We start from the raw sequence: 53,735 nt of genomic DNA, 5'->3' as shown, positions 1-53,735 counted from the left end.
AGTGAAACACCTTCGGATTGACTGGCGCGCGGGTCGCGACTGGTTTTGGGACACGTTGGTGGATGCCGATCTGGCGTCGAACACGGCCAGCTGGCAGTGGGTTGCCGGCTGTGGGGCCGATGCCGCACCCTATTTCCGTGTGTTCAATCCTATGACGCAGGCGAGAAAATTCGACCCAGGTGGCACCTATATCCGGCAATATGTGCCAGAACTGTCTCGTCTCCCGAACCGTTACGTCGCGGCCCCGTGGGAGGCACCTGACACAGCTCTTGAAGCCGCGGGCGTGGTGCTTGGCGCAAGCTATCCTGAACCGATGGTTGAACACGCAGCCGCCCGTCGTGCTGCGCTTGAAGCATTCGAAGGATTGTCGACCGCCGATTAAAACCGGTGCTAGGGTACTATCGCTCGACAATCCTCCAAAGCTTTACTTGACCGTTACTATTTCCATGCCATCATTGCTGGGCTTGGAGGTGGACATGTTGGAATTTTTACCCAAAGAGGTGCGCGAGGGCCTGGAAGCTGCGCGTAAGAAAGACCTTAAAAAGAAGAGCCGCCTGCGCATTCGTGTGAATGAAGAGGTGTTCCCAGTGCTGAAATTCTGGGACACGGGATTCGCACTCGATGGCGAACGTGCGCCGCATTTGCGCGGGTTGGTCGACCTCTATGATGGATCGCGCCACCTTTATCAGTGCCTGATCATCGCCTCGGAAGAGGAGGACGGTCAGATGAAATACGAATTCAAGCGCAAGGCAGAGGCGCATGACCAAGTGCCACGGGATTACGCGCGAGAAGAGAGTGCGCCTGTTGCGCTGATCGAAGGGCAAAGTTGATTAGGTTCTAACTGACGATTGGAACGGTTAGGGTCTGATTTCGACCTCGGTTCCAATCGGTGTAACGACCCAAAGCTCTTGTATTTCGTCATTGGACAAGGCGATACAACCGGCAGTCCAGTCATGATTGATTTTCTCTGCGCGCCGACGGCCATTTGGTTGGCCGTGGATGAAAATATCACCTCCGGGGCTTATGCCATCACGCCGAGCACGGGAAATGTCCTCTGGCCGGGGGTAATTTATCCCGAGGGACAGGTGGAACGCGCTTCGGTCGTTGCGACGGTCGATTTGGAAGATGCCTTCGGGCGTTTTGCCATCGCCTTCGATCATCTTGTCGCCTTCTGGTGCGAACCCCAATGCGATCTCATAGCTGCGAACGGGCGCCCCGTTCTGATAGGCGGTGAGCGTGCGTGCGGATTTTTCGATCACGATACGGTCGATCTGACCTGCGATTGGCTCAAGCGTTTGTGGCGGCGCTGGCGGCGCGTATCTGTCCCAAAGCAGCATGCCAACGGCGCCGATCAAAATCAGTAAGCCAATCCGCGACAAAAAACGAAAAAATCTATTCATGTCGCGGGTTTGTGACATGCCGCACCAAGGTGCAAGCTGGTCTTACTCAGTTCTTATGCGTCGGCAAATCTCTGCCCGTTGGGTCTATTGCAGATCGCGAAAGGCGTCTTGCATCCGGGCTACTGCCTCTTCAACGCGTGCGCCTTGTGTGGCGAGGTTGAAGCGCTGGAAACCCTCGCCGCCGGTGCCAAAACCCGGACCTGGGCTGACGGCAATGCGGGCACTGTCCCGGATGCGTGCGATCACCTCGTCATGTGACATGCCGGTTGCCGAAAAATCGACCCAAGCCAGATAGGTGGATTGCAATGGCAGGGATTTCACACCGGGGATGGTGTTGATGCCCTCGTCAAAGATCGTTCTGTTGCGTTGCAGGTGCGCCACCTGTGCGTCGACCCATTCAGCCCCTTTGGGCGAATACGCTGCCGTGATCATCGACAAAGCAATCATTCCGGGGCCGTAGTCCAGCTGGCTGAGCCGCTTCTTCATCGCGGCCCGCAAGGTGGGGTCCGAGATGATCATGTTGCCCGTGCGCTGACCGGCAATGTTGAAGGTTTTTGAGGCCGCAGTCAGTGTTACCAAATGGGATGCCGCTTCGGGAGCTGCAATGGCCGTCGGTGTGAAGGTATTCCCAGGATAGATCAAATCGTGATGGATTTCGTCAGACACCAACAACAGGCCGTTGCGCCGTGCAAAGTCGGCCACCGCGCGCAGTTCCTCGTCCGTCCAGATCCGTCCCGAGGGGTTCTGTGGCGAACACCAAAGAATCATCTTTTCATTCCCGGTCAGACGGGATTGTGCGTCGTCCAGATCAAGCTCGTACCGATCGCCATTCAACGCCAGCGGGCATTCGACGACCTTGCGGTTGTTCTTGCCGACCTTCATTGCAAACTCGTGGTAGACAGGGGTGAAGATCACAACACCATCACCGGGCTCGCTCCAGACATCCAAGCAAAGGGCAATGGCATTACCCAAACCTTGCGAGGTTAGTATCCAGTCGGGATCGACCTCCCAGTTATGGCGCGTTTTCATCCACCAAGCGACCGCGTTCAGATAGTCGGGATGCTCCCACGAGTATCCAAACACGCCATGCTCGGCTGCGTGTTTGATTGCGTCGATCACGCAGGGCGCGGTGGGGTAGTCGCTGTCGGCGGTCCACATCGCCAAGCCATCTGACGCGGACACGCCGAACAGCGCCTCCATCTTATCCCATTTGGTGGAGTTCGTGCCGCGGCGGTCTACGATCTGGTCAAAATTCATCTTGTTTCCTTCTTTCCGGCACGGTAGCGGTTTGAGACCGCGAGGCAAGGGTGCGTGGCTGGCTGTTCGTCGGGCGAAAGTTCTGATATTTAAACACATTGATCAACAAAGTTCTGCACTTGTCGGCTATTATGGGAAAATATTCAGGTTTGTTGAGCCAATCGGGGCATATTTCCCGTATGAGTTGGCAATCGCTACCCCTCGCAAAACAACCGCCCCATTGCGCCAGCCAATTCCATAGCCTAAATCCACCGCATGAGCATTAGACCCATCCTTATCCACCCCGATCCTCGGCTAAAAAAAGTGGCCGATACTGTGCCTGATCTGTCTGACGATCTGCGTCAGCTGGCAGATGACATGTTGGAGACCATGTATGACGCGCCCGGTATTGGCCTGGCTGCGCCTCAGGTCGGGGTGCTCACGCGCCTGATCGTTCTGGATTGCGTGCGCGATGAAAGTGAACCCGCGCAACCGGTGATCATGTTCAATCCCGAGGTCATCCAATCCTCGGATGATCTGAATGTCTATGAAGAGGGCTGCCTGTCGATCCCGGAACAGTATGCTGAAGTGACCCGCCCGAAAGAAGTTAGCGTGCGTTGGTTGGATCGGGATGGAAATGTGCAGCAACAGGATTTTGACGGGTTGTGGGCGACATGCGTACAGCACGAAATTGATCACCTAAACGGCAAACTTTTCATCGATTACCTGAAGCCGCTGAAACGCCAGATGATCACGCGCAAGATGCAAAAGCTGAAACGAGAGCTGGCGCGGACGTGACCCATCGCCCGTTTCTGAAATACCCCCACAAATGCCTGCGTACCGCCGCAGACCCGGTTGAGATCATCACTGATGAAACGCGTGCCATTTGGGATGAGATGATCGAGGCTATGGACGCCATGCCTGGCGTTGGTCTTGCTGCGCCTCAGATTGGGGTGATGCAACGGCTGGCGGTCGTCGATGCCTCGGATGAGCGCGGCAAGGCTGTGCGCATGGCGAATCCGGAAATCCTGCACCAGTCCACTCAGCTTCGCGACCACGAAGAAGCCAGTCCGAACTTGCCGGGTGTGTCGGCTGCGATCAGACGCCCGCGTGCTGTCACTGTACGATTCCTGAACGAACAGGGCGAGGTGGAAGAGAAAGACTTTGTCGGTATATGGGCCACGTCGGTCCAGCATCAGATTGATCACCTCAATGGTCGCATGTATTTCGACAATCTATCGAAGATGAAACGCGACATGCTGGTCAAGAAGGCAAGGAAGCTGGCAAGATGAGACTGGTGTTCATGGGATCGCCCGATTTCTCGGTGCCCGTACTTGAGGCGTTGGTCGCCGCTGGGCACGAGATTGCGGCGGTCTATTGCCAGCCACCCCGTCCTGCAGGGCGCGGAAAGAAGGATCGGCCCGGTCCGGTTCATGTTCGCGCCTTGGAGTTGGGGCTCGAGGTCCGGCATCCTGCTTCCCTAAAGGATGCTGAGGAACAAGAAACATTTGCAGCTTTAGGTGCGGATGCGGCAGTTGTCGTTGCCTATGGCCTTATCCTTCCGCAAGCCATCCTTGATGCCCCGGTACTTGGCTGCTTGAACATTCATGCTTCACTTCTTCCGCGCTGGCGGGGTGCTGCACCGATCCACCGCGCCATCATGGCGGGGGATGCAGAGACGGGCGTTTGCATCATGCAGATGGAGGCAGGGCTGGATACCGGCCCGGTTCTGCTGCGTGAAGCGACCCCGATTGGTGCACAGGAAACCACGGCCGGGCTTCATGACCGATTATCGGCGATAGGTGCCCGTCTTGTCGTCGATGCGCTTGGGCGGATTGCTGCCCTGACGCCAGAGCCACAGCCAGAGGAAGGCGTGACATACGCTCAGAAAATCGACAAGTCTGAGGCGCAAGTAGATTGGTCGCGATCTGCGTCCGAGGTTGACCGCCATATTCGCGGGTTGTCTCCCTTCCCCGGTGCCAAGTGTCTAATCGCGGGCGAGCAAGTCAAACTGTTGGCGTCGCGGCTGGCCGATGGAACGGGTGAACCAGGCGAGGTGCTTCATGGTTTGACGATTGCCTGCCAATCCGGTGCAGTGGACATCCTGAAAGCACAGCGTCCCGGTAAACGCGCGATGGATGCCGAGGACTTTCTGCGCGGGTTTGACATGCCAAAAGCCATTGGCTGAAGCACAGTAGATACTGCCCAATTTAAGCTTTGCTTAACCAATCGCTGCCAAGCTCTCGGTATGATTGTCCGCAGCCTTGCTTTCGTTGTCATGCTCACATTCGGGTTCAGCGCGCCCGTTTATGCAGGTGCTTGGCCGCGTGAAGACGGGACCGCCTTTCTGGCTGGCCATGTGCGACAAGACACTGACAACACTGATGATAAACCGGTGATCTCGCTTTACGGCGAATACGGCTTAACACCGCAGTGGGTCGTTGCCGCAAAGCTTGAATATGATCTTCAGGAAGAGGAGGTCGCATACGCGAAACTAGCCGGTCGTTGGCATTTTCCTGATGCGGCTGGCGCTCTGCGCAAAGCATTGAGCTTTGGGATGGAAGGCAGCAAGGACGAGCAGTTTTTGACGCCCGCTATCTATTTCGGTCGTGGCTTTGAAACCCGACTTGGCGCGGGTTGGTTCGATGTTGAGTTGAATGCGAAACTATCAACCGAAACTTGGGATGCAGAATACGGAGCGTTTGCCTTGGTCGGCTTGAAGCCGCACCGCAAGATCATGACGATGATGGGTTTAGACGTGAAGTCTGGGCGTGATCAAAGGCAAGTCAACGTCATCCCATCTCTGGCGTGGCAATACACACCGGGGCGGCATGTTCATCTGGAATGGACGCATGCCTTGGCCGGGGACAACATCGATGAAGTTGCCGCGGGGTTGTGGTTGGAATTCTAAAGACGGTCAGTCCTTAAACGGGGCCATTCCAGCGCGCGCGAGCTCGTCTGCGCGTTCGTTTTCCGGGTGACCAGCGTGTCCCTTGACCCATTCCCATGTCACATGATGGCGGGCTTGGGCTGCGTCCAGTCGTTGCCAAAGTTCAGCGTTTTTCACGGGCTTCTTCGCTGATGTCTTCCATCCGTTGCGTTTCCAGCCATGTATCCAGCCCGTCACACCGTTCTTCACATAGGTGCTGTCGGTCACGACCGTGATGGCACAGGGTTTGCCGAGTGTTTCTAAGGCCATGATGGCTGCCATAAGCTCCATCTGGTTATTCGTGGTCAGTGCCTCGCCACCTTTTAGTTCACGTTCTTTGATGACCTTTTCATCCTCAAGGGCTTGCAGCAATGTTCCCCAGCCACCGGGGCCGGGATTGCCGGAACATGCGCCGTCTGTATATGCAAAGAACTTAGCCATGTGATAACACCACCATGTATTCAGAAATTGAACCTTCCAACCCGCGACCGGCGCCTAGCGTGCTCCTTAACGCAGTGAATCCACATCGCTTCAATGCGGCGTTCAACTGTTCTGGTTGGTAATAACTGTAAAACCGCCCCAGTCGATCACGGCTTTCACCAGATCCGATCTTCATGCCGATATGAAAGACGCCATTTGGCTTTAACGCATTATGAAGTCGCGCCAATGTAGGTTCGAATTCATAGTGAGGCAGGTGAAGTAAACTGAAGTTGGCCCAGATACCGTCGTACAGATCTGTACCGCTGATGTCGGAGAATAGCGCTTGCCGCGCACTCACGCCATTCGCGATCGCACGCTCGACCATCGAAGCCGACCCGTCGACAGCGTCAACCTTATGGCCCACGTCCTGAAATCGAACCGCTGTCAAACCCGGGCCGCAGCCAAGGTCCAGAACATGCGCGTTGTTAGGCAGCTTACCCAGAAACTCGCTAAGGCCAACCGGTGATTTTTCTGCGACACGGGCTTCGTATTCAGCAGCCTCTTTATCATAGACCGCGAGCGTCTCGTGATCTTCGTTCATGCCGGTTCGCGTAGAACACGTGGGACTTTGAATTCGATGTTTTCCTTGGCGGTTTCAACCAATTCCACAGTAACGTCGAAACGAGCCCGAAAGGCGTCGATGACCTCGTCGACCAAGACCTGCGGGGCTGATGCGCCTGCGGTAAGGCCAACCGATCCGATCTCTCCAAGGGCGCGCCAATCAATCTCGGTCGCGCGCTGAACAAGCATGGCGTAGCTACATCCGTTTGCGCGGGCGACTTCAACCAGCCGGCGGGAGTTCGAGCTGTTGGGCGCGCCAATCACCAAAAGCGCATCGACTTTGGGGGCGACAGCCTTGACCGCCTCTTGCCGATTTGTCGTGGCATAGCAGATATCTTCTTTATGTGGCCCTACAATATTCGGGAAGCGCACGCGAAGGGCGTCGACAACCCCTGCGGTATCATCAACCGATAGCGTGGTTTGGGTGATATAGGCCAGTTGATCTGGATCGCGTGGTGACAGAGCTGCGACATCGTCTGCGGTTTCAACCAACAACACTTCACCTTCTGGAAGTTGGCCCATTGTCCCGATGGTCTCGGGGTGTCCGGCATGGCCAATCATAACCATTTGAAGTCCGTTTTGGTGATGGCGTTCGGCCTCAATGTGGACCTTTGAAACCAAGGGGCAGGTCGCGTCGACGAACACCATTTCGCGCCGGTTGGCCTCGGCGGGAACCGCCTTGGCAACACCATGGGCCGAGAAGATGACCGGGCGATCATCGGGGCATTCGTCCAATTCTTCGACAAAGACAGCACCTTTTTCACGAAGGCCGTCCACCACGAACTTATTATGCACGATCTCGTGGCGCACATAGATCGGCGGCCCCCACTTTTCGATCGCCATTTCGACAATCTTGATTGCGCGGTCAACGCCAGCGCAAAACCCATTTGGGGCGGCGAGATATAAAGTAAGGGTTGGCTTTGTCATGGCGTCCTCCATTGAAAAGATGGGTACGCATTTTGTGATGCAAGGTCTAGGGGCGAACGTTGGGAAAGCTCCACACAAAAAAGGCCGGGAGGTGCCCCCGGCCTTTCATTGTTAGCTGATTGAAGGGACTACTCCTCGGTGCGTTCGGGTCGATCAAACTCACGAGGTGGGCGCCCAACAACATCTTTTAGCTCTTCGAGCTCGATAAAGTTGTCGGCCTGACGGCGTAGTTCGTCGGCGATCATCGGGGGCTGGCTACGGATTGTCGACACAACCGAGACACGCACGCCTTGACGCTGCATTGCTTCGACCAACGGGCGGAAATCGCCGTCGCCAGAGAATAGAACGGCATGATCGATATGAGGCGCGAGCTCTAACGCATCGACGGTCAGTTCGATATCCATATTGCCTTTGACTTTACGGCGGCCCATCGAGTCAGTGTATTCCTTGGCCGGTTTGGTCACCATCGAGAAACCGTTATAGTTCAGCCAGTCCACCAGTGGGCGGATCGGTGAATACTCGTCGTTTTCAAGCAGGGCCGTGTAGTAGAACGCGCGAAGCAGCTTGCCTCGGCGCATGAATTCCTGTCGGAGAAGTTTGTAGTCGATGTCAAAGCCCAGCGATTTGGCGGCCGCATAGAGATTTGAACCATCGATGAACAGCGCAAGCCGTTCGTCTCGGTAGAACATAATAATTCCTTTCCAAATTCTCTTCGCCGAACAATCCCGTGAGTGGTATTTAAGAAATTAACCAACGAAGAAACAACAAATGCAATCTAGGGGACCAGCGCTGTGCCGCAAGTAAAATCTTCGCAAGAAACCTGTACAAAAGTTCTAGTTTCTCTTGGAAGTAACGCTACGTCAGCCTTAGCAGATTCGGCAAAACTGCTGAGTGACGCAATTGGACACATTGCAACGCAAGGTTTTAGAATCACTAAATCGAGTGGTTATTATAGCACGCCTTGTTTCCCCGCGGGTGCTGGCCCCGATTTTGTGAATGCGGCGATTGAGATTGAATCTGACAAACCCCCTCATGCCGTTCTTGAATTTCTTCACGAGGTCGAAGCACATTTCGGACGGGAGCGCCCGTCGCGCTGGGCGCCGCGCAGTTTGGATCTGGACCTGATCGCATATGGTGACACGGTTTTGCCAAGCAAGGCCAAGCTGAAAGAGTGGATGGCCCTGCCGCTTGAGGTACAAAAACGCGACGCACCAGACGAGCTTATCTTGCCGCACCCACGTATGCATGAGCGTTCCTTTGTCCTGATTCCCTTGATTGATATTGCCCCCGATTGGGAGCACCCGATTCTGGCCAAAACGGTGCGTGAATTGGCCGATCAGCTTTCAGGCGCCGATAAAATGGGTGTTCAACCCTTTCCACCCCCCTGATCCGACGGGTTTTCGCTTGTATATGCGTGGTAACGGCCCTAGATAGACGTTTCACATCCCCTTGCAAGGAATGGAGTTACATCATGGCCCGCGTGACGGTTGAAGATTGCGTCGACAAGGTTCCGAACCGCTTTGAACTTGTGATGCTTGCATCCCATCGTGCCCGTGAGATTTCGGCTGGGTCCGAGATCACAGTGGATCGCGACAACGACAAAAACCCCGTTGTGGCGCTGCGCGAGATTGCAGACGAAACACAGACGGCTGATGAGCTGCGCGAACGCACCATCGAAAGCAACCAGACTCAGATCGAGGTTGATGAGCCCGAAGAAGACAGCATGGCGCTTCTTATGGGTGCCGAAGCTGCGGACAAGCCTGCGGATGACGATTTGTCAGAAGAAAAGCTTCTGCGAGCGTTGATGGAAGCACAGGGTCAAGGCTAAGCCTCTCCTAACTTTCCCGCGGGGTGGCGGACCGGATGAACGACCTTCCAGATCTTAACCTTGATCTTGATGGGCTGATCGAACGGATCCGCCGCTACAACCCGAAATCGAATAGTGAGCTGATCCGCGCGGCGTATGAATACGGCGCGCGTATGCATGACGGCCAAACCCGCCATTCGGGTGAACCGTATTTCACGCATCCTTTTGCGGTGGCTGAAATCCTGACCGACATGCAGCTTGATGACGCGACGATCATCACAGCCCTGTTGCACGACACGATCGAAGACACCGGGTCGACCTATTCCGAAGTGACCGAGAAATTCGGTGAAGAGATTGCTGAGCTTGTTGACGGCGTTACCAAGCTTACGAACCTTCAGCTCAGCTCGTCCGAGACCAAGCAATCTGAGAACTTCCGCAAGCTCTTCATGGCGATGTCCAAAGACCTGCGGGTGATTTTGGTCAAGCTCGCCGACCGTCTGCACAATATGCGCACGATCAAGGCGATGCGGCCGGACAAGCAGGTGCAGAAATCACGCGAAACGATGGACATCTATGCCCCCTTGGCTGGACGCATGGGGATGCAGTGGATGCGCGAAGAGCTTGAAGATCTCGCGTTTCGGGTTCTGAACCCTGAAGGACGCAATTCGATCATGCGGCGGTTCCTGCGGCTTCAGCAGGAAAGCGGTGATGTGATCGAAAAGATCACCGGGGATATTCGTCATGAATTGATAGAGGCGAGCATCAAGGCCGAGGTGATCGGCCGGGCCAAGAAGCCGTACTCGATCTGGCGAAAAATGGAGGAGAAGGATCAAAGCTTCTCTCGGCTTTCAGACACCTACGGATTTCGCATCATCACCGACAGCGAGGCGGATTGTTATCGCGTTCTTGGCGTGATTCACCAGCGGTGGCGTGCCATTCCAGGGCGGTTTAAGGACTATATCAGTCAACCGAAGTCAAACGGCTACCGCTCGATTCACACCACTGTTTCAGGTCGCGATGGCAAGCGCGTCGAAGTGCAAATACGAACACGGGAAATGCACGACGTGGCGGAAGCTGGCGTTGCCGCGCACTGGTCCTATAAGGATGGTGTGCGCGCCGAGAACCCGTTTGCTGTTGACCCAGCCAAGTGGATTTCCTCGCTGACCGAACGATTTGAAGCGGCAGAGGATCACGACGAGTTTCTCGAGCACGTAAAACTCGAGATGTACCAAGACCAGGTCTTCTGCTTCACCCCGAAGGGCGAGGTTGTGAAACTGCCGCGCGGGGCGACCCCACTGGATTTTGCTTATGCCATTCACACGCGCATCGGCGACAGCTGCGTGGGGGCGAAAGTGGACGGTATCCGCGTGCCGCTTTGGACGCGGGTTAAGAACGGCCAGTCGGTTGAGATTATGACCGCCGAAGGCCAAAGCCCTCAGGCAACATGGATTGACATTGTTGTTACAGGCCGCGCCAAAGCCGCCATTCGCAAGAGTCTGCGTAGCGTTGATCGAGAGCGTTTCGTACGATTGGGGCGCGAACTGGCCCGCGTAGCTTTCGAACATGTTGGCCGTAAGTCTACGGATAAGGCCTTAGCGACAGCGGCGAAACAGCTTCGTCTGAAGGACGCCGAAGAGTTGCTGGCACGACTTGGCTCGGCCGAGCTTCAGGCACGCGATGTGGTGGCCGCGCTTTATCCCGAAAGTGTCGAGGTCGAAGATGAAGTGGAAGTCGATTCAGTTGTAGTTGGGCTGGAGACTGGGCAGGACTTCGCGCGCGCGCAATGTTGCCAGCCCGTGCCGGGTGAACGGATCGTCGGGATCACCTATCGTGGCAAGGGCGTTATGGTTCACACCATTGACTGCGACGCGTTGGCGGAAGTCGATGAGGACAGCGCACGCTGGGTGGATCTACACTGGCATTCGGGTCGCCATGCGCCTATCCATTCGGTCAGTATTGAGATGACGATTTCGAATGACGCTGGCGTATTGGGGCGGATTTGCACATTGATTGGCGAACAAAAGGCCAATATCTCGGACTTGAAATTTCTCGACCGGAAACCAGATTTCTACCGCCTTCTTGTTGATGTTGATTTGCGCGATATTGAACATTTACATGCCATTATGCTGACACTCGAAGCCGATAGTGATGTGGCCGAAGTTCACCGCGACAGGGACATCACCCGTAAACCGTAACTAGCTGATTGTTGGCTGAAAGGGATCACCAGTGTTCAAGAGAAATCCGCGCTCATACCTGCGTATCATTGCGGAATTTTTCTATCCCCGAGGTGGATGGTACCGGGCATCGCGCTATGTGATCCACCGGCTGCGCCGACTGCCGGACCCGGCACATAGAATCTCGCGCGGCATTGCGGCGGGTATCTTTGCGTCATTCACGCCTTTTTATGGTCTTCACTTTTTTACAGCAGCCCTTATAGCGTGGGTCATTCGCGGAAATGTTTTGGCGTCTTTGCTGGCTACGTTTGTTGGCAACCCCCTGACCTTTCCGTTGATTGCAGAGCTTTCGGTCAACCTTGGGAATGCGATGCTTGGCCATTCATCGAATGTTCATCTGCCCGAGATTTTCGCGCAATTCGCCGGTGCGACCAGCGATATTTGGGCAAATATCGGGGCGATGTTCACCGACAAGGTTGCGGATTGGTCGCGGTTCTCGCGCTTTTTCGACCGGGTTTTCCTGCCCTATCTTGTTGGCTGCATCTTTCCGGGTCTCATCGCGGCGATTGCCGGCTACGCGCTGTCGAACCCTCTGATCCATGCCTACCAACGCCGCAGGATTAAGAAGCTCAAGGCACGGTATGAGAAACGTTTGCGGGCCAGTCAGGATGAGGGTGGCGAACCAGACGAAAACGCGTAAGACTTGGTGTGGAAAACAGCATTGATCCACCAAGAGGAAGCGTCCCATGACAAACGACACCGGCAAATTGCGTCTGGGCATCAATATCGACCACGTCGCGACACTCCGAAATGCCCGCGGGTCGGCTTATCCTGATCCCGTCCGGGCTGCAATTTTGGCTGAAGAGGCTGGGGCGGATGGCATCACTGCTCACCTACGGGAAGATCGCCGGCACATTCTGGATGACGACATTGAGAGATTGGTGGCCGAGCTTTCGACACCATTGAACTTTGAATGTGCAGCAACCGATGAGATGCAAGAGATTGCCCTGCGTCATAAGCCACACGCAGTATGTCTGGTTCCGGAAAAACGTGAGGAGTTGACGACCGAGGGCGGTCTGGAGGTCGCGAGACAGGACAACAAACTGGCAACGTTCATTAGCCCTTTGCGGGACGCGGGGTCGCGCGTGTCGTTGTTCATTGCAGCTGATCCTGAACAGATCAAAGCCTCGGCCCGTATTGGCGCGGCGGTGGTCGAGCTTCACACCGGGGCCTATTGCGATTTGCACGCAGAAGGGCGCTTTGACGAACGCGATGCAGAGCTGGAACGCCTTCGTGAGGGGGCAGCGCTCGCACACTCTTTGGGGTTAGAGGTGCATGCTGGTCACGGGCTGACCTATGACACCGTAAGCCCGATTGCCGCCATGCCTGAGGTGGTCGAGCTTAATATTGGCCACTTCCTGATTGGAGAGGCAGTCTTTCGCGGCCTGCCGGACGTTGTTGCGGAAATGCGCCGCGTAATGGACGAGGCGCGCGGATGACCGGGATTGAATTAGCGGTTGTATGGTTTGGTTGGGTGCTGGCTGGCGCTTCGCCCGGCCCAGCGACCTTGGGCATCGCAAATACCGCAATGTCAGAAGGGCGCGGCCAAGCTCTCGCATTCTCTGTCGGCATTCTAACCGGCGGTGCCTTTTGGGGTATCGCCGCTGCGCTTGGAATGGGTGCCCTAATGCTGTCGCACGTATGGGTATTTACGATCGTCAAATATGCCGGGGCAACGTACCTTCTATATTTGGCGGCAAAGTCGCTCAGGTCGGCGTTCACTCAAGCGCCGATCAGCAAGGGTGCCATCGCCAAGGGGTCGCGGCTAGCGGCATTTAAGAAAGGCGCGTTGATCCATTTGACCAATCCAAAGGCGATTTTGTCTTGGGGTGCGGTCTATTCAATCGTTTTACCGCCATCCGCCCCAGCAACACAGATTTTTGGCTTGTTCTTTTTCCTTTATAGCGGCGGGATCTTTGTCTTTATCGGTTATGCCTTTCTGTTTTCAACATCCACGGCTTTGAACGTTTATCAAAGTGCGCGCCGTTGGTTCGAGCTTGTATTTGCAGCCCTATTTGGCGCAGCAAGCCTGAAAGTACTCACGGTGCGCGTTGAATGATCCTTGGTATTGGCACAGACCTCGCTAACATCGAGCGTATTGCAGGAACCCTTGATCGGTTTGGGGATCGCTTTCGCAACCGTGTATTTACCGAGACCGAGCTAGCCAAAGCTGCGCGTCGTAAAGACGAGGCCGGGACGCTGGCGAAGCGTTGGGCTGCGAAAGAGGCGTGCTCCAAAGCTCTGGGAACAGGGCTTGCGATGGGGATCAGTTGGCGAGATATGGCCGTCAGCAATATGCGAACCGGGCAGCCCATCATGGCAGTCACAGGTTGGGCCGCCGAGCGATTGGCAGAGATGACGCCAGATGGGTTTGAGGCCATCATTCATGTTACTTTGACAGATGATCACCCATGGGCACAGGCGTTTGTGGTGATCGAGGCGCGACCGCTTGAAAACTCTGCGACATAAGGCGGATACCGCCCCATAAACTTGACACTGACACCACATCCGCCCATATCGCCACACACCCCCAATGACCGGCACGTATTGGTCAGACCCTAAGAGGCAGAGTTGAAAATGGCTGAGAAGAAACAAGATGGCATCTGGGAAACGGTAAAAACGGTTTTCTGGGCGCTGATTATCGCGGGTGTGTTCCGCACATTGTTCTTTCAACCGTTTTGGATCCCCACTGGGTCGATGAAAGATACGCTTCTGATTGGCGATTTTCTGTTCGTGAACAAGATGGCTTATGGCTATTCGCGGTATTCCTGCCCGTTTGCAGTTTGCCCGATTTCAGGGCGCCTGTTTAGCTCGGAGCCAGAACGTGGGGATGTTGTCGTCTTCCGCCATCCAAGCTTGGGAACGGACTATGTGAAACGCCTTATCGGTCTGCCCGGTGATAAAGTGCAGGTCAAAGATGGTGTGGTCTATATCAACGGGGAAGAAGCTGTTCAAACTCCAGATGGTGTGTTTATCGAAACCAAGGAACCTCAGGGTCGCTTTGGAACCATTCCCAGATGCACCAACGATCCGGTTGGCGAAGGCGGCGAATGTATCAAGGACCGTTCCATCGAAACCTTGCCGGGCGGCGTTAAGCACCAGATCCTAAACGTGACGAATGCACCTTTGGACAATACCAACGTGTTTACGGTGCCCGAAGGCGAGTACTTCTTCATGGGGGACAACCGCGACAATTCGACCGATAGCCGCGTAAAGCGCAACGCGCGCGGCGTGGGTTTCGTGCCTGCTGAATACCTTCTGGGTCGGGCTGATCGCGTAATTTTCTCGGCGGCTGGGAAACGGTTGTTCTATTTCTGGACATGGCGTTCGGACCGGTTCTTCAAGGCGATCGAGTGAGGTTGTCCAGCGACCTCCAGGCCTTTCAAGGCCGCATCGGGCACACGTTTAGTGATACCGAACTGTTGGTTCGCGCTTTGACACACGGCTCGATCTCATCCGCCACGCGCCCTGACAATCAACGTCTTGAGTTTCTGGGCGACCGGGTGCTTGGACTGGTCATGTCCGAGAAGCTTCTGCGTGAAGATCCAAACGCACCAGAAGGTACGCTCGCGCCGCGTTATAACGCGCTCGTGCGTAAAGAGGCCTGTGCCGATGTGGCACGTCAGGTGGACCTTGGTGCCGTCCTTAAACTCGGCCGATCCGAGATGAAAACAGGCGGGCGGCGCAAGCTCGCGCTTCTAGGTGACGCGATGGAAGCCGTGATCGCAGCGGTTTATCTGGATGCGGGTCTGGATGCTGCGCGCGACATGATCCTGACCCTTTGGGGTGATCGGATCGACAAAGTTGAAGCGGACGCCCGTGACCCCAAAACCGCTTTGCAAGAATGGGCGCAGGCGCGCAAAATGTCGCCCCCGAAATATACCGAAATTGCGCGCGAAGGCCCAGACCATGCGCCGGAGTTCACCATCAAGGCAGAATTGTCAGATGGTCGGACAGCCGACGCCAAGGCAAATTCCAAACGCGTTGCTGAACAAACGGCAGCCCGCATACTGCTGAAGCAGTTAGAAAGCAAATCATGACAGATCAACAGCAACGTGCCGGCTTCGTCGCCCTTATCGGCGAACCCAATGCCGGGAAATCCACACTGACCAACCATATGGTCGGGGCCAAGGTCTCAATCGTGACGCACAAGGTTCAAACGACGCGCGCGCGCATTCGTGGTGTCGCCATCGAAGGTGATGCACAGATCGTCTTCGTGGACACGCCGGGTTTGTTTCAACCGCGCCGCCGCCTAGACCGCGCAATGGTCGCTGCGGCGTGGGGCGGGGCTGCGGATGCCGACATAACAGTTCTGTTGGTCGAGGCGCATCGCGGCGTGACCGAGGGCGTCAAACGCATCCTCGACGGGCTAGAGGAGATCGGCAAAGGTCGGACCGTAGCATTGGCCATCAACAAGATCGACAAGGTGAAGGCCGAGGCCTTGTTGTCCTTGGCGAAAGAGCTCAATGAAAAGTTTGATTTCGCCGAAACTTTCATGATCTCGGCCGAGAAAGGGCATGGCGTTCCTGCACTTCGTACTTGGCTTGCCGAGCATTTGCCGAAGGGGCCATGGCTTTATCCCGAGGATCAGATTGCCGACCTGCCTATGCGGATGATCGCGGCCGAGATGACCCGCGAAAAGCTGACGCTGCGGCTTCATCAGGAACTGCCCTATCAGTTGACGGTCGAAACCGAAAACTGGGAAGAGCGCAAAGACGGATCAGCCCGTGTGGACCAGATCATCTATGTCGCGCGCGATGGCCACAAAGGCATTATCCTGGGCAAGAAGGGCGAGACGATCAAAGCGGTCAGCCAGTCTGCGCGTGCTGAGTTGGAAGAATTCATGGGCCGCAAAATCCATCTGTTCCTGCAAGTGAAGGTCCGACCAAACTGGCTGGACGAGAAAGAGCGCTATTCTGAAATGGGGTTGGATTTCCGGGACGGAAACGCGTGACGCGACTGACCGCAGAACTATGGGTCGCGGCCTATCTAACGCGGCTTCGCCTTTCTGATATTCCAGCATTCGTAACCCAGAAAGGTGATGCGACGGCTGGCGCAGTTCTTATCAAGATGAATACTCTGGACGGGAATGCCACGGCATTTCAGCGCAGTTTCGACCTGATGAGCGGCGAACGCTGTTGGGTTGTGCTATCCGAGGGCGACGAGGCTTCGGTTGATGCTGCATTGTTGCGCCAGAAGGGATTTGATCCGGACCTTTGGGTGATCGAGGTCGAAGATCGCAGCGGTCGACATCTTTTGGACGAACCCGGCTTATCTGACTAATCGCATTGCCTTCGGCGCAATCAGGGCTACTCTGCCAGAAAGGAGGACCCCGGCATGGATTGGCGAGATCAAGGTGCGCTTTTGTCCGTGCGGAAACACGGCGAAACATCGGCCATCATCGAGGTCTTCACCGAAAACCACGGCCGTCATGCAGGCGTTGTACGTGGGGGGACCAGCCGCAAGATTGCGCCTATTCTTCAGCCGGGTGCACAGCTGGATGTCGCTTGGCGCGCGCGGCTTGAAGAACACATTGGCAGCTACACCGTTGAACCGTTGAGAAGCCGGGCGTTGATTCTGTCCGATCGTTCTGCATTGGCTGGATTGAACGCGATCACGGCGTTGTTGGGGTTTGCGTTGCCCGAACGTGAGCCACATCCACAGCTTTATCGGCAAACGCAAGCTATGTTGGACCTCTTGGGCACGAACGAGGCGTGGCCCACGGCTTATCTGAAATGGGAGATGGCGCTGTTGGAGGAGATGGGGTTTGGCTTGGACCTGTCCGGCTGCGCTGTCACCGGAGCGATCGACGATCTTGCTTATGTCTCACCTAAGTCAGGGCGCGCGGTATCTGCCGAGGGGGCCGGGGAATGGGCAGAAAAGCTTCTACCATTGCCACCTGATATGTTGGGGCCGGGCAGTGGGGACCTTGGTGACGTTATTGATGGGTTGAAGACGACGGGTCATTTCCTGATGCACCAACTCGCGCATTCCTTGGGTGATAAGCCGCTGCCAGAAGCACGCGCTCGCCTAATTGATCGGCTGAGGCGCGAGGCCTAAGCTGAGGCCCAGAAATTAGCGCTGGGCCAGGAACACCATCTGACGGCCGGCTTCGTTCGACATTATCAGCGTATCGCCTGTCGTCTCGACCTGTCGCATCTCTAACAACGCTGTGAAATACGCGTTCTCAGCGTCCAGTGCGTCACATGCAATCTCGGTCGAGGTGATCGGCCCCACTTCGAACCAAGGATAGGGCGCCTTCTGCTCGCCCGAGTATAAGTTGCAAGGCGCTTGCCCCTTGATCAAACCTGGTTCCGGGAACGAAATGGTTGCAGAGCCTTCGAACGGTTTGCGATCAAGCTCTTGCAATGTCCACACGATAGTGCGGTCGGCAAATCCGGAGATGGTTTCATCCTTGCAGCCCACAAGGGTCAGGGCGGCAAGGGACGCGGCGATGATTGTTGTTTTCGTCATAACGGTACACTTGCATGAATTTTACGGACCATGAAAGGGCTAAGCGTCGCGAAGCGCAAGAATGGCGGCCATCAGCGTAGACATGGCACTTTTGTTGCTGCGTTCATCTGTGGCGGACAGCGTTCCCATGCCAATATACCCACCATAGATAATCCGGGCGAAATCGGGGTTTGTTAGGTCAAGCTCGGAAAGGATTTGCTCTAGGTAAGCGATGCGCTTTGCGTCGACTCTTTGTACCGCTTCCGCCACCTGTGCATGACCATACGCCCACGAACGGATTGCTGGTTCTGCTGCGTCCCCCCCATATTGCGGGCTGGATTGGGAGGATACGTCGCCGAGTCGGTACAGGCGTTTTACAGGGTCAGATTCCTGTGAAAGTTCCTGCGTGATCGCGTCCACGGATTGTATTTCCCAAAGCGAGAGCATTTGGAGGTGAAAGTCCGATATATCTTTGAAGTGCCAGTAAAATGACCCCTTCGTTGTACCAAGTTCGCGAGCCAATGACTCGGCCTTCAGGGCGTCGGGGCCTTTTGCTGCCAAGGCACGGAAACCAGCGAACAACCAGTCTTCGGCGCTAAGTCGGGGTTTCGAGTTGGTCATTGTGCTCCCATAACATACGGTGCCGTATTGACAGATTAAGGATAACAAGTACCATACGCAACCGTATAGTATGGAGACAGAACATGAACCCACCGATTCTTGCGGCCTCGGCTTTGATGGCAATCACGACAGCCGTGCACGTGTTTTCAGGAGGACCCGAAATCCATGTGCCGATCCAAGCCAGCACTCTGTCGGCAGATTTAAGGGCGATTTCCGCTGTCATCTGGCACGCAATCACGGTCATTCTGGCGGGTTTTGCAGTCGCGCTTGTTTGGCTGTCGCTTAAGCGCAATGAACCCCTCGCGTGGTTGATCATCGGGGTGCAACTGGGGTTTGCAGCGCTGTTTATTTTCTACGGGCTCACCATGTTGGACAGCCTATGGCCAATGCCGCAGTGGATCGTGTTCTTGATCATTCCCACTATCATGCTGTGGGGCATGCGGTGGCAGAGGGCATTATGATAGGAGCTCTGCTAGCTGCGACACTGATCGCAATCGCAACCCTGCATCTGATTTGGGGGTTGGGAATTTCCTGGCCCATAACGGATGAAGCGCGCCTTGCGAAATCCGTTGTCGGTGCACTTGGTATCACAAGAATGCCGCCAAGATGGGCGTCGCTTCTGGTGGCGGCTGCCTTGATGGTAGCGGCTGTGCTGATTCTGTCGACTGGAGGTTATCTTGATCTGCGTTTGCCCGATTGGGTGGTCAGATATGCGATTTACACTATGATCGGTGTCTTTGGGCTGCGTGGATTGGTGAGCTACCTTCCCGCGTGGCGAAGGCGTGTTGAACCATTGTTCGATGGTCTCAACACGCGCCTTTATGGCCCATTGTGCCTGCTGATCGCCGCCGGTGCATGGACCCAACTATAAGGCGTTAGCCCAATAGACGACGCGCGATGACCTGTGCTTGAATTTCGGCCGCACCTTCAAAGATGTTCAAGATTCGCGCGTCGCACAGCACTCGGCTGATCTGATACTCTAGCGCGAAGCCGTTGCCGCCGTGGATTTGCAATGCGTTGTCGGCACAGGCCCATGCGACCCGAGCGCCAAGCAACTTGGCCATGCCGGCTTCCAGATCGCAGCGGTGATCATGATCCTTTTCCCAAGCTGAGAAATAGGTCAACTGCCGCGCCACCATGATTTCGACCGCCATCATGGCCAGTTTGTTGGCGACGCGGGGGAAGTTAATCAGGGACTTGCCGAACTGTTTGCGGTCTTCGGCGTATTGCATGCCGAGTTCCAAGGCGTTCTGGGCAACACCGATCGCGCGGGCGGCGGTTTGAATGCGGGCGGCTTCGAAGGTTTTCATCAGCTGTTTGAAGCCCTGACCCTCTTCGCCACCCAGCAGGTTCTCTCCTTTGACCTTGAAGCCATCAAAGCCAAGCTCGAACTCCTTCATGCCGCGATAGCCCAATACTTCGATCTCGCCGCCGGTCATGCCGTCGGTTGGGAATGGGTTTGTGTCATCGCCGGGTTGTTTTTCGGCCAGAAACATCGACAGACCACGGTGATCTTTGCTGTCCGGATCGGTGCGTGCCAGCAACGTCATGACATGGGTCCGCGCGGCGTGCGTGATCCAAGTTTTGTTGCCTGTCACCTCGTAATCGCCATCGGCGGTTTTGACAGCGCGCGTGCGTAGGCTGCCCAAATCAGAGCCGGTATTTGGTTCGGTGAAGACCGCCGTGGGTAAGATCTCGGCGGATGACAGCTTGGGAAGCCAGTGATCTTTCTGCGCGTCCGTACCGCCGGCCAAAATAAGCTCCGCGGCGATTTCCGAGCGTGTACCCAACGAGCCCACACCAATGTAGCCGCGCGACAATTCCTCAGATACGACAACCATCGAGGCTTTAGTCAGGCCAAGCCCACCGTATTCTTCAGGGATGGTCAGGCCAAAGACGCCCATCTCTGCCAGTTCGTCGATGATGTCCATCGGGATGTAGTCGTCTTTTAGATGCCATTCCTGCGCGTTTGGTGTTACACGCTCGTCTGCGTAACGGCGAAACTGCTCGCGGATCATCTCAAGCTCTTCGTCCAGCCCCGAGGCACCGAAGGTCGCGTGGCCCGCGTTGTCGCGCATCAGCGCGACCAGACGGTTGCGCGCCTGTTGTGAATTTCCACGGGCGACAAGCGTGTTCACTGCGTCCGTGTCCAACACCGCGCCATCCACACCCATGTCCGACAGGCGGGCAACCTCGTTCTGGCTCATCATCATCCCGCCCTTGATCTGGGCAAGGTATTCGCCGAATGCGATCTGAAGGATAAGCTGCTCCATCTCGCCGAATTTACCGTTGTCTTTCAAGCGATTGGCCCAGGCGTTCATCTGACGCAGGCTTTCGTTATAGGTCGCGAGCCAAGACAAGGCATGGGCGGAGGCTTGATGTTCCTCAAGCCTCGCGGCGGACACGCGGTCGCCCTCAATAACCTGATCGCGCACGGCGGATGTGGCAGCCTGAAACACGGTCTCTACAGGTGCCAACGCGGCCTCGGCAAGGGTCAGAAGGTTGTCGATTACGGCGCCTGTCATCATTGTCTCCTGTCGCGGGAACGGTCCGGATTCGGCACGTATTGTGCACGTGCAGAGAAATAGTCTTTTTGCAGTTGCAGCGCAATATAAATACGCCAGAAAGGCAACCCGCGAACAAAAGTGACACAGCGATTTCTTTGCTGCACCGTCAAACCGGCTTCGTTAGAAGGGGGCTGACAAGATCGGAGAGCGAATGGGACTGATCGCTGAGCTACCGGAGATAACGCTGTTGTTGGCGGCTGTCGTGGCCATTTGCGCTGGGTTCGTGAAAGGCGTGGTCGGCTTCGGTATGCCACTGTTGATGATCTCGGGGCTGGCGTCTTTGCTGCCCGCCGAAATCGCTCTGGCAGCGCTAATTGTCCCGACCGTTGTTACCAATGGCTATCAAGCATTGAGGCAGGGGTGGGTCGCCGCACGCCGCACAATCACCCGCTACCGTGTTTTTCTTCTGTCGATGACGTTGTTCATTGCTCTCAGCGCTCAGTTGGTTGCTGTGTTGCCGGAAACCACATTTTTCATTGTTTTGGGCGTCCCAATTGTCGCGTTCTGCATCTTTCAGCTGAGCGGTTGGGTTCCCAGGCTAAAACCCGAAAATCAGTCGCGGGACGAGGCGGTGGTAGGAGCAGTAGCGGGTATTTCAGGCGGATTATCGGGGGTTTGGGGCCCGCCGACGATATTGTACCTAACAGCGATCAACACGCCGAAACTGGAGCAGATGCGGGTCCAGGGGGTCATTTACGGAATGGGTGCCGTAGTTCTGGTGGTCGCGCATTTGAGATCTGGCATCTTCAACGCGGAAACTGCGCCGCTCTCTGCGTTGTTGCTGGTTCCGGCCTTGACTGGGATGTTCTTGGGCGGGCTGGTCAACGACAAGCTGCCGCAGTCGACATTCACGCGTGTGACATTGATCGTTCTGACCGTTGCAGGGTTGAACCTGATCCGCAAAGGTTTGTGGGGCTAGTCTACGATTAGCGACCAAACAGCGCTGTTCTTGCGGCGGAATATGTCCGTGTGACCGATGGGTCCAAGTTTGTGATCGGCGGGATCGATGGTCAAATGCTCGACTGGGGTGCCGGGGTAAAGTTCGCGTAATCGGTCAACCGCGACCGGTGGCACCGATGGGTCGTCCGAGACCGAGATGAAACGAAGCGGCGCAGTGATTGCGCCAAGTGGTGCCGCCGGAACCAACGGATCGGACTTGGTAAACCCCGGTGTCGTGCACCAGTGCTTCCATTGGCGAAAGACGGGGCCAGGTATGTCCGTGCCAAGCCCGGAAAGTTGTTTTGGTACATAGCCAAAAAGCGAAATCGACAGGGGGCCGGCGATGAACCAGAGCGTGCGGGCTAGGGCTTGGAAGGGCCAAGGATGATCCGTTGTGTGTACCGGTCCAGAACAGATCGTGACGACGCGGTCGATGCGTTCGGGTCGGTCCTGCCGTGCCAGCAAAAGCCCACCAAGAGAATGCCCCATTAGCCATAATGGGGCACCCTGTGCGCGGGCCTCGACCCACTCGCGGGCGGCCTGCGCATCGTGTAGCCCCCAGTCAAGCATTGTGGCGGTGACATCTTTGACAGGCCGGTCCGCTGACGCTCCGAACCCGCGATAATCGTAGACTAGGCAAGACACATTGCGATGCTCCGCCAACCACCTTGCGAAATGTCGATAGAAGCGATGGGGTACGCCAGTTGCCCCGTTCAAGACGGCAAAGGCGCGCGGGTTTTGGGCGCTGTAGTATGTTCCCGTCAAAGGCGCGGGGCCGTCAATGTGAACAGTTTCTTCCATGGAACCAGAAAACCCAAGCTTTACCTTCACGTAAAGGTTAACCGAACGTCACGCAAAAAAAACGCCCCGGCGGGGTGCCGAGGCGTTTCGCAGGCTTTTGGTGTGGATTATCCGATTGCGACGGCTTTCACGTCCGCGTCAATATCGCTTTCGTATTGCACAAAGTTCTTCGAGAACATCTCCACCAGTTTCTGCGCTTGGGCATCGTAGGCCTCGGCGTCTTGCCAAGTGCGGCGTGGGTTCAAAAGCAAGTCGGGAACGCCCTCTACCGTCACCGGCACTTCAAACCCGAAATTGTCATCCTTGCGGAAGGTCGAGTTCGCAAGCGATCCGTCCAGTGCCGCGGTCAGAAGGGCGCGGGTGGCACGGATTGGCATGCGTGAGCCAGTGCCATATGCCCCGCCGGTCCAGCCGGTGTTGACCAGCCAACAAGTTGCCCCGTGTTTGGCAATCTTGTCGCGCAGAAGCGCGCCGTATTCGGCCGGTCGACGCGGCATGAAGGGCGCGCCAAAACAGGTCGAGAATGTGGGTTCAGGCTCGGTCACCCCCTTTTCGGTTCCCGCTACCTTCGAGGTGAAGCCCGATAGGAAATGATACATCGCTTGTGCCGGTGTCAGACGCGCGATTGGAGGCAATACACCGAACGCATCACAGGTTAGCATGATGATATTCTTCGGATGCCCGCCAATGGCCGTCTTCGATGCGTTCGAGATATAGTGCAGCGGATAGGCGCAACGCATGTTGGCCGTCAGGCTGTCATCTTCGAAGTCCAGCTTCTTAGTCTCTTCGTCATAGACCATATTCTCGATCACGGTCGCGAATTTCTGGGTCGTGGCGTAGATCTCAGGCTCGGCCTCGGCGGACAGGTTAATCGTCTTGGCGTAGCATCCGCCTTCGAAGTTAAAGGTGCCGGTGCCTGACCAGCCGTGTTCGTCATCTCCGATCAGGGTGCGCTCGGGATCAGCCGAAAGCGTGGTTTTGCCGGTGCCGGACAAGCCAAAGAAAATCGCCGTGTCCACTGGGTTGCCGGTGGCATGGTTGGCCGAGCAATGCATCGGCATGATGCCTTTCTCGGGCAGCATGTAGTTCAGAAGGGTGAACACAGACTTTTTGTTCTCGCCCGCGTACTCAGTACCGGCGATCAGGATCAGCTTACGTTCGAAATTCAGCGTAATCACCGTTTCCGAGCGGCAGCCATGACGTTTTGGATCGGCAAGGAACGTCGGGCAGTTGATGATGGTGAACTCTGGTTCGAAGTCATCCAGTTCATCACGGTCGGGGCGGCGCAACAGGTGGCGAATGAACAGATTGTGCCATGCCAGTTCAGAAATAACACGCACATCCAGGCGATGCGCTGGATCGGCGCCGCCAAACAAGTCCTGTACGTAATAGTCCTTGCCCTTCATGTGCTCCAACATGTCCTCATAGAGGACATCGAACTTGGAAGGCTCCATCGGTGGATTGTTTTCCCACCAGATATGCGGCTCTACATCAGGGGTTTTGACGACAAACTTGTCCTTGGCCGAACGGCCTGTGTGTTTGCCGGTGGTGACCAGAAATGTACCGCCTTGGCCCAAGCAGCCCTCTCCGCGCTCTAACGCAGCTTCGATCAGAGCAGGTTCCATCAAGTTATAATAGACATTGCCCAGCCCTGCGATGCCTTGATCTTCCAAGCGGCGTTCTGGGTTCACCCGTCCAGTGGTCATATTATGCTCCTGTCGCCGGTCAGTCTGTCCCCCGGCGTGTTTTGGTTTCACATGAGACCGCGCGGCTCCGCCACGCGCGCCAACCCTCATGTGAACGAGGGCCGGTATCCGGGCTATAACACGCTGACTTTCCAATGGAACAGGTCGGTTTGGTGTAGTTAGCGCAACCAACGGCTTGTTTGCGCAATCATGTTGCGCAGAGCGGCAGGGAAGACTGCGCTATATTCGCCAACATTTTGGGCAATTCACCCGGCGATTGGCCGCTTGATACGCCGATTCGCAGTTACGTATTGATTCGAATGGCCGAAAACATGACAATGGCGCAAAACAAAACAACAATGAGCAGTGTAAGGAGACCCCTATGTCGAGGATCGCATTGGTGGACGATGACAGGAACATCCTGACATCCGTCGCGATAACGCTCGAAGCCGAGGGCTTCGAGGTCGAGACTTACAACGATGGTCAAAGTGCTCTGGATGCTTTCATGAAGCAATTACCAGATATGGCCGTTCTGGACGTGAAGATGCCCCGTATGGATGGCATGGACCTGTTGCAACGTTTGCGTCAGAAAACCAAGACAATGCCAGTGATCTTTTTGACGTCGAAAGATGACGAGATCGACGAGGTGCTTGGTCTGCGGATGGGCGCCGATGACTACGTAACCAAACCATTCAGCCAGCGTCTTCTTGTCGAACGCATTCGAGCGCTTTTGCGACGCCAAGAGGTAATCGCGAAAGACGACGCTGGCGAGGTTGAGGAAAGCAAATCTCTGATCCGTGGCGAGTTGACCATGGACCCATTGCGCCATGCCGTATCGTGGAAAGGAAAGGATGTGTCGCTGACCGTCACCGAATTCCTTTTGCTGCAAGCGTTGGCGCAGCGACCAGGATTTGTGAAAAGCCGGGATCAGCTGATGGACGTCGCCTATGACGATCAGGTCTATGTGGATGATCGTACCATCGACAGTCACATCAAACGCCTACGCAAAAAAATGCGCACTGCTGATGATAACTTTTCAGCAATCGAGACACTGTATGGCATCGGGTATCGCTATAACGAGGAATGACGTTTTTAGACGTCTGACAAGATGGTGAAAAAGGTGAAAGACACCAAAGCCACATCCCGATCCGATCTTGTTTTGGGTGAAGACTGGGTCTCGCCGAAGGGCGAGATGGATTTTGAGCTGCGCGACAAACGGGCGCAACGAGGGCTGATTTCGATCAACCGCTCGCCACTGGCGCGTAAGATCATCACGTTTAACCTGTTAGGTCTGGTGGTGTTGGTGGCGGGTGTTCTGTATCTTAATCCATTCCGCGACAGTCTGCTTATTCAGCGAGAATTAGGTTTGGTGGTTGAGGCTGAGCTGATTGCGGATGTGTTCGAGGCGCAGTTGGTTCAGGCAAGTGACATACAAGCGGCAGCGCCGCCCGACGCCTCCGAGCAGCCAGAGACCGCGCAGTCGGTGGCGACTGGGTTAGCGCCCGTCGATCCAGAGCCTACCGTCGTTCCTGAACCCGATTTTGCCGAGACGTTGTCGGATCTTCATTTGCCCGTCGGTCTAGAAGTCTTTGTTTTCAACGCGGACGAGGCGCTGGTCGCTCGGTCCGTTGGTGTGCCTAAAGCCGAACCCACACCTGTGGATGGCCTACAGCGCGAAGTCGGATCAACGGTGATCACCGACCTTCTGAATGCGGTGTGGGAGGCTGTGTCGGGCATCGTCGCGAAAAGCGGCAGCGACATGCCGCTCGACACCGAGGTCATGGCGCGCACGCTTTATCCCGGCGCGTTGAGCGGGGCCACACGCGTTTCAAATGGTGTGGATGAAAATGGCGGTACGGTATTCTCGGTCGCCACGCCCATTCTTAAGGATGGCGTGCCGGTGGGCGTTGTTGCGATTACCAGCGCAGCCGGTGAGCTTGACCAACTGGTGCGGGCAGAACGTGAGCAATTGCTTCAGATGTTCGTCATCGCGATTTTGGTCTCTATCGGGCTGAGCCTTGTACTGGCCTCAACCATCGCGAACCCGCTATCTGATCTTGCTGCCGCTGCCGAGCTAGGACGCGACAAGGACACAAATTCTGTGCGCACCGGACGTGTGCGAATCCCCGATCTGACGGCCCGGCCGGACGAGATTGGACGACTTTCTGGCGCGCTGAGGGGGATGGTCGCGGCGCTTTACGATCGCATTGATTCCAACGAACAGTTCGCTGCTGACGTTGCGCACGAGATTAAGAATCCATTAGCAAGCTTACGGTCTGCAATCGGGACATTGCGCCTTGCGAAGAAGGACGAACATCGCGGTAAATTGCTGGATGTGATCGACCACGATGTGCGTCGACTGGACCGCCTTGTGAGCGACATTTCGAACGCGTCTCGTCTGGACAGCGAATTGGTGAAAGAGGAAGAAGAGGCGTTCGATCTGCTGAATATGCTTCGGAATCTGACCGAATATCTTAGCAATGAAGGCAGCGACAAAGGCGTAGAGTTCATCACCGATCTGCCGCCTCATCCGATCCACATCCGCGGACTTGAGGCGCGTTTGGCGCAAGTCTTTGTCAACTTGATCACCAACGCTCTGAGCTTTTGTGACGAAGGTGATGCGATCCGCGTCTGGGCCCGCCGTCGCGAGAACCGTGTATTGGTCGTGATCGAAGATACCGGCCCTGGGATTCCGGAACAGGCGCTGAGCAAGATTTTCAAACGTTTCTATTCTGAGCGCCCCGAGAACCAGTTTGGTAACAATTCGGGGCTCGGTCTCGCGATTTCGAAACAGATCGTCGAAGCGCATGGTGGCGTCATCTGGGCCGAGAACATCCGGCCCACTGATGCAGATGTGACATCCGACCCGCTGGGCGCGCGATTTGTGGTGGGTCTGCCGGTTGATTGACGCCCAGAATACGGCGGCTTCTGAGAGTTTTCATGCGACGACCGTTGCTGTCGATGATGCGGCGGTTATGATTATGGGTCCATCTGGCTCCGGAAAATCTGCGTTGGCTCTTCAATTGATCGGTATGGGCGCACGACTGGTTGCTGATGATCATACACGTGTGAATGTGCGGGATGGCAAAGCCGAGGTGCTTGCCCCCAAACGGCTGCAAGGTGTGATCGAAGCACGTGGCATTGGCTTGATCAATGTCCCGTGGAAACCGTCCGCAACGCTTCAACTGGTCGTGGATATGGGGCAGGTCGAGACCGATCGACTTCCCCCTTCACAGCGGATCACAACCGTTGTCGGTCTTGACATCGCCCTTGTTTTGCGGGTCGATGCGCCTTACTTCGCAAGTGCAGTATTTCACTTGCTCCGCCACGGCAGGGCGGCAGTTACGGATTAGACACACACAATGACCGACGACGACAGAACGACAGGCCAGAAGGTGGTCTTGGTTACCGGACCCTCGGGGGCCGGGCGGACCACCGCCATCCGTGTGCTGGAAGACATCGGGTACGAGGTCATCGACAATTTGCCACTTTCGCTGATCAGCAGGGTTTTGGCTGGTCCGGCGCTGGACCACCCTTTGGCGCTGGGCGTCGATGTGCGCAACCGCGATTTTTCGACCGAGATGATGCTGCAGGTCATTGAAGATCTGCGTGAAGATCACACCCATGACGTCGAGGTGCTTTATCTGGATTGCTCGCGTGATGTGCTGGTTCGCCGCTATTCCGAGACGCGAAGACGACATCCGCTTGCGCCTGCCGAGACACCGGAGCATGGCATAACCCGCGAAATCGAGCTGCTTGTGCCGGTGCGCGGACGCGCCGACGTCTTGATCGACACATCTGATCTTTCCCCGCACGACCTGAAAGAAGAGCTGATGCAATGGCTGTCCCAATCGGGGGCAGAGAACCTTGCGGTATCGGTGCATTCGTTTTCGTACAAGCGGGGTGTGCCACGGGGGCTTGATATGGTGTTCGATGCGCGGTTTTTAAGAAACCCGCACTGGGAACCTGCCTTGCGAGCGTTGGACGGGCGAAGCGATGAGGTTGCGGCCTATGTGGCCGATGATCCCCGATTCGCAGAGTTCTTTTCGCGCGTGTCTGAACTGGTGGAATTTCTGATCCCGGCCTATGGCGACGAAGGAAAATCGCACCTGGCCATTGGATTTGGGTGTACAGGGGGGCAACACCGTTCGGTTGCCTTAACGGAAAGACTGGCAAAGACGCTTGCACAGAAGGGTTGGCAGGTGTCAATTAGACATCGGGAATTGGAACGCCGGGCCGAAACGGGGCAGGCGTCACAGCAATCGGGGTAGCAGCTTGATCGGCATCGTGATCGTTGCGCATGGTGGGCTTGCCAGAGAGTATCTGGCCGCTGTCGAGCATGTCGTCGGCAAACAATCAGGCATGCGTGCCATTTCGACAGCCGCAGAATGTGACCGCGCCGATAAGCGCGACGAAATTTCTAAAGCAGCCGAAGAGGTCGACCAAGGAGACGGCGTTGTCGTCGTGGTCGATATGTTTGGTGGATCGCCTGCAAATTTGTCACTTCCCGCGTGCTGTAAGTCTGATCGTAAGATCCTCTACGGTGCCAATTTGCCCATGCTCCTGAAGCTTGCCAAGACCCGTCATTTGCCCATTGAACAATCAACGGCAAAGGCGCTTGCAGCCGGACGCAAATACATCGACTGTATAGACGGTATACAAGAGGTCTAGAGTATGAGCACACGCCGAGAGTTGGAGATCATAAACGTCAAAGGTCTGCACGCGCGTGCATCTGCGAAATTTGTTGATACGGTAGAGAACCATAACGCCTCGGCGCTCGTATCAAAGGATGGGATCGACGCGGAAGGCGACTCGATCATGGGACTTTTGATGCTTGCGGCCTCGCAAGGTACAACGATCCAGGTCGAGACGACCGGTCCGCAGGCGACCGAGCTTATGGACGCGCTGGCGCATCTGGTGGCCGATAAATTCGGCGAAGGCATGTGAGATGCCGGGTGTGCGGGCGAAGATGGGACAAAACAAAGTGAAGAATGCCGACAGCGATGTACCGGATCCGGCTCTGGCAGAGCTATCGCACGATCAGTATGATCGTCGCAGCCTGACCTATGCGAACTCACTGAATAACCCGCTTCAGTCCTTGGTGATCCGTGTCGTTGAATGGTTTACAGGAAAGATCTCGATCCTTCGGATGGTGCGCAAGCTTGAGAAACGCGGCGCTCCAAAGGGGCAGGCTTTTTGGGGTGCATGCTTTGAGGTGATGGGGATCAAGATAGAGACCCCAAATGCGCAGCTTATGAACATACCGGCAGAGGGACCAGTCATCGCGGTTGCCAACCACCCACATGGTTTGGTTGACGGCATGGTGCTGGCCGAGTTGATTGGGCGCAGGCGGCAGGATTATCGCATATTGACCCGCTCGGTTCTTGATGGGCTGGACGAGGCCGCATCATCCTACATGATTACGGTGCCATTTCCGCATGACCCGGATGCACAGCAAAAGATGGTCGAAATGCGGGCGCAAACCATGGCGTATCTGAAGGACGGAGGGCTTGTGACCCTGTTTCCATCCGGCGTAGTTGCCTCGTCCGACACGCTTTTTGGCCCAGCGATCGAGCGCGAGTGGAATGTATTTACCGCACAGTTGATCCGCCGGTCTGGTGCGAAAGTGGTTCCGATCTTCTTTCCGGGGTCCAATTCCCGCTGGTACCAGATGGCAAACCGGTTATCTGCGACCTTGCGTCAGGCCTTGTTGCTTCATGAAATCGTAAAAAGCTGCAATCGCCCGCAAAGCCCGGTCATTGGCCCTGTTCTGGAAGATGCGCAAATGGACAAGCTGAAAAGCGATCCGCGCGGCTTCATGGGATGGCTTCGTGCACACACATTGGCACTGGGTGGATATGCGAACGAAGACGCAGGACACTAAGACTTAACGTGTTGGGACAGGCGTTTCGCCGCGGTAATCATAAAATCCGCGTTTTGTCTTACGACCCAACCATCCGGCCTCAACATATTTTGTCAGCAGCGGGCACGGCCGGTACTTGGTATCTGCCAGCCCCTCGTGCAGCACGTTCATGATGGCAAGGCAGGTGTCCAACCCGATAAAGTCAGCCAGTTCCAAAGGCCCCATCGGATGGTTTGCACCAAGCTTTAGGGACGTGTCGATACTCTGGACCGAACCGACACCCTCATAAAGGGTGTACACGGCCTCGTTGATCATCGGCATCAAGATACGGTTGACGATAAAGGCGGGAAAATCCTCAGCACTTGCCGCCGTTTTGCCAAGCTTCTCGACCACCTCAAAGCAGGCTTTGAATGTTGCCTCATCGGTCGCAATTCCGCGGATCAGTTCGACCAGCTGCATCACGGGCACCGGGTTCATGAAATGAAACCCCATAAAGCGCTCGGGGCGGTCCGTTCCGCTGGCCAGTCGCGTGATCGAAATGGACGACGTGTTCGACGTCAGGATCGTCTCTGGTTTCAGGTGGGGAAGCAGGCCGTCGAAAATCTGCTTTTTCAACGCTTCGTTCTCGGTCGCGGCTTCAATAATAAGGTCTGTTGCGCCAATGTCTGGTAGCTTCAAGGTGGTCGAGATCAACCCCATTGCGGCGTCACGCGCATCGGCAGTGATCACCTCGCGCGAAACCTGTCGATCCATGTTCTTGGCGATGCGAACCATGGCTGCATCCAGACTGTCCTGACTGATATCGTTCAGACGGACTTCGTACCCGGCCAGCGACATGACGTGGGCAATACCGTTGCCCATTTGTCCTGCGCCGACAACGCCAATTGTCTCGATGCTCATGCGAACCCCTTTGTTTGGTTGCCACAGACTATGCGGCGCTGCGGCGGGGGCGCAAGGGGTAAGCGTATCTTGTGAGGTTTAGTTAAATTGGAGGATTAGCCATTTCGAAACGGTTCCATGAGATTCGTCAAAATGGGTGAATTTAGTTGGAGTGGGTGGAATGGCTTACGAGATTTTGGGGAAGGGTGCGTTGAACTATCAGCCTTGCAGGTATGGAGCTTCGAAAATCTTGTTCCGCGGTCCGAAGAAAAAGCTGGCGGATCCGTTCATCGCGGTTCTCGGTGGGACCGAGACATATGGAAAGTTTCTTGAACATCCGTTTCCCGACCTTTTGCAGCATGAAAGCGGAATACAAGCGGTCAATTTTGGATGCCCGAATGCAGGTGTTGATGCGTTTTTGCATGATCACGGTCTGCTGACCATCAGCCATAAAGCTGCCGTCACGGTGCTTCAGGTCCCCGGGGCCCACAATATGTCCAACCGCTTTTACGCCGTGCATCCGCGTCGTAATGATCGGTTCCTTCGCGCTTCTAACGCGTTGAAAGAGCTGTATTGTGAGATTGATTTCACGGAATTCAACTTCACTCGGCATTTGCTTGGAGTGTTGCACGAAACGTCGCCCGACCGCTTTGCCAACATCGTAGAGGAGTTGCGCATCGCATGGGTTGCCAGAATGAAGCTGCTGATTGCCAACCTAGACAGCAGTATCATCCTGCTGTGGCTCGCGGATCATCCGATCTCGGAAGGCGGCAGGTTGGGCGTTGACGGCACAGATCCACTTTTTGTCGACCGCCATATGATTGAGGAAGTGTCGCCCTTTGTGCGGGATGTGGTGGAAGTCTCGATCAGTGAGGAAGAGCGCGAACAAGGACGAGATGCATTGGTATTCGCAGATATGGACGCCCCTGCGACGCGTGAGATGTTAGGTACCGTTGCCCACCGCAAAGCGAGCCGGGCCCTGAGAAACGTGGTTGAGCGGCTGATCTGAACGTTATTCTGACGTTGGATAAGAAAAAGCCCGCACATTGGCGGGCTTTTAGGGGTTCTTAGGTCGGAAAATCAGAGCGCGTCGGTCAAAGCCGGGACCGCATCAAAGAGGTCGGCAACCAGTCCGAAGTCGGCAACCTGGAAGATCGGTGCTTCCTCGTCTTTGTTGATCGCAACAATGATCTTCGAGTCTTTCATACCAGCAAGGTGTTGGATGGCGCCCGAGATGCCGATTGCGACATAAAGGTCCGGTGCAACAACTTTACCAGTTTGACCAACCTGCCAATCGTTCGGGGCGTAGCCCGAGTCCACCGCAGCGCGCGAGGCACCAACAGCAGCGCCCAGCTTGTCAGCCAGTGTTTCGATCAGCTTGAAGTCCTCTTCAGAGCCAACGCCACGGCCACCCGAGACCACAACGCCTGCCGATGTCAGCTCGGGGCGATCGCTTTCGGCGACCTTGTCTTCGACCCATTCCGACAGGCCGGGATTGGCTACAGCCGAGATCGTCTCGACGCTGGCTGAACCGCCTTCGCCAGCCGCATCAAATGTCGACGTGCGGAAGGTGACGACCTTCTTCGCATCCGACGATTTGACGGTCTGAATGGCGTTGCCAGCATAGATCGGGCGCTCGACAGTGTTGCCATCGACCACACCTGACGCGTCCGAGATCACCATCACGTCCAAAAGCGCAGCCACACGGGGCATCACGTTCTTGGCGTCGGTGGTGGCGGGGGCGACGATGTGCTCGTAATCGCCAGCCAGTGATACGATCAGCGCCGCAGTCGATTCCGCAAGGCGGTGGCCCAGCGAAGCGTCTTCGGCAACCAAAACCTTGGCGACACCGTCGATTTTCGCGGCAGCTTCACCAGCGGCGGCGGCAGTGCCACCAGCGGCCAGGACAGTCACGTCACCCAACGACTTTGCTGCGGTGACGGCTTTGGCGGTGGCGTCTAACGCCAGTTCGCCATTGTTGACTTCTGCGAGAAGAAGAACAGCCATTATACAGCCCCCGCTTCTTTGAGTTTCTCTACAAGCTCGTCAACCGAACCAACGATGATGCCAGCTGCGCGGGCTTCGGGTTCAGCGGTCGAAACGATTTCCAAGCGCGGTGTGACGTCGACGCCGTAGTCGGCAGCGGTCTTTTCGTCCAGCGGCTTTTTCTTCGCCTTCATGATGTTCGGCAAAGACGCATAACGCGGCTCGTTCAAACGCAGGTCGACGGTGACGATGGTTGGCATCGAGACTTTGATGGTCTGCAAACCGCCATCCACTTCGCGGGTCACAACGGCTTTGTCGCCGTCAATGTCCAGCTCGGATGCGAATGTGCCTTGCGACCAACCCAACACGGCCGACAGCATCTGACCGGTGGCGTTCATGTCGTTGTCGATGGCTTGCTTTCCGGCAAGTACCAGACCCGGGGCCTCTTCCTCGACAATCTTCGCCAAGATTTTGGCGACGGCCAGCGGCTCGATGTCCTGATGAACATCTTCGGCGGCATTTACCAAAATGGCGCGGTCAGCACCCATGGCGAGCGCGGTGCGCAGCGTTTCCTGAGACTGTTTCACGCCGATGGACACAACGACGATCTCGTCTGCCTTTCCGGCTTCTTTCAAGCGAATGGCCTCTTCGACGGCAATCTCGTCAAAGGGGTTCATCGACATTTTTACATTCGCAAGATCGACACCGCTTCCGTCCGCTTTCACACGAACTTTTACGTTATAGTCGATCACGCGCTTTACAGGCACAAGCACCTTCATTGGCGTGTCTCTCCCAGTTAAGCCCCGAAGGGCGGTCATGCTCTCGCGACAGGTTTAGCGGAGCGGCGCTGCCGAAAACAGCGCAAAATCGTCACGTTCTGTCCAAAGGACGCCGCGTTTTTTGGTTTTGTGTGGGATTCGTAGCGAGAATGTTTCTGCGATGCGGCCAAAACTCGTTGGTGATGCCAATTACCGGTTCGCTCCTGGCACCCAAAGCACATCCGCTTTGCCGTCCTCATTTGCCACACGCGCGGCAACAAAGCACCAATCTGACAGGCGGTTGAGGTATTTCACCGCTACCGGGTTCACGTCTTCTTGCGTCGCCAGTTCTGTGGCCAGACGTTCCGCGCGGCGGCTTACGGTACGCGAAAGGTGTAGGTGCGCGGCGAGGGGGGAGCCTCCGGGCAGGATGAAACTGCGCAAGGGTTCCAGCGCCTTGTTCATCGCGTCGATCTCGGTTTCAAGCCGGTCCACTTGCTCTTGCGCCATCCGCAAGGGTGGGTATTCAGCCTCGGCGTCTTTTGCCATCTCAGGCCGGCACAGGTCTGCGCCGAGATCGAAAAGATCGTTCTGAATCCGCGCAAGGGCCGCGTCCATATCGCCTTCCGCATGTAGGCGTACCAATCCGATCGTTGCGTTGGTTTCGTCAACGGTTCCATAGGCATCAACACGGGCAGAGTGCTTTGCCACACGCGATCCGTCGCCAAGCGCCGTCTCGCCCTTATCACCGGTTCGCGTGTAGATTTTGTTCAAGACAACCATCAGCCGTTTCCTCCTCGCAGCCAGACAAACAGAAGGATCAATGCAATCGCGACGGCTTGGGCGCCGATCCTCCAACGCATCAATTTGTTCGAGTATTTCTTTGAGGTATCGCCCCCAACACCGAAAGACCCAATCCCAAGCATCAGGATGATCAGGACAGCCGCACAGGCCACAATGATGAATACGAAAAGCGGGTCGTCGGTCATGTAGTTCGCTCCTGTCGTGTCACAGTCCATTTGGCCTTGCCGGGTCGAAACGGCAAGCGCTATCGGTATCTATCCGTTTGGCGCGACGCGGTCACCCATGCGTGTCGATAGAAATCGGCGAGCGATTCCGGCGATATAGGTGGCCGTCGTGACATAGTATCGCGGCTTTGGGTTCCGGTGCTCCAACGCATGGATCAGCTTGTCTGTGACCGCAGAGGCAGGCAGCTCGAATGTATCAGGCGTGCCGCTGTCATCATAGAGCCGCTCGCGCAATTTCCGGTACAATCCCGCACGCGCGCTGTTTTCCCAATCGATCCATTTCTCAAAATGCGGCTGGGCGTTCTCGCGGATTTTGGTTGTGATAGGCCCCGGTTCCACAAGCATGACTTTGATGTCTGTGCCTCGCATTTCCAACCGGAGCGTGTCGGTCAGGCCTTCGAGCGCGAATTTTGTGGCAACATAGGCGCCGCGCCAAGGCAAGGCTGCGAACCCCAAGACGGATGAGTTGTTGATGATGCGCCCATGTCCTTGCGCACGCATGACCGGCAATGCGAGGCGGGTCAGGTGGTGATAACCAAAGAGGTTCGTCTCGAATATCTCGCGTAGCGCATCGGTGGGCAGGTCTTCGACAGCACCAGGAATGGCGAATGCGCCGTTGTTGAACAGGGCGTCCAGAGTTCCGCCGGTGCGGCTTAGTGCTTCGGCCATGGCGGTTTCCATGCTGGTCTCATCCGCGTGGTCCAGGATGAAGCTTTCCAGCCCCTCTGACCGCAGTCTTTCACAGTCAGCTTCTTTTCGGCACGTCGCAAAGACACGCCAGCCGCGCTTGGCCAAAGTGTGGGCAGCGTCGTAGCCGATGCCAGAAGAACACCCTGTGATAAGGATGGATTTGTCTATTTGAGCCATTCTGCCGTCCTGTGTTGCGCGCTTGAAGCAATAGGGCCAAAGAATGTTACAGCGTCAACGGAAAACGACGCGCCCCGGGAAAGGACGCGCCGTCAGGTGCACTCTGATTATCGTCGGTTACCCGTTCAGAGATTCGGTGTCAGAAATTTCGAGGCCATGAAGCCGCGCGTTCCGGTGTCCAGCACTTTGATCTGGCTCCAACCATCTCCTGCGCTGCCCATATCTATCACTTCGGTGCCGCGTGTCAGTTTCGCGACGATGCCATGCCGGGTCGAGGGGCCAGCGCGCATATTCACCGTCGATCCGCGAACATAGACAACGGGGACGCCCGCGTCGGTGATGACGGGCTGCGAAGCGGGTTCGGGCTTGGCGCCCGAAGCGGCCATTAACCGGGCTGCGTGTTCTGCATGCTCAGCTGCGGTCTGAGGTGCGGTTGCGCTGGCCAACGTCACCGGCACGACGGCTAGCCCGCGCGGCGTCGACGTCAGGTCGGCAGCCGTCGCTGCATTTGAAGTCGCGATAACCTCACCTGCGGCAGGCGCTGCGGTGTCCGAATGATCCAGCTCGATACCAGCCGATACCGGCTCTATTGTATCCTGAGCTATGGTCGGTTCGCGCCCCAAACGGTCAACTGGCAACTCTGCATCCCGTCCGAAGTGCAGCATGGCCGCACCAACCGCGCCCACTGTAAACAGTGTTAAACGAATAATTCCCATAATATCCCCCTTCAATCGAAAACTATTTACCCAAAAACTTTTGTTATAATTTAGGGGAATGTCGTAATAGTTTCCCCCTCGGCGCTTTACGCGCTCTGCCCTCAAATATACACAGATTCCATGAATGATGTAACTGAAAACCCTGAACCCACCGGTTCGGATGTCGCTGAACCGCTTCGCCGCGCCATTGGCGAGCGCTATCTGACCTACGCCTTATCGACGATCATGCACCGTGCTTTGCCTGATGCCCGAGACGGGTTGAAGCCGGTGCACAGGCGCATCCTGTATGCGATGTCCCGGTTGAAGCTGGCGTCTGGCGGTAAGTTTCTGAAATCAGCCAAGATTTCGGGCGATACGATGGGGGATTTCCACCCGCATGGGGACGCCGCAATCTATGACGCAATGGCGCGTTTGGCGCAGGATTTTGCCGTCCGGTACCCGCTCGTGGACGGGCAGGGGAACTTCGGGAATATCGACGGCGATAACCCAGCGGCCAGCCGTTATACAGAAGCGCGAATGACCTTCGTTGCCGAGGCCATGTTGCAGGGTTTGGATGAAAACGCGGTCGACTATCGCGACAATTACGATGGCCGCTTGACCGAGCCAGTGGTCTTGCCAGCGGAGTTTCCGAATCTCTTGGCGAATGGGTCGTCAGGGATTGCGGTGGGTATGGCCACCAATATCCCGCCTCACAACATCGCTGAATTGATTGACGCTTGTCTTCATCTGATCAAAGTGCCGGACGCGCGCGACGATACGCTGCTGAACTATGTTCCCGGTCCAGACTTCCCAACCGGCGGCATCATCGTCGAGCCGCGCGAGAATATCGCGCAGGCCTATCGCACCGGGCGCGGATCGTTCCGACTGCGCTGTAAGTGGGAGGTCGAGGATCTGGGCCGGGGTCAATGGCAAATTGTAGTGACCGAGATTCCGTATCAAGTTCAGAAATCCAAACTGATCGAGAAGATCGCGGAAGTTATTCAAGTCAAGAAGGTGCCTATTCTTGGCGATGTCCGCGATGAAAGCGCGGACGACGTTCGAATTGTGTTGGAACCGAAATCCAAGAACGTCGACCCAGAGCTTCTGATGAACCTTATGTTCCGCAACTCTGATCTGGAAACGCGGTTCAGCCTGAACATGAACGTGTTGATCGACGGCGTAACGCCCAAAGTGTGCTCGATGAAGGAGGTGCTGCGCGCCTTCCTTGATCACCGTCGTGAAGTGCTGTTGCGTCGTTCCCAACACCGGATGGAGAAAATCGACCACCGGCTAGAGGTGCTCGAAGGGTTCATCGTTGCGTTCCTGAACCTTGATCGCGTGATCGATATCATTCGCTACGACGACGACCCCAAAGCCGCCCTTATGCGCGAAGATTGGGGCGTAGAGCATGTCCGCGCGATGAACGAGGCGGACTATGTCAGCCCCGCTCCGGGCGAGGGTGAACTGTCAGAGATCCAAGTCGACGCAATTCTGAACATGCGGCTGCGCAGTTTGCGTCGGTTGGAAGAGATGGAATTGGTCCGCGAACGCGACGAGCTGATGGAGGAACGCGCTGGGCTTGAAGACCTGCTTGAAAGCGGCACGTTGCAGTGGGCAAAAATCTCTGAACAACTGAAAGAGACCAAGAAGCTTTTCGGTAAGGACTACGAAAACGGCGCAAGACGGACGCAGTTTGCCGAAGCCGCAGAGGTTGAGGATGTGCCGCTTGAGGCGATGATCGAGAAAGAGCCGATCACCATCGTCTGTTCTCAGATGGGCTGGATTCGCGCGATGTCGGGGCATATCGACTTGTCACGCGAGCTGAAATTCCGCGATGGCGACGCCCCGCGCTTCATATTCCATGCCGAGACGACCGACAGGCTTCTCGTATTCGATTCAAATGGTAAATTCTTTACTCTGTCGGCGTCGAACTTGCCGGGAGGCCGCGGCATGGGCGAACCCCTGCGCCTTATGGTCGACCTGCCGAACGAAGCCGAGATCGTCGATTTATTCATCCACCAGCCCGGACGCAGGCAGTTGGTCGCCTCGACTGAAGGGAACGGGTTTGTCGTCAACGAAGACGATGTTCTGGCCCAGACCAAGAACGGCAAGCAGGTGCTGAATGTGGGCGATGCCCGCGCCAAGGTTTGCACACCAGTGACAGGCGATCACGTTGCCGTCGTGTCAGAGAACCGGAAGCTCTTGGTTTTCCCGGTGGCCGAGATCAACGAGATGACGCGCGGCAAAGGGGTGCGGTTGCAGAAATATAACTCAGCACGCGGTAAGCAGGGCGTGTTGGAATTGGATGGGGGGCTAAGCGACCTCAAGACCTTCGATCTAGAGGCCGGTCTGTCATGGCCTGCCACCGGTGATCGCACCCGGACCGAGGCCGATATGACCCCGTGGCTGGGCAAACGTGCGGGCGTCGGCAAAGCGCCACCACATGGATTCCCGCGTGACAATAAGTTTGAGTAATCGATGCCCCCATCACACCTGAAGATTCTTTATTCCGGTCGTCGCGGGCCATTACTTTGGCTGGCATTGAAGACTGGGATGCTGACCATCCTTACATTGGGTTTCTATCGCTTTTGGGCAAAGACCCGTTTGCGCCGATATTTCTGGAGCTCTATTCGCCCCGGCGGTCTGCCGTTGGAGTATGTTGGTGACCCGCTGGAAAAACTATTGGGGTTCCTTGTCGCGGTTGTCTTCATGGCGTTCTACATAGGTATTGTGAACCTGATCTTGATGTATTTCAGTTTTGCGATTCTTAACGGAAATATCGCCGCCTATGTGCTTAGCTTCGCGGGGCTGGTCCCGATCATATTTTTCGCCCAATACCGTGCGCGCCGATATATTCTTGCCCGCACTCGGTGGCGCGGCATCCGGTTCGGATTGGAGCCGGGCGCTTGGGGGTATTCATGGCGCGCGATGGTGCATTGGGGGGTCGCGATCCTCTCGCTTGGAACATTGCTGCCTCTGACATCGTTGTGGATCGAGAAATATCTTATCAACAACACATACTATGGTGATCAGATATTCGTACAGGGTGGTCGCCGTGGTCTGCTGTTCGGTGCGATGAAGCATGTTTACGCTTCAGTGGGTCTGTCCGTGGTCGCTGCGCAGATGGTCTATTTGTTCGACAACCCTTTGTGGTTGATGCTGTTTTTGCTGACTGTACCTTGGTTCATTTATGGGCTGGCCTATTGGCGGGCGGAACGTTTCAAGCGATTGACCGAGGCCAAGACATTGGGCTCTATCAGGTTCCGGACCAAACCGCGCCCAGGCACAATCATTGGAATATATTCTCTGGGTTGGTTCTTGATCAATATCGTGTTCACCGGCGCGTTTTTGATCGTTGCCGCTACATTTGTAGCGTATTTTGCAGCGACCGAATTTGATCCCGAAGATTTCAGTCAGCTCGAGGTCGCGATCGCCTCAAATGCGCCGCTTCTTATCATTGTCTATTTCCTCGTTTTTTTGGGTTATCGATCCATGGCGCACGCATGGATCACCTTGCCGCTTGCAGCCCACTTCGCCGAAGTGACCGAGATCGTCGATGCTGAAGAGTTGCATTTGATTTCCCAACGAGAACGAGACGAGTTTGCCGAGGCGGAAGGTTTTGCAGAAGCTCTTGATGTGGGGGCTGCCTTATGACCTCTGTTGTTTTCGCCAACCTTGTTGAGGGTCACCGCGCGACGCCGACGCGTGTCGCCGTCCATGCTGTGTCGTCCGGGCTAGAGGTGCAGCTTCCCGATGGGGAGCAAGTTATTTGGCCATGGTCCGAACTGCGCCGCGTTCCTGATCAGGCAGATAGGGGTGTCCTTGTTCTGAAACGCGAGCCGGATGCCCTTACGCGTCTGTATGTCGGCGATGCCCCGTTGATCTCTACAATTCACCTGCGTGCAGGACAATTGGGAAAGCGGGATCGGACGGTGCCGTTTCCGAAGCTGGCGGTTTGGGCCGCGGGTGCGGTTGCCTCTGTGCTGGCCATCATTTTTGTGTTGGTCCCTTTGATGGCTACTCAGCTTGCCGCGATCCTGCCGGCCGAAGGCGAAAAGGCGCTGGGGGATGCGACGTTTGAGCAAATCCGTATGGCACTGGATGAGACCGGGATTGTCGGAACGCGGATATGCGAGAACCCCGAGGGTAATGTGGCAATGCGGCAGATGTACGAGCGCCTCAACCCAGCGGCTGATCTGCCTTATGATGTACAGATACATATCCTCGACCACGACATGGTGAATGCCTTTGCGCTTCCCGGGGGGCGGATCGTGTTCTTTCGTGGGCTGATTGATCAGGCCGAAAACCCCGAGGAAGTTGCCGCAGTTCTGGCCCATGAAATCGGGCATGTGGTTAATCGAGACCCGACCCGTGACGCATTGCGATCTGCGGGATCTCTGGGTGTTCTGGGGCTTCTTTTTGGTGATTTTGCAGGCGGTACAGTCACTCTGTTTTTGGCAAATCAATTGATCAATGCATCCTATAGCCAGAAGGCCGAAACGACCGCTGATGACTATGCGCATGAGTTGTTGGAGCGCGCCGATATCTCGCCCGCCGCTCTGGGTACGATGTTTGAAAGATTGGCCGCGGAACACGGCGACCCTGATGGTATTGTGGCCCACTTCATGTCGCACCCTCAGCTTAGCGAACGGATCGCGGCTTCAAGAACGGCGGCAACCGACGGGAAAGAGTATGGCTCGGTTCTGAATGCAAGCGAGTGGCGCAATTTGCAGTCGGCCTGTGGATCGTCGTCTTCAGTCCAATCCGATGCCGTTTTCCCGGACAAGAAAACGCAGCCGTAAAGGCGCGTTAGGGCCGAAAACCTGTGCTCAAACATGCGCAAATGAAACAATAGTGGCTTTCCGACCTCACGCGGCAAGGGAAGCCTTGATTTTCCCTCGCTGAACGCGTAGTCAGCGCGCGATATTGAACCCGGGTTCGGTGAACCCCCTAAATGACGAGGCTTTGGCTCATGGCTAAGGAAAAGTTTGAACGCTCCAAACCGCACGTCAACATCGGCACAATCGGCCACGTTGACCACGGCAAGACGACGCTGACGGCGGCGATCACCAAGTATTTTGGTGACTTCCAGGCATACGATCAGATTGACGGTGCCCCGGAAGAGAAAGCTCGCGGCATCACGATTTCGACCGCACACGTTGAGTACGAGACGGACGCCCGTCACTACGCACACGTTGACTGCCCCGGTCACGCTGACTACGTGAAGAACATGATCACCGGTGCCGCTCAGATGGACGGCGCGATCCTGGTTGTGAACGCCGCTGATGGCCCTATGCCTCAGACCCGTGAGCACATCCTGCTGGGCCGCCAGGTTGGTATCCCGACCATGGTCGTGTTCATGAACAAAGTTGACCAGGTTGACGACGAAGAGCTGCTTGAGCTGGTTGAGATGGAAATCCGTGAGCTTCTGAGCGAATACGGCTACCCAGGCGACGACATTCCGATCATCGCAGGTTCGGCTCTGGCCGCTCTGGAAGGTCGCGACGCCAACATCGGTGAAGACAAGATCCGCGAACTGATGGCGGCTGTTGATGACTTCATCCCGACACCTGCACGCCCTGTTGACGGTGCGTTCCTTCTGCCGATCGAAGACGTATTCTCGATCTCGGGCCGTGGTACGGTTGTAACCGGCCGTGTTGAGCGTGGCGTTGTTAACGTTGGCGACGAGATCGAAATCGTTGGCATCAAAGACACTCAGAAAACCACCTGTACTGGCGTTGAAATGTTCCGCAAGCTGCTTGACCGCGGTGAAGCTGGCGACAACGTTGGCGTTCTTCTGCGCGGCATCGACCGTGAGAAGGTAGAGCGTGGCCAGGTTCTGTGTAAGCCAGGTTCTGTGAACCCGCACACGAAGTTCGAAGCCGAGGTCTATATCCTGACCAAGGAAGAAGGCGGCCGTCACACACCGTTCTTCGCGAACTACCGTCCTCAGTTCTACTTCCGTACGACTGACGTGACTGGCACCGTTGAGCTGCCTTCGGGCACCGAGATGGTGATGCCGGGCGACAACCTGAAGTTCAACGTTGAACTGATCGCACCGATTGCGATGGAAGAGAAGCTGCGCTTCGCGATCCGCGAAGGCGGCCGCACCGTTGGTTCCGGCGTTGTGTCGAAAATCATCGCGTAAGAACGTACTGCGTTCCTACAGCGACAGGCGATTTGGCGGCCACGCCAAATCTGCCGAGAGCTTAGTTAGCATCCGCTAATGTTCGAACGGAAAAGGCCGCCGCAAGGTGGCCTTTTTCTTTTTAAGAGCGGGTCTTGGCCTCCTAAGCCCGGCGTGTCTTCACAATGATTTGGTTGTCGACAGGTAAGCCAATTCAACAGTTTCCAAAGCCAATTCATTCTTCATTGCGTCGAACCCGCCAATTTCCCATTTGACGGGGTAGGCATTTGTCACCAACCACGTGGCCACGACTTTACTGTTTGCATCAATAAGGCTGACCGTCAGGTCCATCGGTTCGATTGGCTTGGCAAGGCTTCCCTCGATACTCGATTTGCACCATTTGACCAGCTCATTGTCCTTAGTGGTCAGGGCGCGTTGGAGCTTCAGGTTAGGTTTTTTGGCTTTCTTTGGAAGTTGGTGGACGAAACGGTTCTCGCCACCTTCAACTATCACGTCTTCTTCAAAACTGCTCTCCAATCCGGAAACTTCCTGAAACATCACGTCTGAGATTGTTCGGCTTGATCCTGTGAAAGACACCGAGAAGTGGAACGCCGTGGGGTAGGTTGGCTTTGCCATGATTCAGCTATCCTTTGGAGAGGTTCTGGAAACCAGCACCGATCAAAATAAGAATTGGATCGGGCTTCATATATATGGGTCGAGTATGCGGCGCGTGGCGCAAGTTGCAAGCATTGCGATTCGAAGGCTTTGTCTGATCGTTGCCCCAAGCAGTTGGTAACGGAGCCGGATCGTCGGTAATGCCACCCGCAAAAACTTGCCAAAAACCATCAATTCCAAAGAAAACTATTGCAATTTGACCTGCGGACGCCCATTTGGCGGGTGCTAACGTTTTTCTTTTTCGACCAACTGTCTCCTACTCTGGCATTCAGTCTTTCGATCCAGACCTACCACGCCAGGCTGCTGCACTTCCGCGAGTAGCATTAATTTTGGAGACTACGGATATGGCTAACGGCACCGTAAAATGGTTCAACGCAACTAAAGGCTTCGGCTTCATCGCACCTGAAACTGGCGGCAAAGACGTGTTTGTACACATCTCGGCTGTTGAGCGTTCGGGCCTGACTGGCCTTGCTGACGACCAGAAAGTTACGTTCGATGTAGAGCCCGGCCGCGACGGTCGTGAATCAGCTGTGAACATCGAACTGGCATAAGCCTTTTCGACTACAGTTTGAAACGCGGTTCTCGTACGAGGGCCGCGTTTTGCATTTCGGGGCGCATGTGGGTTTTACCCCTTGCCACACGCATTATCGCGCTGTACTACGCCCCAGTTCGCTCGGCGAATTTATCAGCGGGATTCGGTCCCGCTTTTTGAATTTGACGGGGGTTCGACGAGGGCAGTTGGAATGAGCCAGCTGTCGTCCTATCAACTCTTTGCCTGAAAGGGCGAATGCTATGACAAGTCAAAACATTCGTATCCGTCTTAAGGCGTTTGACTATCGTGTGCTGGATGCGTCCACACAAGAGATCGTCAACACCGCCAAACGGACTGGTGCAAACGTACGCGGCCCCATCCCGCTTCCCAACAAGATTGAGAAGTTCACGGTTCTTCGTGGCCCGCACGTTGATAAGAAATCCCGCGATCAGTTCGAGATCCGCACGCACAAGCGTCTGCTCGACATTGTTGACCCGACACCTCAGACCGTGGACGCGCTGATGAAGCTCGACCTGGCTGCTGGCGTTGACGTCCAGATCTCTGTCTAAGGAGGGTATCACAGATGCGCTCTGGTATTATCGCAAAGAAAGTCGGCATGACCCGACTTTTCATGGAAGACGGAAAGCAGATCCCTGTCACCGTTCTTCAGATGGACAACTTGCAGGTTGTGGCCAACCGCACCGCTGACAAAGACGGCTATACAGCTGTTCAGCTTGGTGCAGGTGAAGCCAAAGCCAAAAACACTTCGAAGCCTATGCGCGGCTACTTCGCCGCTGCGAAAGTTGCACCGAAGCGTAAACTTGTTGAATTCCGCGTGTCCGAAGACGCTTTGATCGCCGTTGGCGAAGAGCTGTCGGCCGAGCACTATGTGGAAGGTCAAAAAGTTGACGTTGCCGGTACTTCGATCGGTAAAGGCTTTGCCGGTGCGATGAAACGCCACAACTTTGGTGGTCTTCGCGCCACGCACGGTGTTTCGATCAGCCACCGTTCGCACGGTTCAACTGGCCAGTGTCAGGATCCGGGCAAGGTTTTCAAAGGCAAGAAAATGGCCGGTCACATGGGTTCAGTCCGCGTGACCACTCAGAACCTCGAAGTCGTGAAAACTGACGCCGATCGTGGCTTGGTCTTCATCAAGGGCGCTGTCCCTGGCTCGAAGGGTGGCTGGGTCACCGTTAAAGACGCCGTGAAAAAGAAGCTGCCCGAGGACGTTCCGTTCCCGGCTGCTCTTAAATCGGCTGCAACCGAAGCACCTGCGGAAGAAGCTCCCGCGGAAGGTGGTGAAGCATGAAACTTGATGTGATCAAACTGGACGGCAAAAAAGCCGGTTCGGTCGAGCTGGACGAGGCCCTTTTCGGTCTCGAGCCACGCGCCGACATCCTGCACCGTGTGGTCCGCTGGCAGCGTAACAACGCACAAGCCGGTACGCACAAGGTGAAAACACGGTCAGAAGTTAACTACTCGACCAAGAAGATCTATCGCCAAAAAGGCACCGGTGGCGCACGCCACGGCGCACGCTCGGCTCCGATCTTCCGTGGTGGTGGTGTCTATAAGGGCCCGGTTGTTCGCAGCCACGGTCACGACCTGACCAAGAAATTCCGCAAACTGGGTCTGAAGCACGCCCTGTCCGCTAAAGCGCAAGCTGGCGAACTGGTTGTGATCGACACGGCTGACGCTGACGGCAAAACTGCTGTTCTGGCGAAAGCGGTCAAAGACTTGGGCTGGAAACGCGCTCTGGTTATCGACGGCGCTGAAGTGAACGAAAAGTTCGCTCTGGCGGCTCGTAACATCGAAGGTTTGGATATCCTGCCGTCGATGGGCGCCAATGTCTATGACATCCTGAAGCGTGACACTCTTGTGCTCACCAAAGCAGGTGTCGAAGCTCTGGAGGCTCGCCTGAAATGACCGATAAAGCTGCACTCTACGACGTGATCCGCAAGCCGCTCATCACTGAAAAAGCAACCATGGCGTCTGAAAATGGCGCAGTTGTTTTCGAAGTGGCGATCGACTCCAACAAGCCGCAGATCAAAGAAGCTGTTGAAACCCTGTTCGGTGTGAAGGTGAAAGCCGTCAACACAACGATCACTAAGGGTAAAGTGAAACGCTTCCGCGGCCAACTTGGTAAGCGTAAAGACGTCAAGAAAGCCTATGTGACCTTGGAAGAGGGCAACACGATCGACGTGACCACCGGTCTCTGATCGTCAGGCTTAACTGAGAATTAGAAGGCCCCTGCCGAAAGGTGGGGGCTTTTTCTTTTGGGCACCGGTTGACGCAGGAACGGTCGTTTGCTCTTGAATGTACTCGTTAGAAATTATCGCCATCGAGAGTTCCCATGCCATTGGCACTTTACACATTCGGTCAATTTATTGAGTCAGCGGATAGCCCAGCAAATGATGGGTTTCGTGAGCTGAATGATCCGATCTTTGAAAATGTTGATGACGCGCCGGGACTAATCGATCGTTCAGGATATGCCTCTGACCCCGGGCCAGACCCCTGGGGTGAAGAGGTTTATCCAGAGTTCTACGAGGACCGAGGCGATGGCTGGTCGCCTGCAACGCTTTCTTTGTGGCAAGATATGGAATCGCTATTTGCGTTTACCTATTTCGGTCTTCATGCAAAGGCTTTGAGCCGCGGCAGAGAGTGGTTTCAGAAACCTCGCTGGCCCCCTCTGGTATTGTGGTGGCATCAAGGGGATGCCCGGCCTACTTGGGCACACGGAGTCGGTCGGCATCAGCACCTACATGTTCATGGGCCGACGCCCAAGGCATTTACTTTCAGGCAACCGTTTGATGAAAATGGAGCACCAACGAAGATCGACAGGCGACGGGTGCAGGCAATAACGAACCGGTCAACACGCGACATCTAACGAGCGAAGAACAGCAAAGACGGATGCCGGAGGGCGGGTCGTCTGGGTCACGCCAACGCACTCTATTGGCAACACACAGCAATTTGACTCGCGATTTTCGCTCATATGAATAAATTAAGGCGGTTCGTTTAACGACTCATAGAGAGATGAGGATTGTGCCCATGTTGACCCGCCGCCATTTTGTCGCGACATCCGCAGCGATGTTATCTGTTCCGCTAGCGACCCCAGCCATCGCAGGGCCAATCTCGGATCGTTCGAAATGGGCTGCGTTTGATGCGCAGGTAACGCCGGCAAATTATAACCCCGAAACATCGAATCCTTGGGGATTGAAATCGCGCTTTTTGCCGCGACTGGTTAAGGCCAATCCGGGGCTGGTACCCGGTGATATCCACGTAGACGCTGTGGCGCGCTATCTGTATCACATCCGTGAAGACGGAACCGCAATGCGGTACGGGGTGGCTATTGCAAAGGGCGATTTGTACGAGCCTGGCGTATATACCATCCGACGCAAAGCTAAGTGGCCCACATGGATTCCGACCAAAGCGATGATCGAACGCGAGCCAAATGTCTACGGCCCCTTGGCTGATGGTATGGACGGAGGTCCGAAAAATCCGCTCGGATCACGCGCGTTCTACCTGTTTGACGGCAATCGCGATACGTATCTGCGCATCCATGGGTCACCAGCGCCGCGCTCGATTGGCGGGCGCGCAAGTTCAGGCTGTGTGCGGATGGTGATGGCGCATATCAACGGGCTCTATGACCACGTGCAAACAGGCGCGACGGCGCACCTTTATCCAGCATAATGAACTGAGCCGAGGTTATGCCTCGGCCGGAGCATCTCGCTTGGCGCAGATGGGCTGGCCCTTGCGGTTTCGCAGGGGCAAATAGGTCGTCTCGACTGGACCTTGGTGCCGGTACACGAAGCACCCATCCGAATTGTTCATTCGAACATTGTTCAGGTCCTGACCGGGCGCAGCAATCGCGGCAACGCTCTCAGGCACTTCGGCGAAGCCCCGCGAGTTTGGGTCACCGCCAGAGGCTTCCGGGCTAACGCAGGCAGACAGTAAACATGCCGCGGCGCTCGACAACACAACCAGTTTCTTCATCATTAATCTCCCCACAGTCTTCTTTTCGGAGAGGATGATAGATTTTTGCTCAGAGGGGAAGGGTGTTTTGGCCTGAGATGTTGGCCCAAGCCATCTGGCGTCATATGCTGGCGAGGCCCGTTCCGGATTTGTTATAGACCTGTCGAGCGTATGCGAGCATCTAGTCGATGCCCCCCTAAAATGCCTCTGGTTTGATGTTCCATGCGGTTATCATAAACAGAGTTGACTTAGCGCGAATTTGCCATTCTTTAGTGCGGCGAATTGGGGTACCGATCCCGGGCAATTGACAGACAGGACACGATGCCGATCGGTCCCGTTTGGACATATGAAACGAAGAAATATCATGACTAAGAATGACGAGATTGTTATCTCGCACCTGATCCCGTTGTTTAGATCGCACCGCTTCCTAGAAGTTATCGCTGAGAACATCGAAGAGTTGGCGCTACCGCATTCTGAGATAATCTTGGCTGATCGCAACGGCGACAGCGCGTTTTGCAACAAGCTGCGAGACCGAATTGGTGAACGCAAGAACGTCCGCATTTTGTGCGACGATAGTAACATTAATTGGGTCGAAAACATCCGCGATCTGATCAACCACGCGCGCGGGAAATACCTTCAGATACTTCCCCATGATGACACAACGCCTTTATCTTCGATCGAGGCATTGTGCGCCGCGTTGGACGCAGCCCCTGACGCGGTGCTGGCCTATGGTCGCGTACGGGCGTTTGATTTGGCCAATCGGCCGATGCCGGAACGCGATGAGCTAAATAGCAGTGAGGACCCAACTGCCACGAGCTGGACACTTGATGATGCATTGCCGCTTTTCTGGATCGGCCGTTTCGCTGGAGCATTCAAGGGGGTGATCAGGTCGGCGGTTGCGCAAGATCGAAGACACGTCTTTCAGGCGACGCCGACAACCATTTACTCTGAACGCGCGTGGTTGTTCTCGTTGGCCCTTGCCGGACGATTTGTATTTGTGCCGACTGACATGCTCCACAAGCGTTATTATCCCGAAAGCACCCACCGATCTTGGGTCGTTACTCCGGAAGTTTTTCAAGACGTCGCAGATCAGATGGTTGCCTCGGTTCAGGCGGCGCTCACTGATGATGAAATCCGGGCTTACGCAACTCGGGATATCCTGACAAACGCCAAATTTCGGGTCGATGCGCTTCGAAACCCGGATGCGGATAGGTTTATCTACGAACCCTACCAGTTTTCTGAACACAGACGCCTGCGCGAACGTCGACTTGGATGGGTTGCAGGATCATGAAACACAGTGAAGCATTGGTACTGGGTGCCGGCATGCAAGGCGCGCTTTCGGCGCTTATGCTGGCCAATCGCGGGCTAACGGTTACATTGATTGATCGCGCGGACGCGATGTTGCAGGGGTCCAGCCTGAACTACGAAGGGCGCATTCACTCTGGGATGCTGTATGCGATGGACAAGACGTTCAATACCGCAACGCGTATGGCCAAGGATGCGGTGGCATTCGCCCCCGCCATTGAAAGAATCCTGGGAATGAAGCTGGATTGGGCACGCCTTCGTTCGGTGCGATCAACCTATCTGGTTCACCGCAACAGTCACCTGAGTGCGGATGAACTGACGGCGTTTTGGACCCAACTTGAACATGTCATCATGGCCGAGCTTGAAGATCCCGAAATGACTTATGTTGGTGCGCGTCCAAAGCGGTTTTTCTGGCCTACCGATTGCCCCGAAGAAGCCAAGGCTGGCATTGTCACTCATGCCTTCAAAAGCGAGGAAACTTGCGTCGATCAGGTTTCGTTGAATGCCATCGTAAAGGCGGCGGTTAATGCGCATCCTCGAATTGTTTGCGCTCTGGGCCAAGAGGTGTTGACGGTCGAGGGGCGCGGCGCGGATCGATACACTGTGACGACAAGTGATGGCCAAGGTGCCCGGACACAGCATCAAGCAGGTCTGGTCGTTAACTGCCTTTGGGAGGCGCGCGGCCTGATTGATCGTGTCATGGGAATTTCTGACGGCTCAACCGAGAGCCTTCGATTGAAATACAGCCTGCTTCTGAAGCGAAGCGAATACTTCGATCGTCTTGGATCGTTTATATTGACCCACGGCGCGTTTGGCAGCGTTGTCACGTCGCCATTTGCGGACACGGCATTCGCATCATGGTATCCGGCTTGTGTCGAGGGAATGATTGAAACTCAACAGCTTCCTGATCATTGGCGCGCGCTTTGTTCAGGGCCAGTACCAGATCACATCCGAGACCGCGTCCTTGCCGAGAATGTGGCAGGGTTTCGCGAAGTGTTTCCTGATTTTCCGATGCCGGAAGTTAAGCTAATCAAAGCAGGAATAATCGTGGCGCACGGCTTGCGAGACATTGATAAGACCGATAGCGGGTTTCATCGTCGGGACGAGTATCCGATCCGGCGAAAGGGCAACTACTTGTCCGTGGCGACGGGAAAGTACACGAGCATCGGGCGCAATGTTCTGAGATTAGAGAGCGAGTTGTTCGATAAAGCGACAGAACGCCCGACAGCGGCAGCGATGACTGTTTGACTGGTGGTGTTTTGGTGGATCTGCAGACAATAGACTTGCCTGCTGTTCACCGCTCCGTAATGCGCAGCGATTAAGGTGGTGATGCTGGCAGTCTTCTTTGGTTATTCGCACACGATTGTCTGAGTGGGTAAAACCACTCCACCTACTAGACACCCCCAACCAACCCTGATACATCGCGCAAGTCTTATGGCCTCGGATTCGTTCCGGGGCCTATGACATTTGGAATTTGGGGACCTTCGGGGCCCTTCACATACAGGCAGGTGACTGCCTCAAAGCAACGGAAGACAGAAAGCATGGCACTTAAGTCGTACAAACCGACGACGCCAGGCCAGCGTGGGCTGGTTCTGATCGACCGTTCGGAGCTTTGGAAAGGTCGCCCGGTTAAGGCTCTTACAGAGGGTCTTACGAAATCGGGTGGTCGGAACAATACCGGACGGATCACGTCGCGCCGCCGTGGTGGTGGTGCGAAGCGTCTCTATCGCATCGTAGATTTCAAACGGAACAAGTTTGACGTCGCCGCTACTATCGAGCGGATTGAATATGACCCCAACCGGACCGCGTTCATCGCTCTCGTAAAATACGAAGACGGCGAACAGGCCTATATCCTTGCTCCTCAGCGTTTGGCTGTTGGCGACAAGGTGATCGCATCGGCTAAGGCCGACGTGAAGCCTGGCAACGCGATGCCTTTCTCAGGCATGCCAATCGGTACCATAGTCCACAACATCGAGATGAAGCCGGGCAAAGGCGGCCAGATCGCCCGTGCTGCTGGAACTTACGCTCAGTTTGTTGGTCGTGATGGCGGTTACGCTCAGATCCGTCTGAGCTCGGGGGAACTGCGCCTCGTGCGTCAGGAATGCATGGCCACCGTTGGTGCTGTGTCAAACCCCGACAACTCGAACCAGAACTACGGTAAAGCTGGTCGTATGCGCCATAAAGGTGTCCGCCCGAGCGTCCGTGGTGTCGTTATGAACCCGGTTGATCACCCCCACGGTGGTGGTGAGGGTCGGACTTCGGGTGGTCGTCACCCGGTTACTCCTTGGGGTAAGCCGACCAAGGGTGCGCGCACTCGCAACAAGAACAAGGCGTCGTCGAAGCTGATCATCCGCTCGCGTCACGCCAAGAAGAAGGGTCGTTAAGATATGGCACGTTCTGTCTGGAAAGGCCCTTTTGTTGACGCTTACGTCCTCAAAAAAGCCGAAAAAACCCGCGAGTCGGGTAAAAACGAGGTCATCAAGATCTGGTCGCGTCGTTCGACCATTCTGCCCCAGTTTGTGGGTCTGACCTTTGGCGTTTACAACGGCCACAAGCACATCCCAGTGAATGTGACCGAAGAAATGATTGGCCAGAAGTTCGGTGAATATTCACCGACCCGTACTTACTACGGTCACGCGGCTGATAAAAAAGCGAAGAGGAAGTAAGCCATGGGTAAGGATAAAAATCCCCGCCGCGTGGCCGATAACGAAGCTATGGCTAAGACCCGTATGCTCCGTACGTCCCCGCAAAAACTGAACCTGGTTGCTGGTATGATCCGCGGCAAGAAAGTCGACAAGGCTCTTAATGACCTGACTTTCTCGAACAAGCGTATCGCTCAGGATGTGAAGAAATGCCTTCAGTCCGCCATCGCCAACGCCGAGAACAACCATAACCTGGACGTCGATGAACTGATCGTCGCCGAGGCTTATGTCGGTAAAAACCTGACCATGAAACGCGGTCGCCCTCGTGCCCGTGGTCGTTTCGGCAAAATCATCAAGCCGTTCTCGGAACTCACCATCCTGGTGCGTCAAGTTGAGGAGCAAGCGTAATGGGTCAGAAGGTTAATCCAATTGGCATGCGTCTTCAGGTCAACCGCACCTGGGACAGCCGCTGGTACGCAGACACGAAAGATTACGGCGATCTTCTTATGGAAGACCTGAAAATTCGTGACTTCATCAAGACCGAATGCAAGCAGGCTGGTATCAGCCGTGTGATCATCGAACGTCCGCACAAAAAGTGCCGCGTCACGATCCACACAGCGCGTCCCGGTGTGATCATTGGTAAAAAAGGTGCAGACATTGAAACTCTGCGCAAGAAAATCGCCAAGATTACCGCGTCGGAACTGCACCTCAACATCGTTGAAGTTCGCAAGCCCGAACTGGACGCTGCCTTGGTTGCAGAATCCATCGCTCAGCAGCTTGAGCGCCGTGTGTCCTTCCGTCGTGCCATGAAGCGCGGCGTGCAGAACGCAATGCGTATGGGTGCCCTTGGCATCCGTGTGAATGTTGCTGGCCGTCTTGGTGGCGCTGAAATCGCCCGTACCGAATGGTATCGTGAAGGTCGTGTGCCGCTGCACACCCTGCGCGCTGACATCGACTACGCCCACGCCGAAGCAATGACGCCTTATGGCATCATCGGCATCAAAACCTGGATCTTCAAAGGCGAAATCATGGAGCACGATCCTGCTGCTCGTGATCGTCGTCAAGCGGAACTCCAGGAAGGTCCCGCGCCCCGTGGCGCCGGCGGCCGTCGTTAAGGAGGGCTGAGACATGCTTCAACCAAAGCGTACAAAATTCCGCAAGATGCACAAAGGTCGGATCAAAGGTGAGGCCAAAGGCGGCTCTGACCTGAACTTCGGTTCTTACGGTCTTAAAGCTCTCGAGCCTGAGCGTGTGACTGCACGCCAGATCGAAGCTGCACGTCGTGCCATGACGCGTCACATGAAACGTCAAGGCCGTGTTTGGATCCGCATCTTCCCGGACACCCCGGTGACCGCCAAGCCTATCGAAGTTCGTATGGGTAAAGGTAAAGGTTCCGTGGACCGTTGGACCTGCAAAGTGAAGCCAGGCCGCGTGATGTTTGAGATCGACGGCGTCAATGACGACGTGGCACGCGAGGCCCTGCGCCTTGCCGCCATGAAGCTGCCGATCAAATCGCGCGTTGTGGTTCGCGAGGACTGGTAATTTTCGTTGACGCGAGAATTCTGGTACAAAGAATAAAAAGCCCCCGTCGAGAAATCGGCGGGGGCTTTTGTTTTTCGGATGAAGGGTTGGGTTGTTGATTTACTTGAACTAGGGCCTGTTAACACTTAATCATATCGACGATTAGGGCGAAATTCAGGAAAGCGCGGTACATGACGTCCAGCTTTTCGAACCTTGAGAAGATGCGCCGGTATCCTTTCAGCCTTCGA

67 protein-coding genes and 1 pseudogene (1 of these 68 running past the window's edge) are annotated in these 53,735 nt (G+C 55.7%); 47 read left to right on the top strand and 21 right to left on the bottom strand.

Annotated features, from left to right (window positions below):
- Both V6N04_RS11740 and V6N04_RS11735 read left to right on the top strand, forming a co-directional pair.
- Positions 1-382 carry the 3' portion of a cryptochrome/photolyase family protein gene (locus V6N04_RS11740; protein ID WP_371170362.1) on the top strand. The gene continues 1,070 nt to the left of window position 1, outside the view, so 382 of the gene's 1,452 nt are visible here — the last part of the coding sequence; its start codon lies off the left edge, out of view; it ends in the stop codon at positions 380-382.
- A gap of 94 nt (positions 383-476) precedes the next feature.
- Positions 477-830, top strand: coding sequence for a hypothetical protein (locus tag V6N04_RS11735; RefSeq protein ID WP_371170361.1), 354 nt, complete (start codon positions 477-479; stop codon positions 828-830).
- A 27-nt stretch (positions 831-857) separates the two neighbouring features.
- On the opposite strand, the gene V6N04_RS11730 is transcribed toward V6N04_RS11735, so the two are convergent.
- Entirely contained in the window at positions 858-1,337 is a 480-nt protein-coding gene (locus V6N04_RS11730) for a L,D-transpeptidase family protein (protein WP_371170360.1), read from the bottom strand.
- A gap of 147 nt (positions 1,338-1,484) precedes the next feature.
- Positions 1,485-2,657, bottom strand: coding sequence for a MalY/PatB family protein (locus V6N04_RS11725; RefSeq protein WP_371170359.1), 1,173 nt, complete (start codon positions 2,655-2,657; stop codon positions 1,485-1,487).
- Between the two features lie 255 nt (positions 2,658-2,912).
- Between V6N04_RS11725 and def (V6N04_RS11720) the strand changes: the two genes are divergently transcribed.
- From def (V6N04_RS11720) to V6N04_RS11705, 4 genes are read left to right on the top strand one after another with little or no spacing between them, the layout of a single operon-like run.
- Entirely contained in the window at positions 2,913-3,434 is a 522-nt protein-coding gene (gene def, locus V6N04_RS11720; protein ID WP_371170358.1) for a peptide deformylase, read from the top strand.
- Positions 3,431-3,928, top strand: a complete 498-nt coding sequence (def, locus tag V6N04_RS11715; RefSeq protein ID WP_371170357.1) for a peptide deformylase — start codon at positions 3,431-3,433, stop codon at positions 3,926-3,928. Before def (V6N04_RS11720) ends, def (V6N04_RS11715) begins: the two co-directional genes overlap by 4 nt.
- Complete coding sequence (fmt, locus tag V6N04_RS11710) at positions 3,925-4,824, top strand: methionyl-tRNA formyltransferase (RefSeq protein WP_371170356.1); 900 nt, start codon at positions 3,925-3,927, stop codon at positions 4,822-4,824. Before def (V6N04_RS11715) ends, fmt begins: the two co-directional genes overlap by 4 nt.
- A gap of 60 nt (positions 4,825-4,884) precedes the next feature.
- Positions 4,885-5,547, top strand: a complete 663-nt coding sequence (locus V6N04_RS11705) for a hypothetical protein (RefSeq protein WP_371170355.1) — start codon at positions 4,885-4,887, stop codon at positions 5,545-5,547.
- 6 nt (positions 5,548-5,553) lie between these two features.
- Here V6N04_RS11705 and rnhA read toward each other — a convergent pair whose 3' ends face one another.
- The 4 genes from rnhA to V6N04_RS11685 all read right to left on the bottom strand — a co-directional run bounded on the left by rnhA (position 5,554) and on the right by V6N04_RS11685 (position 8,222).
- Positions 5,554-6,006, bottom strand: coding sequence for a ribonuclease HI (gene rnhA, locus V6N04_RS11700; RefSeq protein ID WP_371170354.1), 453 nt, complete (start codon positions 6,004-6,006; stop codon positions 5,554-5,556).
- Positions 5,999-6,586, bottom strand: coding sequence for a class I SAM-dependent DNA methyltransferase (locus tag V6N04_RS11695; RefSeq protein ID WP_371170353.1), 588 nt, complete (start codon positions 6,584-6,586; stop codon positions 5,999-6,001). The genes rnhA and V6N04_RS11695 overlap by 8 nt, the downstream gene beginning before the upstream one ends.
- The gene (gene ispH / locus V6N04_RS11690; protein WP_371170352.1) at positions 6,583-7,533 is read right to left on the bottom strand and encodes a 4-hydroxy-3-methylbut-2-enyl diphosphate reductase; all 951 of its coding nucleotides are present in this window, start codon (positions 7,531-7,533) and stop codon (positions 6,583-6,585) included. The genes V6N04_RS11695 and ispH overlap by 4 nt, the downstream gene beginning before the upstream one ends.
- Positions 7,534-7,661: 128 nt before the next feature.
- Positions 7,662-8,222: a LabA-like NYN domain-containing protein gene (locus V6N04_RS11685; RefSeq protein WP_371170351.1), complete on the bottom strand. Its 561-nt coding sequence runs from the start codon at positions 8,220-8,222 to the stop codon at positions 7,662-7,664.
- Positions 8,223-8,324: 102 nt separating this feature from the next.
- On the opposite strand from V6N04_RS11685, the gene folK reads away from it, so the two are divergent.
- From folK to recO, 12 genes are all read left to right on the top strand, one after another.
- Positions 8,325-8,921 (top strand): 2-amino-4-hydroxy-6-hydroxymethyldihydropteridine diphosphokinase, encoded by a 597-nt coding sequence (folK, locus tag V6N04_RS11680; RefSeq protein ID WP_371170350.1) that lies wholly within the window; start codon positions 8,325-8,327, stop codon positions 8,919-8,921.
- Positions 8,922-9,004: 83 nt separating this feature from the next.
- Entirely contained in the window at positions 9,005-9,361 is a 357-nt protein-coding gene (rpoZ, locus tag V6N04_RS11675) for a DNA-directed RNA polymerase subunit omega (protein WP_371170349.1), read from the top strand.
- 35 nt (positions 9,362-9,396) lie between these two features.
- Positions 9,397-11,535: a RelA/SpoT family protein gene (locus V6N04_RS11670; RefSeq protein WP_371170348.1), complete on the top strand. Its 2,139-nt coding sequence runs from the start codon at positions 9,397-9,399 to the stop codon at positions 11,533-11,535.
- A gap of 31 nt (positions 11,536-11,566) precedes the next feature.
- Positions 11,567-12,214, top strand: a complete 648-nt coding sequence (locus tag V6N04_RS11665; RefSeq protein WP_371170347.1) for a DUF2062 domain-containing protein — start codon at positions 11,567-11,569, stop codon at positions 12,212-12,214.
- Positions 12,215-12,260: 46 nt separating this feature from the next.
- Complete coding sequence (locus V6N04_RS11660; RefSeq protein WP_371170346.1) at positions 12,261-13,013, top strand: pyridoxine 5'-phosphate synthase; 753 nt, start codon at positions 12,261-12,263, stop codon at positions 13,011-13,013.
- On the top strand, positions 13,010-13,633 hold the full coding sequence (locus V6N04_RS11655) for a LysE family translocator (protein WP_371170345.1): 624 nt from the start codon (positions 13,010-13,012) through the stop codon (positions 13,631-13,633). The genes V6N04_RS11660 and V6N04_RS11655 overlap by 4 nt, the downstream gene beginning before the upstream one ends.
- The gene (gene acpS / locus V6N04_RS11650) at positions 13,630-14,043 is read left to right on the top strand and encodes a holo-ACP synthase (RefSeq protein ID WP_371170344.1); all 414 of its coding nucleotides are present in this window, start codon (positions 13,630-13,632) and stop codon (positions 14,041-14,043) included. Before V6N04_RS11655 ends, acpS begins: the two co-directional genes overlap by 4 nt.
- A 108-nt stretch (positions 14,044-14,151) precedes the next feature.
- Positions 14,152-14,931: a signal peptidase I gene (gene lepB, locus V6N04_RS11645; protein WP_371170343.1), complete on the top strand. Its 780-nt coding sequence runs from the start codon at positions 14,152-14,154 to the stop codon at positions 14,929-14,931.
- Complete coding sequence (rnc, locus tag V6N04_RS11640; protein ID WP_371170342.1) at positions 14,928-15,614, top strand: ribonuclease III; 687 nt, start codon at positions 14,928-14,930, stop codon at positions 15,612-15,614. The genes lepB and rnc overlap by 4 nt, the downstream gene beginning before the upstream one ends.
- On the top strand, positions 15,611-16,528 hold the full coding sequence (gene era, locus V6N04_RS11635; RefSeq protein WP_371170341.1) for a GTPase Era: 918 nt from the start codon (positions 15,611-15,613) through the stop codon (positions 16,526-16,528). Before rnc ends, era begins: the two co-directional genes overlap by 4 nt.
- On the top strand, positions 16,525-16,857 hold the full coding sequence (locus V6N04_RS11630) for a DUF1491 family protein (protein ID WP_371170340.1): 333 nt from the start codon (positions 16,525-16,527) through the stop codon (positions 16,855-16,857). Before era ends, V6N04_RS11630 begins: the two co-directional genes overlap by 4 nt.
- 54 nt (positions 16,858-16,911) lie before the next feature.
- Positions 16,912-17,634: a DNA repair protein RecO gene (gene recO, locus V6N04_RS11625; RefSeq protein WP_371170339.1), complete on the top strand. Its 723-nt coding sequence runs from the start codon at positions 16,912-16,914 to the stop codon at positions 17,632-17,634.
- Positions 17,635-17,649: 15 nt separating this feature from the next.
- Here recO and V6N04_RS11620 read toward each other — a convergent pair whose 3' ends face one another.
- Both V6N04_RS11620 and V6N04_RS11615 read right to left on the bottom strand, forming a co-directional pair.
- The gene (locus V6N04_RS11620; protein ID WP_371170338.1) at positions 17,650-18,048 is read right to left on the bottom strand and encodes an META domain-containing protein; all 399 of its coding nucleotides are present in this window, start codon (positions 18,046-18,048) and stop codon (positions 17,650-17,652) included.
- A 39-nt stretch (positions 18,049-18,087) separates the two neighbouring features.
- Positions 18,088-18,648 carry a TetR/AcrR family transcriptional regulator gene (locus tag V6N04_RS11615; protein ID WP_371170337.1) on the bottom strand — a complete coding sequence of 187 codons (561 nt, stop codon included), beginning with the start codon at positions 18,646-18,648 and terminating at the stop codon, positions 18,088-18,090.
- Between the two features lie 83 nt (positions 18,649-18,731).
- Here V6N04_RS11615 and V6N04_RS11610 point away from each other — a divergent pair, with 83 nt between their 5' ends.
- Positions 18,732-19,109 carry a hypothetical protein gene (locus tag V6N04_RS11610; protein WP_371170336.1) on the top strand — a complete coding sequence of 126 codons (378 nt, stop codon included), beginning with the start codon at positions 18,732-18,734 and terminating at the stop codon, positions 19,107-19,109.
- Positions 19,106-19,519: a DUF3995 domain-containing protein gene (locus V6N04_RS11605; RefSeq protein WP_371170335.1), complete on the top strand. Its 414-nt coding sequence runs from the start codon at positions 19,106-19,108 to the stop codon at positions 19,517-19,519. The genes V6N04_RS11610 and V6N04_RS11605 overlap by 4 nt, the downstream gene beginning before the upstream one ends.
- 4 nt (positions 19,520-19,523) lie before the next feature.
- On the opposite strand, the gene V6N04_RS11600 is transcribed toward V6N04_RS11605, so the two are convergent.
- Entirely contained in the window at positions 19,524-21,176 is a 1,653-nt protein-coding gene (locus V6N04_RS11600; protein WP_371170334.1) for an acyl-CoA dehydrogenase family protein, read from the bottom strand.
- A gap of 190 nt (positions 21,177-21,366) precedes the next feature.
- Between V6N04_RS11600 and V6N04_RS11595 the strand changes: the two genes are divergently transcribed.
- Positions 21,367-22,134 (top strand): sulfite exporter TauE/SafE family protein, encoded by a 768-nt coding sequence (locus V6N04_RS11595; RefSeq protein ID WP_371170333.1) that lies wholly within the window; start codon positions 21,367-21,369, stop codon positions 22,132-22,134.
- Here V6N04_RS11595 and V6N04_RS11590 read toward each other — a convergent pair.
- Both V6N04_RS11590 and V6N04_RS11585 read right to left on the bottom strand, forming a co-directional pair.
- Complete coding sequence (locus tag V6N04_RS11590) at positions 22,131-22,955, bottom strand: alpha/beta hydrolase family protein (protein ID WP_371170332.1); 825 nt, start codon at positions 22,953-22,955, stop codon at positions 22,131-22,133. The two genes, V6N04_RS11595 and V6N04_RS11590, sit on opposite strands and share 4 nt — an antisense overlap.
- 107 nt (positions 22,956-23,062) lie before the next feature.
- A complete protein-coding gene (locus V6N04_RS11585) occupies positions 23,063-24,661 on the bottom strand; it encodes a phosphoenolpyruvate carboxykinase (RefSeq protein WP_371170331.1) in 1,599 nt (532 codons plus the stop codon).
- A gap of 361 nt (positions 24,662-25,022) precedes the next feature.
- On the opposite strand from V6N04_RS11585, the gene V6N04_RS11580 reads away from it, so the two are divergent.
- The 7 genes from V6N04_RS11580 to V6N04_RS11550 are packed head-to-tail and all read left to right on the top strand — an operon-like array spanning position 25,023 to position 30,524.
- A complete protein-coding gene (locus V6N04_RS11580; RefSeq protein WP_371170330.1) occupies positions 25,023-25,727 on the top strand; it encodes a response regulator transcription factor in 705 nt (234 codons plus the stop codon).
- Positions 25,728-25,748: 21 nt separating this feature from the next.
- The gene (locus tag V6N04_RS11575) at positions 25,749-27,548 is read left to right on the top strand and encodes a sensor N-terminal transmembrane domain-containing protein (protein ID WP_371170329.1); all 1,800 of its coding nucleotides are present in this window, start codon (positions 25,749-25,751) and stop codon (positions 27,546-27,548) included.
- A complete protein-coding gene (locus tag V6N04_RS11570) occupies positions 27,541-27,993 on the top strand; it encodes an HPr kinase/phosphorylase (RefSeq protein WP_371170328.1) in 453 nt (150 codons plus the stop codon). Before V6N04_RS11575 ends, V6N04_RS11570 begins: the two co-directional genes overlap by 8 nt.
- A 9-nt stretch (positions 27,994-28,002) precedes the next feature.
- Positions 28,003-28,911 carry an RNase adapter RapZ gene (rapZ, locus tag V6N04_RS11565; protein WP_371170327.1) on the top strand — a complete coding sequence of 303 codons (909 nt, stop codon included), beginning with the start codon at positions 28,003-28,005 and terminating at the stop codon, positions 28,909-28,911.
- A 4-nt stretch (positions 28,912-28,915) separates the two neighbouring features.
- Entirely contained in the window at positions 28,916-29,311 is a 396-nt protein-coding gene (locus tag V6N04_RS11560) for a PTS sugar transporter subunit IIA (protein ID WP_371170326.1), read from the top strand.
- A gap of 3 nt (positions 29,312-29,314) precedes the next feature.
- The gene (locus V6N04_RS11555) at positions 29,315-29,587 is read left to right on the top strand and encodes an HPr family phosphocarrier protein (protein ID WP_371170325.1); all 273 of its coding nucleotides are present in this window, start codon (positions 29,315-29,317) and stop codon (positions 29,585-29,587) included.
- Positions 29,588-29,609: 22 nt separating this feature from the next.
- On the top strand, positions 29,610-30,524 hold the full coding sequence (locus V6N04_RS11550) for a lysophospholipid acyltransferase family protein (protein WP_371170324.1): 915 nt from the start codon (positions 29,610-29,612) through the stop codon (positions 30,522-30,524).
- A gap of 3 nt (positions 30,525-30,527) precedes the next feature.
- On the opposite strand, the gene V6N04_RS11545 is transcribed toward V6N04_RS11550, so the two are convergent.
- Positions 30,528-31,403, bottom strand: coding sequence for a 3-hydroxybutyryl-CoA dehydrogenase (locus tag V6N04_RS11545; RefSeq protein ID WP_371170323.1), 876 nt, complete (start codon positions 31,401-31,403; stop codon positions 30,528-30,530).
- A gap of 160 nt (positions 31,404-31,563) precedes the next feature.
- On the opposite strand from V6N04_RS11545, the gene V6N04_RS11540 reads away from it, so the two are divergent.
- On the top strand, positions 31,564-32,391 hold the full coding sequence (locus V6N04_RS11540) for a DUF6473 family protein (RefSeq protein ID WP_371170322.1): 828 nt from the start codon (positions 31,564-31,566) through the stop codon (positions 32,389-32,391).
- Between the two features lie 71 nt (positions 32,392-32,462).
- Here V6N04_RS11540 and V6N04_RS11535 read toward each other — a convergent pair whose 3' ends face one another.
- The 6 genes from V6N04_RS11535 to V6N04_RS11510 all read right to left on the bottom strand — a co-directional run bounded on the left by V6N04_RS11535 (position 32,463) and on the right by V6N04_RS11510 (position 36,737).
- Positions 32,463-33,389, bottom strand: a complete 927-nt coding sequence (locus tag V6N04_RS11535) for an electron transfer flavoprotein subunit alpha/FixB family protein (protein WP_371170321.1) — start codon at positions 33,387-33,389, stop codon at positions 32,463-32,465.
- A complete protein-coding gene (locus tag V6N04_RS11530) occupies positions 33,389-34,147 on the bottom strand; it encodes an electron transfer flavoprotein subunit beta/FixA family protein (RefSeq protein WP_371170320.1) in 759 nt (252 codons plus the stop codon). Before V6N04_RS11530 ends, V6N04_RS11535 begins: the two co-directional genes overlap by 1 nt.
- 189 nt (positions 34,148-34,336) lie before the next feature.
- On the bottom strand, positions 34,337-34,909 hold the full coding sequence (locus tag V6N04_RS11525) for a cob(I)yrinic acid a,c-diamide adenosyltransferase (protein ID WP_371170319.1): 573 nt from the start codon (positions 34,907-34,909) through the stop codon (positions 34,337-34,339).
- Positions 34,909-35,115 (bottom strand): twin transmembrane helix small protein, encoded by a 207-nt coding sequence (locus tag V6N04_RS11520; protein ID WP_371170318.1) that lies wholly within the window; start codon positions 35,113-35,115, stop codon positions 34,909-34,911. Before V6N04_RS11520 ends, V6N04_RS11525 begins: the two co-directional genes overlap by 1 nt.
- Positions 35,116-35,184: 69 nt before the next feature.
- On the bottom strand, positions 35,185-36,021 hold the full coding sequence (locus V6N04_RS11515; RefSeq protein WP_371170317.1) for an SDR family NAD(P)-dependent oxidoreductase: 837 nt from the start codon (positions 36,019-36,021) through the stop codon (positions 35,185-35,187).
- A 125-nt stretch (positions 36,022-36,146) separates the two neighbouring features.
- Positions 36,147-36,737: an SH3 domain-containing protein gene (locus V6N04_RS11510; RefSeq protein ID WP_371170316.1), complete on the bottom strand. Its 591-nt coding sequence runs from the start codon at positions 36,735-36,737 to the stop codon at positions 36,147-36,149.
- A 120-nt stretch (positions 36,738-36,857) separates the two neighbouring features.
- Between V6N04_RS11510 and parC the strand changes: the two genes are divergently transcribed.
- The 4 genes from parC (at position 36,858) to tuf (ending at position 42,864) form a co-directional block, all read left to right on the top strand.
- Positions 36,858-39,191 carry a DNA topoisomerase IV subunit A gene (gene parC / locus V6N04_RS11505; RefSeq protein WP_371170315.1) on the top strand — a complete coding sequence of 778 codons (2,334 nt, stop codon included), beginning with the start codon at positions 36,858-36,860 and terminating at the stop codon, positions 39,189-39,191.
- 3 nt (positions 39,192-39,194) lie between these two features.
- Positions 39,195-40,370 (top strand): DUF898 family protein, encoded by a 1,176-nt coding sequence (locus tag V6N04_RS11500; RefSeq protein ID WP_371170314.1) that lies wholly within the window; start codon positions 39,195-39,197, stop codon positions 40,368-40,370.
- Positions 40,367-41,518: a M48 family metallopeptidase gene (locus tag V6N04_RS11495; protein ID WP_371170313.1), complete on the top strand. Its 1,152-nt coding sequence runs from the start codon at positions 40,367-40,369 to the stop codon at positions 41,516-41,518. The genes V6N04_RS11500 and V6N04_RS11495 overlap by 4 nt, the downstream gene beginning before the upstream one ends.
- Before the next feature lie 170 nt (positions 41,519-41,688).
- Complete coding sequence (tuf, locus tag V6N04_RS11490; protein WP_371170312.1) at positions 41,689-42,864, top strand: elongation factor Tu; 1,176 nt, start codon at positions 41,689-41,691, stop codon at positions 42,862-42,864.
- Between the two features lie 159 nt (positions 42,865-43,023).
- Here the strand turns inward: tuf and V6N04_RS11485 are convergent, their stop codons facing one another.
- Positions 43,024-43,479 (bottom strand): phage tail protein, encoded by a 456-nt coding sequence (locus V6N04_RS11485; protein WP_371170311.1) that lies wholly within the window; start codon positions 43,477-43,479, stop codon positions 43,024-43,026.
- Positions 43,480-43,862: 383 nt separating this feature from the next.
- Between V6N04_RS11485 and V6N04_RS11480 the strand changes: the two genes are divergently transcribed.
- The 7 genes from V6N04_RS11480 (at position 43,863) to V6N04_RS11450 (ending at position 47,737) form a co-directional block, all read left to right on the top strand.
- Positions 43,863-44,069, top strand: coding sequence for a cold-shock protein (locus V6N04_RS11480; RefSeq protein WP_371170310.1), 207 nt, complete (start codon positions 43,863-43,865; stop codon positions 44,067-44,069).
- A 241-nt stretch (positions 44,070-44,310) separates the two neighbouring features.
- The gene (rpsJ, locus tag V6N04_RS11475) at positions 44,311-44,619 is read left to right on the top strand and encodes a 30S ribosomal protein S10 (protein ID WP_091428130.1); all 309 of its coding nucleotides are present in this window, start codon (positions 44,311-44,313) and stop codon (positions 44,617-44,619) included.
- 14 nt (positions 44,620-44,633) lie between these two features.
- Positions 44,634-45,359 (top strand): 50S ribosomal protein L3, encoded by a 726-nt coding sequence (gene rplC / locus V6N04_RS11470; RefSeq protein WP_371170309.1) that lies wholly within the window; start codon positions 44,634-44,636, stop codon positions 45,357-45,359.
- Positions 45,356-45,973, top strand: coding sequence for a 50S ribosomal protein L4 (gene rplD / locus V6N04_RS11465; RefSeq protein WP_371170308.1), 618 nt, complete (start codon positions 45,356-45,358; stop codon positions 45,971-45,973). Before rplC ends, rplD begins: the two co-directional genes overlap by 4 nt.
- The gene (locus V6N04_RS11460; RefSeq protein ID WP_371170307.1) at positions 45,970-46,266 is read left to right on the top strand and encodes a 50S ribosomal protein L23; all 297 of its coding nucleotides are present in this window, start codon (positions 45,970-45,972) and stop codon (positions 46,264-46,266) included. The genes rplD and V6N04_RS11460 overlap by 4 nt, the downstream gene beginning before the upstream one ends.
- 134 nt (positions 46,267-46,400) lie before the next feature.
- Positions 46,401-46,934 (top strand): DUF3291 domain-containing protein, encoded by a 534-nt coding sequence (locus tag V6N04_RS11455; RefSeq protein WP_371170306.1) that lies wholly within the window; start codon positions 46,401-46,403, stop codon positions 46,932-46,934.
- A 161-nt stretch (positions 46,935-47,095) separates the two neighbouring features.
- Positions 47,096-47,737, top strand: a complete 642-nt coding sequence (locus V6N04_RS11450) for a L,D-transpeptidase (protein WP_371170305.1) — start codon at positions 47,096-47,098, stop codon at positions 47,735-47,737.
- Positions 47,738-47,752: 15 nt separating this feature from the next.
- On the opposite strand, the gene V6N04_RS11445 is transcribed toward V6N04_RS11450, so the two are convergent.
- A complete protein-coding gene (locus tag V6N04_RS11445; RefSeq protein ID WP_371170304.1) occupies positions 47,753-48,043 on the bottom strand; it encodes a hypothetical protein in 291 nt (96 codons plus the stop codon).
- Positions 48,044-48,383: 340 nt separating this feature from the next.
- On the opposite strand from V6N04_RS11445, the gene V6N04_RS11440 reads away from it, so the two are divergent.
- The 7 genes from V6N04_RS11440 (at position 48,384) to rplP (ending at position 53,508) form a co-directional block, all read left to right on the top strand.
- Positions 48,384-49,310, top strand: a complete 927-nt coding sequence (locus V6N04_RS11440) for a hypothetical protein (protein WP_371170303.1) — start codon at positions 48,384-48,386, stop codon at positions 49,308-49,310.
- Entirely contained in the window at positions 49,307-50,572 is a 1,266-nt protein-coding gene (locus tag V6N04_RS11435) for an FAD-dependent oxidoreductase (protein ID WP_371170302.1), read from the top strand. The genes V6N04_RS11440 and V6N04_RS11435 overlap by 4 nt, the downstream gene beginning before the upstream one ends.
- A gap of 293 nt (positions 50,573-50,865) precedes the next feature.
- Positions 50,866-51,708, top strand: coding sequence for a 50S ribosomal protein L2 (gene rplB, locus V6N04_RS11430; protein ID WP_371170301.1), 843 nt, complete (start codon positions 50,866-50,868; stop codon positions 51,706-51,708).
- 3 nt (positions 51,709-51,711) lie between these two features.
- Positions 51,712-51,990 carry a 30S ribosomal protein S19 gene (gene rpsS, locus V6N04_RS11425; RefSeq protein WP_371170300.1) on the top strand — a complete coding sequence of 93 codons (279 nt, stop codon included), beginning with the start codon at positions 51,712-51,714 and terminating at the stop codon, positions 51,988-51,990.
- 3 nt (positions 51,991-51,993) lie between these two features.
- Positions 51,994-52,374 carry a 50S ribosomal protein L22 gene (rplV, locus tag V6N04_RS11420; RefSeq protein ID WP_371170299.1) on the top strand — a complete coding sequence of 127 codons (381 nt, stop codon included), beginning with the start codon at positions 51,994-51,996 and terminating at the stop codon, positions 52,372-52,374.
- Positions 52,374-53,081 carry a 30S ribosomal protein S3 gene (gene rpsC, locus V6N04_RS11415; RefSeq protein WP_371170298.1) on the top strand — a complete coding sequence of 236 codons (708 nt, stop codon included), beginning with the start codon at positions 52,374-52,376 and terminating at the stop codon, positions 53,079-53,081. Before rplV ends, rpsC begins: the two co-directional genes overlap by 1 nt.
- Positions 53,082-53,094: 13 nt before the next feature.
- Positions 53,095-53,508 (top strand): 50S ribosomal protein L16, encoded by a 414-nt coding sequence (gene rplP, locus V6N04_RS11410; protein WP_108857553.1) that lies wholly within the window; start codon positions 53,095-53,097, stop codon positions 53,506-53,508.
- Between the two features lie 118 nt (positions 53,509-53,626).
- Here rplP and V6N04_RS11405 read toward each other — a convergent pair.
- Positions 53,627-53,735, bottom strand: a pseudogene (locus V6N04_RS11405) (IS5-like element ISCARN85 family transposase); the annotation flags it as partial.

Origin of the sequence: Aliiroseovarius conchicola (assembly GCF_041403445.1) — a bacterium.
GTDB lineage: Bacteria > Pseudomonadota > Alphaproteobacteria > Rhodobacterales > Rhodobacteraceae > Aliiroseovarius > Aliiroseovarius conchicola.
The sequence above is the reverse complement of the archived record's forward strand: the minus strand, read 5'-3'. Positions and strand labels throughout refer to the sequence as shown.

Bases quoted from the DNA above. Each gene is read 5' to 3' on its own strand.
- V6N04_RS11575 (WP_371170329.1), top strand. From the start codon at position 25,749: ATGGTGAAAAAGGTGAAAGACACCAAAGCCACATCCCGATCCGATCTT.
- era (WP_371170341.1), top strand. From the start codon at position 15,611: ATGACAGATCAACAGCAACGTGCCGGCTTCGTCGCCCTTATCGGCGAA.
- rplV (WP_371170299.1), top strand. From the start codon at position 51,994: ATGGGTAAGGATAAAAATCCCCGCCGCGTGGCCGATAACGAAGCTATG.
- ispH (WP_371170352.1), bottom strand. From the start codon at position 7,533: ATGACAAAGCCAACCCTTACTTTATATCTCGCCGCCCCAAATGGGTTT.
- acpS (WP_371170344.1), top strand. From the start codon at position 13,630: ATGATCCTTGGTATTGGCACAGACCTCGCTAACATCGAGCGTATTGCA.
- V6N04_RS11540 (WP_371170322.1), top strand. From the start codon at position 31,564: ATGGCTTACGAGATTTTGGGGAAGGGTGCGTTGAACTATCAGCCTTGC.
- V6N04_RS11595 (WP_371170333.1), top strand. From the start codon at position 21,367: ATGGGACTGATCGCTGAGCTACCGGAGATAACGCTGTTGTTGGCGGCT.
- V6N04_RS11550 (WP_371170324.1), top strand. From the start codon at position 29,610: ATGGGACAAAACAAAGTGAAGAATGCCGACAGCGATGTACCGGATCCG.
- V6N04_RS11440 (WP_371170303.1), top strand. From the start codon at position 48,384: ATGACTAAGAATGACGAGATTGTTATCTCGCACCTGATCCCGTTGTTT.
- V6N04_RS11510 (WP_371170316.1), bottom strand. From the start codon at position 36,737: ATGGGAATTATTCGTTTAACACTGTTTACAGTGGGCGCGGTTGGTGCG.
- rpsJ (WP_091428130.1), top strand. From the start codon at position 44,311: ATGACAAGTCAAAACATTCGTATCCGTCTTAAGGCGTTTGACTATCGT.
- rplC (WP_371170309.1), top strand. From the start codon at position 44,634: ATGCGCTCTGGTATTATCGCAAAGAAAGTCGGCATGACCCGACTTTTC.
- V6N04_RS11445 (WP_371170304.1), bottom strand. From the start codon at position 48,043: ATGATGAAGAAACTGGTTGTGTTGTCGAGCGCCGCGGCATGTTTACTG.
- V6N04_RS11590 (WP_371170332.1), bottom strand. From the start codon at position 22,955: ATGGAAGAAACTGTTCACATTGACGGCCCCGCGCCTTTGACGGGAACA.
- rplD (WP_371170308.1), top strand. From the start codon at position 45,356: ATGAAACTTGATGTGATCAAACTGGACGGCAAAAAAGCCGGTTCGGTC.
- V6N04_RS11460 (WP_371170307.1), top strand. From the start codon at position 45,970: ATGACCGATAAAGCTGCACTCTACGACGTGATCCGCAAGCCGCTCATC.
- V6N04_RS11520 (WP_371170318.1), bottom strand. From the start codon at position 35,115: ATGACCGACGACCCGCTTTTCGTATTCATCATTGTGGCCTGTGCGGCT.
- V6N04_RS11500 (WP_371170314.1), top strand. From the start codon at position 39,195: ATGCCCCCATCACACCTGAAGATTCTTTATTCCGGTCGTCGCGGGCCA.
- V6N04_RS11535 (WP_371170321.1), bottom strand. From the start codon at position 33,389: ATGGCTGTTCTTCTTCTCGCAGAAGTCAACAATGGCGAACTGGCGTTA.
- rpsS (WP_371170300.1), top strand. From the start codon at position 51,712: ATGGCACGTTCTGTCTGGAAAGGCCCTTTTGTTGACGCTTACGTCCTC.
- parC (WP_371170315.1), top strand. From the start codon at position 36,858: ATGAATGATGTAACTGAAAACCCTGAACCCACCGGTTCGGATGTCGCT.
- V6N04_RS11605 (WP_371170335.1), top strand. From the start codon at position 19,106: ATGATAGGAGCTCTGCTAGCTGCGACACTGATCGCAATCGCAACCCTG.
- V6N04_RS11615 (WP_371170337.1), bottom strand. From the start codon at position 18,648: ATGACCAACTCGAAACCCCGACTTAGCGCCGAAGACTGGTTGTTCGCT.
- V6N04_RS11585 (WP_371170331.1), bottom strand. From the start codon at position 24,661: ATGACCACTGGACGGGTGAACCCAGAACGCCGCTTGGAAGATCAAGGC.
- fmt (WP_371170356.1), top strand. From the start codon at position 3,925: ATGAGACTGGTGTTCATGGGATCGCCCGATTTCTCGGTGCCCGTACTT.
- V6N04_RS11525 (WP_371170319.1), bottom strand. From the start codon at position 34,909: ATGGTTGTCTTGAACAAAATCTACACGCGAACCGGTGATAAGGGCGAG.
- rapZ (WP_371170327.1), top strand. From the start codon at position 28,003: ATGACCGACGACGACAGAACGACAGGCCAGAAGGTGGTCTTGGTTACC.
- V6N04_RS11670 (WP_371170348.1), top strand. From the start codon at position 9,397: ATGAACGACCTTCCAGATCTTAACCTTGATCTTGATGGGCTGATCGAA.
- rpoZ (WP_371170349.1), top strand. From the start codon at position 9,005: ATGGCCCGCGTGACGGTTGAAGATTGCGTCGACAAGGTTCCGAACCGC.
- V6N04_RS11455 (WP_371170306.1), top strand. From the start codon at position 46,401: ATGCCATTGGCACTTTACACATTCGGTCAATTTATTGAGTCAGCGGAT.
- V6N04_RS11620 (WP_371170338.1), bottom strand. From the start codon at position 18,048: ATGACGAAAACAACAATCATCGCCGCGTCCCTTGCCGCCCTGACCCTT.
- V6N04_RS11610 (WP_371170336.1), top strand. From the start codon at position 18,732: ATGAACCCACCGATTCTTGCGGCCTCGGCTTTGATGGCAATCACGACA.
- V6N04_RS11730 (WP_371170360.1), bottom strand. From the start codon at position 1,337: ATGCTGCTTTGGGACAGATACGCGCCGCCAGCGCCGCCACAAACGCTT.
- V6N04_RS11705 (WP_371170355.1), top strand. From the start codon at position 4,885: ATGATTGTCCGCAGCCTTGCTTTCGTTGTCATGCTCACATTCGGGTTC.
- V6N04_RS11480 (WP_371170310.1), top strand. From the start codon at position 43,863: ATGGCTAACGGCACCGTAAAATGGTTCAACGCAACTAAAGGCTTCGGC.
- rplB (WP_371170301.1), top strand. From the start codon at position 50,866: ATGGCACTTAAGTCGTACAAACCGACGACGCCAGGCCAGCGTGGGCTG.
- V6N04_RS11580 (WP_371170330.1), top strand. From the start codon at position 25,023: ATGTCGAGGATCGCATTGGTGGACGATGACAGGAACATCCTGACATCC.
- V6N04_RS11435 (WP_371170302.1), top strand. From the start codon at position 49,307: ATGAAACACAGTGAAGCATTGGTACTGGGTGCCGGCATGCAAGGCGCG.
- recO (WP_371170339.1), top strand. From the start codon at position 16,912: ATGGATTGGCGAGATCAAGGTGCGCTTTTGTCCGTGCGGAAACACGGC.
- rnhA (WP_371170354.1), bottom strand. From the start codon at position 6,006: ATGGCTAAGTTCTTTGCATATACAGACGGCGCATGTTCCGGCAATCCC.
- rpsC (WP_371170298.1), top strand. From the start codon at position 52,374: ATGGGTCAGAAGGTTAATCCAATTGGCATGCGTCTTCAGGTCAACCGC.
- lepB (WP_371170343.1), top strand. From the start codon at position 14,152: ATGGCTGAGAAGAAACAAGATGGCATCTGGGAAACGGTAAAAACGGTT.
- V6N04_RS11495 (WP_371170313.1), top strand. From the start codon at position 40,367: ATGACCTCTGTTGTTTTCGCCAACCTTGTTGAGGGTCACCGCGCGACG.
- def (WP_371170358.1), top strand. From the start codon at position 2,913: ATGAGCATTAGACCCATCCTTATCCACCCCGATCCTCGGCTAAAAAAA.
- V6N04_RS11685 (WP_371170351.1), bottom strand. From the start codon at position 8,222: ATGTTCTACCGAGACGAACGGCTTGCGCTGTTCATCGATGGTTCAAAT.
- V6N04_RS11555 (WP_371170325.1), top strand. From the start codon at position 29,315: ATGAGCACACGCCGAGAGTTGGAGATCATAAACGTCAAAGGTCTGCAC.
- V6N04_RS11450 (WP_371170305.1), top strand. From the start codon at position 47,096: ATGTTGACCCGCCGCCATTTTGTCGCGACATCCGCAGCGATGTTATCT.
- V6N04_RS11660 (WP_371170346.1), top strand. From the start codon at position 12,261: ATGACAAACGACACCGGCAAATTGCGTCTGGGCATCAATATCGACCAC.
- V6N04_RS11530 (WP_371170320.1), bottom strand. From the start codon at position 34,147: ATGAAGGTGCTTGTGCCTGTAAAGCGCGTGATCGACTATAACGTAAAA.
- rplP (WP_108857553.1), top strand. From the start codon at position 53,095: ATGCTTCAACCAAAGCGTACAAAATTCCGCAAGATGCACAAAGGTCGG.
- V6N04_RS11695 (WP_371170353.1), bottom strand. From the start codon at position 6,586: ATGAACGAAGATCACGAGACGCTCGCGGTCTATGATAAAGAGGCTGCT.
- V6N04_RS11485 (WP_371170311.1), bottom strand. From the start codon at position 43,479: ATGGCAAAGCCAACCTACCCCACGGCGTTCCACTTCTCGGTGTCTTTC.
- V6N04_RS11725 (WP_371170359.1), bottom strand. From the start codon at position 2,657: ATGAATTTTGACCAGATCGTAGACCGCCGCGGCACGAACTCCACCAAA.
- V6N04_RS11545 (WP_371170323.1), bottom strand. From the start codon at position 31,403: ATGAGCATCGAGACAATTGGCGTTGTCGGCGCAGGACAAATGGGCAAC.
- V6N04_RS11735 (WP_371170361.1), top strand. From the start codon at position 477: ATGTTGGAATTTTTACCCAAAGAGGTGCGCGAGGGCCTGGAAGCTGCG.
- tuf (WP_371170312.1), top strand. From the start codon at position 41,689: ATGGCTAAGGAAAAGTTTGAACGCTCCAAACCGCACGTCAACATCGGC.
- V6N04_RS11655 (WP_371170345.1), top strand. From the start codon at position 13,010: ATGACCGGGATTGAATTAGCGGTTGTATGGTTTGGTTGGGTGCTGGCT.
- V6N04_RS11515 (WP_371170317.1), bottom strand. From the start codon at position 36,021: ATGGCTCAAATAGACAAATCCATCCTTATCACAGGGTGTTCTTCTGGC.
- V6N04_RS11600 (WP_371170334.1), bottom strand. From the start codon at position 21,176: ATGATGACAGGCGCCGTAATCGACAACCTTCTGACCCTTGCCGAGGCC.